This is a genomic window from Xanthobacter autotrophicus ATCC 700552 (genome assembly GCF_043194565.1).
GTDB classification, from domain to species: domain Bacteria; phylum Pseudomonadota; class Alphaproteobacteria; order Rhizobiales; family Xanthobacteraceae; genus Xanthobacter; species Xanthobacter autotrophicus_F.
In genome coordinates, this window is sequence record NZ_JBAFVS010000032.1 from 1 (window position 1) to 41,409 (window position 41,409).

At 65.7% G+C, this 41,409-nt stretch carries 41 protein-coding genes and 3 pseudogenes; 14 read left to right on the forward strand and 30 right to left on the reverse strand.

Features of this window, described 5'->3' with window-relative positions; all coding sequences use genetic code 11:
- Positions 1–78: 78 nt before the first annotated feature.
- From V5F48_RS22330 to V5F48_RS22340, 3 genes and pseudogenes are all read right to left on the reverse strand, one after another.
- The gene (locus V5F48_RS22330) at positions 79–498 is read right to left on the reverse strand and encodes a hypothetical protein (protein WP_394260377.1); all 420 of its coding nucleotides are present in this window, start codon (positions 496–498) and stop codon (positions 79–81) included.
- Complete coding sequence (locus V5F48_RS22335; RefSeq protein ID WP_348842698.1) at positions 488–748, reverse strand: type II toxin-antitoxin system Phd/YefM family antitoxin; 261 nt, start codon at positions 746–748, stop codon at positions 488–490. Before V5F48_RS22335 ends, V5F48_RS22330 begins: the two co-directional genes overlap by 11 nt.
- A gap of 72 nt (positions 749–820) precedes the next feature.
- A pseudogene (locus V5F48_RS22340) lies at positions 821–1,269 on the reverse strand (DUF2493 domain-containing protein); the annotation flags it as partial.
- 246 nt (positions 1,270–1,515) lie between these two features.
- On the opposite strand from V5F48_RS22340, the gene V5F48_RS22345 reads away from it, so the two are divergent.
- Positions 1,516–2,643 carry an MlaE family ABC transporter permease gene (locus tag V5F48_RS22345; RefSeq protein ID WP_394030636.1) on the forward strand — a complete coding sequence of 376 codons (1,128 nt, stop codon included), beginning with the start codon at positions 1,516–1,518 and terminating at the stop codon, positions 2,641–2,643.
- 169 nt (positions 2,644–2,812) lie between these two features.
- Positions 2,813–3,040: pseudogene (locus V5F48_RS22350) on the forward strand (IS21 family transposase); the annotation flags it as partial.
- A gap of 61 nt (positions 3,041–3,101) precedes the next feature.
- On the opposite strand, the gene traA reads toward V5F48_RS22350, so the two are convergent.
- Entirely contained in the window at positions 3,102–7,703 is a 4,602-nt protein-coding gene (traA, locus tag V5F48_RS22355) for a Ti-type conjugative transfer relaxase TraA (RefSeq protein ID WP_394260378.1), read from the reverse strand.
- Between the two features lie 223 nt (positions 7,704–7,926).
- On the opposite strand from traA, the gene V5F48_RS22360 reads away from it, so the two are divergent.
- The 6 genes from V5F48_RS22360 (at position 7,927) to V5F48_RS22385 (ending at position 11,557) form a co-directional block, all read left to right on the forward strand.
- Positions 7,927–8,160, forward strand: coding sequence for a TraC family protein (locus tag V5F48_RS22360; RefSeq protein WP_348842008.1), 234 nt, complete (start codon positions 7,927–7,929; stop codon positions 8,158–8,160).
- 250 nt (positions 8,161–8,410) lie between these two features.
- The gene (locus tag V5F48_RS22365; protein WP_348842008.1) at positions 8,411–8,644 is read left to right on the forward strand and encodes a TraC family protein; all 234 of its coding nucleotides are present in this window, start codon (positions 8,411–8,413) and stop codon (positions 8,642–8,644) included.
- Between the two features lie 49 nt (positions 8,645–8,693).
- A complete protein-coding gene (locus tag V5F48_RS22370) occupies positions 8,694–8,933 on the forward strand; it encodes a conjugal transfer protein TraD (protein WP_394103177.1) in 240 nt (79 codons plus the stop codon).
- Complete coding sequence (gene traG / locus V5F48_RS22375; RefSeq protein ID WP_394260379.1) at positions 8,930–10,837, forward strand: Ti-type conjugative transfer system protein TraG; 1,908 nt, start codon at positions 8,930–8,932, stop codon at positions 10,835–10,837. Before V5F48_RS22370 ends, traG begins: the two co-directional genes overlap by 4 nt.
- A gap of 143 nt (positions 10,838–10,980) precedes the next feature.
- Positions 10,981–11,280: a type II toxin-antitoxin system RelB/DinJ family antitoxin gene (locus tag V5F48_RS22380; protein WP_348842010.1), complete on the forward strand. Its 300-nt coding sequence runs from the start codon at positions 10,981–10,983 to the stop codon at positions 11,278–11,280.
- The gene (locus V5F48_RS22385) at positions 11,267–11,557 is read left to right on the forward strand and encodes a type II toxin-antitoxin system RelE/ParE family toxin (protein ID WP_011993101.1); all 291 of its coding nucleotides are present in this window, start codon (positions 11,267–11,269) and stop codon (positions 11,555–11,557) included. Before V5F48_RS22380 ends, V5F48_RS22385 begins: the two co-directional genes overlap by 14 nt.
- Positions 11,558–11,734: 177 nt before the next feature.
- On the opposite strand, the gene V5F48_RS22390 is transcribed toward V5F48_RS22385, so the two are convergent.
- Entirely contained in the window at positions 11,735–12,172 is a 438-nt protein-coding gene (locus V5F48_RS22390) for a hypothetical protein (protein WP_011993100.1), read from the reverse strand.
- A gap of 372 nt (positions 12,173–12,544) precedes the next feature.
- Positions 12,545–12,733 (reverse strand): hypothetical protein, encoded by a 189-nt coding sequence (locus V5F48_RS22395; RefSeq protein ID WP_394260380.1) that lies wholly within the window; start codon positions 12,731–12,733, stop codon positions 12,545–12,547.
- Positions 12,734–13,234: 501 nt separating this feature from the next.
- Here V5F48_RS22395 and V5F48_RS22400 point away from each other — a divergent pair.
- Both V5F48_RS22400 and V5F48_RS22405 read left to right on the forward strand, forming a co-directional pair.
- Positions 13,235–14,431 carry a DUF1173 domain-containing protein gene (locus V5F48_RS22400; protein ID WP_348841967.1) on the forward strand — a complete coding sequence of 399 codons (1,197 nt, stop codon included), beginning with the start codon at positions 13,235–13,237 and terminating at the stop codon, positions 14,429–14,431.
- Between the two features lie 16 nt (positions 14,432–14,447).
- Positions 14,448–14,783: a WGR domain-containing protein gene (locus V5F48_RS22405; RefSeq protein ID WP_394260381.1), complete on the forward strand. Its 336-nt coding sequence runs from the start codon at positions 14,448–14,450 to the stop codon at positions 14,781–14,783.
- Here the strand turns inward: V5F48_RS22405 and V5F48_RS22410 are convergent.
- The 6 genes and pseudogenes from V5F48_RS22410 to V5F48_RS22435 form a co-directional block, all read right to left on the reverse strand.
- A complete protein-coding gene (locus V5F48_RS22410) occupies positions 14,767–15,180 on the reverse strand; it encodes a hypothetical protein (protein WP_394260382.1) in 414 nt (137 codons plus the stop codon). The two genes, V5F48_RS22405 and V5F48_RS22410, sit on opposite strands and share 17 nt — an antisense overlap.
- Positions 15,177–15,446 (reverse strand): type II toxin-antitoxin system prevent-host-death family antitoxin, encoded by a 270-nt coding sequence (locus V5F48_RS22415; protein ID WP_011993094.1) that lies wholly within the window; start codon positions 15,444–15,446, stop codon positions 15,177–15,179. Before V5F48_RS22415 ends, V5F48_RS22410 begins: the two co-directional genes overlap by 4 nt.
- A 131-nt stretch (positions 15,447–15,577) precedes the next feature.
- Entirely contained in the window at positions 15,578–15,742 is a 165-nt protein-coding gene (locus V5F48_RS22420) for a hypothetical protein (protein ID WP_203193776.1), read from the reverse strand.
- 59 nt (positions 15,743–15,801) lie between these two features.
- Positions 15,802–16,206, reverse strand: a complete 405-nt coding sequence (locus V5F48_RS22425) for a hypothetical protein (RefSeq protein WP_394260383.1) — start codon at positions 16,204–16,206, stop codon at positions 15,802–15,804.
- An 82-nt stretch (positions 16,207–16,288) separates the two neighbouring features.
- Positions 16,289–16,570, reverse strand: a pseudogene (locus tag V5F48_RS22430) (DUF736 domain-containing protein); the annotation flags it as partial.
- Positions 16,571–16,708: 138 nt separating this feature from the next.
- Positions 16,709–17,005: a DUF736 domain-containing protein gene (locus tag V5F48_RS22435; protein ID WP_298314458.1), complete on the reverse strand. Its 297-nt coding sequence runs from the start codon at positions 17,003–17,005 to the stop codon at positions 16,709–16,711.
- Positions 17,006–17,017: 12 nt separating this feature from the next.
- Between V5F48_RS22435 and V5F48_RS22440 the strand changes: the two genes are divergently transcribed.
- Positions 17,018–17,245, forward strand: a complete 228-nt coding sequence (locus tag V5F48_RS22440) for a hypothetical protein (RefSeq protein WP_298314460.1) — start codon at positions 17,018–17,020, stop codon at positions 17,243–17,245.
- Between the two features lie 241 nt (positions 17,246–17,486).
- Here V5F48_RS22440 and V5F48_RS22445 read toward each other — a convergent pair whose 3' ends face one another.
- The 13 genes from V5F48_RS22445 to V5F48_RS22505 form a co-directional block, all read right to left on the reverse strand.
- Positions 17,487–17,963 (reverse strand): hypothetical protein, encoded by a 477-nt coding sequence (locus V5F48_RS22445; RefSeq protein WP_244451123.1) that lies wholly within the window; start codon positions 17,961–17,963, stop codon positions 17,487–17,489.
- Positions 17,932–19,818 (reverse strand): site-specific integrase, encoded by a 1,887-nt coding sequence (locus V5F48_RS22450; RefSeq protein WP_298314467.1) that lies wholly within the window; start codon positions 19,816–19,818, stop codon positions 17,932–17,934. The genes V5F48_RS22445 and V5F48_RS22450 overlap by 32 nt, the downstream gene beginning before the upstream one ends.
- A 2-nt stretch (positions 19,819–19,820) precedes the next feature.
- Positions 19,821–21,608: a site-specific integrase gene (locus tag V5F48_RS22455; RefSeq protein WP_298314463.1), complete on the reverse strand. Its 1,788-nt coding sequence runs from the start codon at positions 21,606–21,608 to the stop codon at positions 19,821–19,823.
- Between the two features lie 37 nt (positions 21,609–21,645).
- Positions 21,646–22,806, reverse strand: a complete 1,161-nt coding sequence (locus V5F48_RS22460) for a tyrosine-type recombinase/integrase (protein ID WP_324506094.1) — start codon at positions 22,804–22,806, stop codon at positions 21,646–21,648.
- A gap of 1,344 nt (positions 22,807–24,150) precedes the next feature.
- Positions 24,151–25,074, reverse strand: a complete 924-nt coding sequence (locus V5F48_RS22465; protein ID WP_348848463.1) for an ArdC family protein — start codon at positions 25,072–25,074, stop codon at positions 24,151–24,153.
- A gap of 348 nt (positions 25,075–25,422) precedes the next feature.
- Positions 25,423–26,010: a hypothetical protein gene (locus V5F48_RS22470; protein WP_394103098.1), complete on the reverse strand. Its 588-nt coding sequence runs from the start codon at positions 26,008–26,010 to the stop codon at positions 25,423–25,425.
- Positions 26,011–26,579: 569 nt separating this feature from the next.
- Complete coding sequence (locus tag V5F48_RS22475) at positions 26,580–26,882, reverse strand: DUF7673 family protein (protein WP_394260384.1); 303 nt, start codon at positions 26,880–26,882, stop codon at positions 26,580–26,582.
- A 90-nt stretch (positions 26,883–26,972) separates the two neighbouring features.
- Complete coding sequence (locus tag V5F48_RS22480) at positions 26,973–27,218, reverse strand: hypothetical protein (protein ID WP_394260385.1); 246 nt, start codon at positions 27,216–27,218, stop codon at positions 26,973–26,975.
- Positions 27,215–27,490, reverse strand: coding sequence for a hypothetical protein (locus V5F48_RS22485; protein WP_394260386.1), 276 nt, complete (start codon positions 27,488–27,490; stop codon positions 27,215–27,217). Before V5F48_RS22485 ends, V5F48_RS22480 begins: the two co-directional genes overlap by 4 nt.
- On the reverse strand, positions 27,487–27,678 hold the full coding sequence (locus V5F48_RS22490) for a hypothetical protein (protein ID WP_394260387.1): 192 nt from the start codon (positions 27,676–27,678) through the stop codon (positions 27,487–27,489). Before V5F48_RS22490 ends, V5F48_RS22485 begins: the two co-directional genes overlap by 4 nt.
- A 9-nt stretch (positions 27,679–27,687) precedes the next feature.
- The gene (locus V5F48_RS22495) at positions 27,688–28,566 is read right to left on the reverse strand and encodes a DUF7007 domain-containing protein (protein ID WP_394260388.1); all 879 of its coding nucleotides are present in this window, start codon (positions 28,564–28,566) and stop codon (positions 27,688–27,690) included.
- Entirely contained in the window at positions 28,563–29,039 is a 477-nt protein-coding gene (locus V5F48_RS22500; protein ID WP_394260389.1) for a hypothetical protein, read from the reverse strand. The genes V5F48_RS22495 and V5F48_RS22500 overlap by 4 nt, the downstream gene beginning before the upstream one ends.
- A gap of 93 nt (positions 29,040–29,132) precedes the next feature.
- Entirely contained in the window at positions 29,133–30,812 is a 1,680-nt protein-coding gene (locus tag V5F48_RS22505) for a ParB N-terminal domain-containing protein (RefSeq protein WP_394260390.1), read from the reverse strand.
- Between the two features lie 343 nt (positions 30,813–31,155).
- Here V5F48_RS22505 and V5F48_RS22510 point away from each other — a divergent pair, with 343 nt between their 5' ends.
- Both V5F48_RS22510 and V5F48_RS22515 read left to right on the forward strand, forming a co-directional pair.
- The gene (locus tag V5F48_RS22510) at positions 31,156–31,506 is read left to right on the forward strand and encodes an antitoxin Xre/MbcA/ParS toxin-binding domain-containing protein (RefSeq protein WP_282639842.1); all 351 of its coding nucleotides are present in this window, start codon (positions 31,156–31,158) and stop codon (positions 31,504–31,506) included.
- Positions 31,507–31,510: 4 nt separating this feature from the next.
- Positions 31,511–32,017, forward strand: coding sequence for an RES family NAD+ phosphorylase (locus tag V5F48_RS22515; protein WP_011993078.1), 507 nt, complete (start codon positions 31,511–31,513; stop codon positions 32,015–32,017).
- A 98-nt stretch (positions 32,018–32,115) separates the two neighbouring features.
- Here V5F48_RS22515 and V5F48_RS22520 read toward each other — a convergent pair whose 3' ends face one another.
- From V5F48_RS22520 to V5F48_RS22540, 5 genes are all read right to left on the reverse strand, one after another.
- On the reverse strand, positions 32,116–37,209 hold the full coding sequence (locus tag V5F48_RS22520; RefSeq protein ID WP_394260391.1) for a helicase-related protein: 5,094 nt from the start codon (positions 37,207–37,209) through the stop codon (positions 32,116–32,118).
- A gap of 108 nt (positions 37,210–37,317) precedes the next feature.
- Positions 37,318–37,716 (reverse strand): DUF3085 domain-containing protein, encoded by a 399-nt coding sequence (locus tag V5F48_RS22525; RefSeq protein WP_394103093.1) that lies wholly within the window; start codon positions 37,714–37,716, stop codon positions 37,318–37,320.
- A 10-nt stretch (positions 37,717–37,726) separates the two neighbouring features.
- On the reverse strand, positions 37,727–38,332 hold the full coding sequence (locus tag V5F48_RS22530; protein WP_394260392.1) for a DUF1419 domain-containing protein: 606 nt from the start codon (positions 38,330–38,332) through the stop codon (positions 37,727–37,729).
- A 111-nt stretch (positions 38,333–38,443) separates the two neighbouring features.
- Entirely contained in the window at positions 38,444–39,421 is a 978-nt protein-coding gene (locus V5F48_RS22535; RefSeq protein ID WP_394260393.1) for a DUF3991 and toprim domain-containing protein, read from the reverse strand.
- A 228-nt stretch (positions 39,422–39,649) separates the two neighbouring features.
- Positions 39,650–39,832: a hypothetical protein gene (locus V5F48_RS22540; RefSeq protein ID WP_394025755.1), complete on the reverse strand. Its 183-nt coding sequence runs from the start codon at positions 39,830–39,832 to the stop codon at positions 39,650–39,652.
- A 1,280-nt stretch (positions 39,833–41,112) separates the two neighbouring features.
- On the opposite strand from V5F48_RS22540, the gene V5F48_RS22545 reads away from it, so the two are divergent.
- A partial coding sequence (locus V5F48_RS22545; RefSeq protein WP_394260394.1) for a VIT1/CCC1 transporter family protein occupies positions 41,113–41,409 on the forward strand: 297 nt, incomplete at its 3' end.

Sequence of the window (41,409 nt, forward strand, 5' to 3'; positions counted from 1 at the left end):
TCAGCAGACGCAGTGACGGAAGAGTCCGACGCGCCTTTCGGTCGGCACCGAAGCCTTTCGGCAAGTCCGGAAAGCCGGCTAGTCAGTGCGATCGACGCGCGCCTGTCCAGACCGGAAGAGGGGAGATACCGCGCTCGCAAGCTTCATCATGAAGGAGCGGCTGAAGCGTCCCAGCAGGGGCTCGCCCGCATCGAGATAGAAGGACCGCTCGACGATATCGTAGTTGTACTCGCTGACGGTGATCCAGGCCCGCTTGAGATCGCTGAGCCCGCCGCGCCGGCATTCGATTTCGGGAACCTCGATCGCAACCTGCTCGGAGCCGGGCTGGCGGCTTGAAATCGCCAGGAGCGCAAGGTGGGTCAGACCGTCCGATCCGCGCACTGCGAGGATAACGCAGACGGGTCGATCCTTGCGACCTTCGGTCTCGCCGTGTTCCTGCTGCCACTTCCAGAGATACGGATACTGGATGATCGTGCCGGGACGCAGGTCACCGGTCATCGTCGTAGCCTTCGCCCGTCGCCAGACGGTCGAGCTCGGCCGAGAACAGCGAGGCGACGTCGTCCGGCGTCTCGCCGGCGGCGTATGCGCGGCGGGGATCGCCTTCGCCCCTGATCTTCTGGTAGTGCTCGTAACTCATCATGACGAAGCGGGGCTTGCGATACCGCGTGATGACGATCGGCGACTTCGTCGCCGCATCGGTGACTTCTCCGACCTGCTTGTTGAGGTCATTGGTGGTGAAGGCGCGCATGTGAAACCTCCGCGCTAATATCCATGCTTTCCATGATATCCATGTTTCCCATGATTTCAAGGGAAGCGACGCTCACGCGCCGCCCCCGAACCGCCAGACCGGGATGCCCATCGCCTTCGCCTTGTCGGCGAGGTTGTCGGTGATCCCGGAGCTCGGGAAGACCACGACGCCGATCGGCAGCGCCTTGAGCAATTCGTCATTGCGCTTGAACGGCGCCGCCTTGGCGTGCCGCGTCCAGCCCGGCTTGAAGGACACTTGCGGCACCTTGCGCGCATCGGCCACCTCGAGGCGATGAACTCCGCGCCCTTCGTCGATCCGCCATGGAGCAGCACCATGTCGGTATGCTTGGCATGCACCTTGTCGAGCACGTCCCAGATGGCCTGGTAGTCGTTGCAGTCGAGCCCGCCGGCGAAGGCGACCTTCACGCCGGCCGGCATCAGGGGCTCGATCTCGACCCGGCGCTTGGCGGCCAGGAAGTCCCGGCTGTCTATGACCGCAGCGGTCAGGTTGCGATGATTGACCTTCGTCTTTCGCGCCACTTTCGCGACGGTGGAGCGACAGACTTTATAAGTTCATTCGAATGAACTATTTCATGGATGAGAAACCAAAAGAGTGGCATGATGACATCTACGGAAAAACGGCCGGCGCAGTTTTGCATCAGTTGAGGCATCGCTTTGCGGGGCGGATGCAATTCGAAGGGGCGAACATCTGTTTGATGCGCTCTTCGGTTTCGGTGCCGATGCGAGAAAAATGCTGGAGACGTCGCGTTGCCGCAGACCCAGTTGATTTCCGTCGAGACCCAAGGCGATCGACTGATCCTGACCGGGCACGGGTTATGGATCTCCGCACAGGCCGAGGTGCTTGAGCGGGAGGTGGATGCCGTCTGCGCCGCCCATGCCGATGCCAAAGTGGTGTCTGTAAACCTTTCGGGTATCACTCGCATGGACACGTTCGGAGCGATTCTCCTCGAGCGGCTGTGCGGGGCGTGGGAGCAAGAAGGCAGCGTGCCGCAGGTGAGCAGTCTTGACCCGCGTTATCAGCGCCTCATGCAGGAACTCGAGCGGAGTGATAGCCGGCCGCATCCGCAGACTCGGAGGAGCGAAGGCATCCTGGAGCGATTGGGCCATGAGGTGGTCAACACCGCCAAGGATGGGCTCGACCTGCTTAATTTCATCGGCGCGGTGGTTTCGGCCATGGGGCGGGTGGCGGTACGGCCGCGGTCATTCCGCTTCACCTCCACGGTCGCCCAACTCGACCGGGTGGGCTTTCGTGCCGTTCCGATTATCCTGCTCATCACCTTCCTCGTCGGCTCCATCATCGCCCAGCAGAGCATCTTCCACTTCCGCCGTTTTGGCGCCGACATCTTTGTGGTGGACATGGTGGGCGTGTTGGTGCTTCGCGAGCTCGGCGTGCTCATCGTGTCGATCATGATCGCCGGCCGTTCAGGTAGTGCCTACACCGCAGAGCTCGGCTCCATGCGCATGCGCGAGGAGGTGGATGCGCTCAAGGTGATGGGCCTCGATCCCATCGAAGTGCTGGTGGTGCCGCGCATTCTCGCGCTTATCATCGGCTTACCGTTGCTCACCTTCCTGGGCTCGATGGCGGCGCTCATCGGTGGTGGCCTGGTGGCCTGGTTCTATGGCGGCATCACCCCGAATGTCTTCATCGACCGCCTGAAGCAGGCCATCGACCTCACTCAGTTCGAGGTGGGCATGTACAAGGCGCCCTTCATGGCCGCGGCAATCGGCCTCGTGGCCTGCCTTGAAGGCCTGAAGGTGGGCGGCAGCGCCGAATCCCTCGGCCAGCACACGACGGCCTCCGTGGTGAAGGCGATCTTCCTCGTCATCGTCATGGACGGTCTCTTCGCGGTCTTCTTCGCGTCCATCAAAATGTGAGGCGAGACCGGCGCGCGCCGCTCGTCAGCTTCCCGATCAATCGACAACTCTCCGGATGGAACCCTCCTCTCTCGATGATGCGCGCCTTCGAAGCGCACTCTTGCCGGAATCGTAACCGCTTGTTGGCGCGATGCAACTTGGCGAACTCCGTCTGCAATGCCTCGCGGGCCTGCAAGCGGCACCCGACCTTCGATCCGTCGCCATCTTCGACGAGATGATCCGGCGTCATCCCGAACTTGGGGCGGGCATTCGCCGGACACTCGAGCGGCGCATCCGCTCATGGCGCGCCATCCGTGGCGAGGAGCGGGAGGTCATTTTTCGGCAGGTCCACGAACCTGGACGCATGGGATTGTCGGATTTCACCGATAGCCGGCATCGTGGGTTGAGGATCTCGATCGAGATCTCGGTGCGGCCGATCGCCTCGTGAAAGGTCTCTACATCCATGGCCTTCTCCTTCTCTACCTGGTGAGCCCTCTGGCCTGGTTGATCGTCCGTATCCGCCGCTCGGAGAGGATCTTCTCGTCGGCGTCGATCCGGACCGACTGCTGCAGCACGCGCAGCGAGGCGCGCATTGTCTCGAAGGCCTCCCGATGCGCCGGCGGCACGCGGTTGGCCGCATCCTTCTCGCCGCGCGCGATCGCATTGCGCCCGAAGCGCGTATCAAGCGCCTGGCTCACGGCCGCGAACTCCTCGCGGATCTTCGGATCGAGCGCGCCGACCATGGCGTTCAGGCCGCGGGTATTCTGCTTCGCCTCGGCGGTCAGCCGCCCCAAGGCCTCCTGCGCCGGCCTCGAGAGGCCAGGGATGGCGACCGCCATCAGCCGTCGCTCCTCGGCGATCGTCTTCACCTCGGCCTCGAGCGCTCCGCCATAGGCTGAGCCGAGCGCCCGCAGCTCCGCCGCCGCGGCGGGGAGCGCGGCAAGGGCCTCCTTGCGCTCACGGCCGGTGGCGAGCAGCCGATCCATCATCCGGCCCGAGCCTCGCACAGCGCCATAGGCATCGGGCGCATTGGACATGGCGGCCGCGATGCGCTCCGCCGCGAAGCCTTTGACGATGAGGTCCTCGATCTTCCCGACCGCGGCCGCCGGGTCACGCCAGATGCGCGATGCGATCGCCCCAAGCGCGGCCCGCTGCTGCCGATAGTGGGAAGTGTCCAGCGCCCGCTGCCGCGCCTCGTCCTCCACCGGCTGCCGGAATTCCGTCACCGCCGGAAGCATGGGCGGAAGGGTGTTCCCTGCATCGGACTGATAGGGCGCCGGCGCGACGATGCGCGAGCGATCCTGCCGCTCTACCAGGTGCTGGGCGCCGGCGAACCTGCGCACCGACTCAAGCAGGGTCTTCAGCTCCGCCCGCTTCTGCGGGTCCATGTCCTCCGGCAGGCGATCAGCCATATTGCGCTCCGCGACGGTGTCGGTTTTCTCGGTGAAGGCGCTCCAACCAAAGCGCGCGGTCAATGCTTCGCTGGCGGCCTTGATCTCCTGCACGACCGCACGATCCTCCGAGGCGAGGGCAAAGGCCGTCTTGTAGGCATCCGCCCCTCCGTGCGCGCGCACGGCCTCGATCTCGCCGAGCCGCGCCATCGCCCTTTCCGAGAGGGCGGGCACCGACAGCGTCATTGAGGCGCGCCGCCGCTCCTCCCGGATCTCGAACGAAGCCGCGCTCCTCTTGAACGCCACGGCATGGGCGCGGGCGAGCGGCACCAGCTCCTCCGTGACAGCCTTCTGCGCCGTGGCGCGTTCGCGGCGCGCGGCCCCCCCGTCGACAAGGGCAGCGCTGCCGCGCAGGAGGCCGAGCTGCTCCGGGCTCCGCGCCAGGACGTCGCCGAGCGCCCGCGAACCGGTCTTCGACGCGGAGGCCAGATCGTGGAGCTTCGTCATCGCCGCTTCGGGATCGCGATAGATCCGCTCCAGCACCCGCCGCAGCGCCGCTTCCCGCTCCTTCACCGCCGGCGAGGCGATCTGCGCCAGACGCGCGTCTTCTTCCACCGGTCGCGCAAAACGCGTCACCGGCTCCAGCAGGTAGCGGCCCGCATCGGCGGGCTCCCAGGCCGGCCTGTCGACAGGCTGGTCGCTGTAGACGACGCTGCGCTCGCGGGCGATCGCAAAGCCGAGCGCGACGCTTGCCCGCTCCCACAGCTTGCCCAGATCGCTCCGCTTCTCGGCCAGCCACGCCAGCCACTGCGCCGTCCCCTCCTCCATCCCGGCCGCGGCCTCGGCGAACTGGTCGATACCGCGCAGCCGCGCGAAGTCACGGGCGTGCGCCTGGTATGAGGGCTCGCTTTCATAGTCGAGCGTGGTGGTCTTTGCCCCCGATCGCGACAGGCGCTCGACCAGCTGCTTGAAGAGGCCCGGGCGATGGCTTTCCTGTTCGAGGCGCTCTGTGCGGTCATCTGCGGTTTCGACCTGCTTCGCGGTCCAGACGTTGCGCGCGACCTGGCGCTCCTCAAGACGCCTCTCACCCGTCTCCTCGTCCGTCACCGGGATCCTCACGCTGATGGTCTCGACGCCGTCCTTGCGTAAGGTGATGGTGTCTCCCACGCTCACGCCACCCTTCTCGAGCGCGGCGGGCAGGCTGACGCCCCACTGCCGCTGTGTCGCTCCATCCTCGGTCCGGACATCGGCATAGGGGCTCGGAGCGACACCGTCGTCCTCACGGAATTTCGCCCGACCGGTCTCGACGAGCTCGCCCGTGACGCCGGCGGTGTGATCGACCCGCGCCACCCGGCCCCATTCGGAACGGGGCTCGAAGTCTTCCTGGGCCGCATAGAGGTCAGCCCGATCGCGGTGACGGCTCATCGCTACATAGGTCAGATGCTGGTCCATCATGCCCGTGGCGAGCACGAAGGTGCGGTCCACCGTCGCGCCCTGGGCCTTGTGGATGGTCGCGGCATAGCCGTGGTCGACGTTGCGATAGGTGTCCTCGCCGAAGACCACCTCGCGCCCGTTGTCGAGGCGGACCGCAAGGAGTGTCCGGCCGCTTTTGTCGGTGCTCGACGTCACCGTGCCGAGCATGCCGTTCTTGACGTGCTGCGGCCCGAGGTGCTTGGCCCGCGGCTCCACGAACCGCGCATTCTCGAGGAAGATGATGCGATCGCCAACGGCGAACTCGCGCGTCCCGCGTTCGGTCGCGAACGAGCGGCTCGCCGATAGCGCGCCGTCGTCGGTCAGCACCTTGCGCAGCGCATCGTTGAGGCGCCTCACGTCCTCATTGGTATGGGCGAGGACGAGCAGTTCGTCCCCACGCAGGGGTTGGGGATCGCCCTCGGCCGATGTCTTGCCGGCGAGCGTGCACCGGGCCTCGGTCCAGTCGGTGACGATCCGGCCGATGGCGGCCTCGTGTGTCGCGGCCTCGATGATATGGCCATGCTGCGCATAGGCGTCGAGGGCGGTCTCGACCTCGGCGCGCGCAAACAGCCGGGACGCATTGCGCGCCCATTCCTCCCGCTGGCGACGGACGCCGGCAAGCTCGGCAAAGCCGATCCGCTGCACGATGGCCCGGAATGCGGCCCCGGCCTGGATCGGCTGGAGCTGCATGGCGTCGCCCACCAGAACGACCTTCGCCCGCGCCTCCTCGGCAATCTTCAGCACCCGCGCCATCTGCTGCGAGGACACCATCCCGGCCTCGTCGATGACGAGTACGTCGCCCCGCTCGAGGCGTTCATGCTCGCCAGCCCAGGCCAGTTCCCATGACGCGAGCGTGCGCGATGTGATGCCGGAACTGTCCTCCAGGCCCTCTGCCGCCTTGCCGGCGAGCGCCGCGCCAAGAACCCGGCGCCCGTCGCTTTCCCAGGCGATGCGTGCGGCGGCGAGCAGCGTCGATTTGCCGGTGCCGGCGAGACCGACGACGGCCGCGATCCCCGTGTCCGACGTGACGTGACGGACGGCATCGACCTGTTCCGCGTCAAGCTTGAACGACCTGTCGGGCGCCCCGCTCCCGACGCTCTTCATCGCCGCGGCGACACCGAAGCCCTCGCGCCGAGTCAGGTTGAGCGCGGAGCGCGCCATGCCGTGCTCGACACGTAGCATCTCGCGCGTCGTGAAGATCGCTGGCTCCGCCGCCTTCCCCGTCTCGGGATCGAGCTTCTGCGGGCGCAACGTGACGAGCTCGGGCGAGGCCAACAGCCGGGCCCGGATCGTGGCGAAATCCTCAGGATCATCGACGTAGCGATGGAGCGCGCGGGCCATATCGCGCTCATCAAAGGTGGACCGTTCGTTGCTGAGCTGCTGGAGGAGCAGGCCCGGATCGGCGGCAAGACGATCGGCCATCTCCTGCCGCCGGGCGAGGTCGGCCGGCGCGAAGTACATCTCGACGCCCTTGCGGGCGAGCGCTGCCTTTTCCGGCCCCAGATGCTTCTGGGCAATCCCGTCGCGGCCCTGCTCGGCATAGGAGCGTCCGTCGAGGCGGATCTCATGGCCGGCGTGCGCCAGATGCCGGTTGGCGGTTTCCGCCCAGGCGATCTTCCACGCTTTCATGGTTTCCTTGTCGCCGGCCCACAGCTTGTAGACAATCTTACCATTGGGCCGATCGGGCGTGACCACCCGGAGCGGCTGTCCGTCTTCCCCGAGCACCGGGACCTTCTTCGCACCGAAGCCGTCCGCCGCGAGCGGCCGCAGCATCGTCATCAGATGGACGTGCGGGTTGCCGTCCTTGTCGTGATAGACCCAGTCGGCGACCATGCCCTTCGATGTGAAGTTGTCCTGCACGAATTCGCGCATCAGCGCGATGTTCTCGGCCCGGCTGAGTTCCTCCGGCAACGCGATGATCAGCTCACGGGCGAGCTGCGCGTCCGCCCGCTTCTCGAACACGTCGACCGCATTCCACAGCACCTCGCTGGCCCCGGCCACCGATTTTCCGGCAATCGCTACATCGAGCCAGGCCGGGATGTCGTCCGGCAGCGCCAGCTCTTCGTGCACCAGTTCGGACGCTCCGCCCCGATAGCTGAAGGACGTGCCGACCTGTTCGTCCATCATCCGGGCGCGATGGCGATAGGCAGCGGCCGAGACGATGCTGCGTCCCGCCCCCCGGCTGATCACCTGCGCCCTGACGAACATGATGGCCATTGCCGCCGCCACTCCCCCCAAGCACGTCGCGCCCGCGACGTATATTGCGCCCTCAAACAGTTCGGACCGCAGGGCCGATGCCACTTCGAACGGACGGCCCCAAAGGGCGCCGGCCGTCAGAGAGCCTTTCGGCTCACTGACAAATTAGCCTATTTAACTCACTTGTACGAGACGATATAATCGACCGTCTTCGAGCTTTTCCAGCGTGGGACGAGGCCATTTTATGCGCGTAAAGTCGTCACTTTCCGAGATCGACGCCCAGATCGAGAAGCTGCGTGAACGTCGCAAATTTATGGTCGTTAAAGCGGGTGAGCGCTTCGCGCGGGCCGCCGCCAAGGCCGGCCTGGTGGAGCTGGAGATCCCGGACGAGGAACTCGACGCCATCTGCGAGGAGATCGCCGCGCGATTTCGCAAAGGGGCCAAGGCCAAAGGGACCGCCGGTTCATCGGCTCCTTAGGCGGATCGATCAGGAGATCGTCCGTTTCGAGCGACGGCGGAGAGCCATGATGACCGACGCACGCAGACGCGACGCGCCCTCAAACAGTTCGGACCGCAGGGCCGATGCCACTTCGAACGGACGGCCCCAAAGGGCGCCGGCCGTCAGAGAGCCTTTCGGCTCACTGACAAATTAGCCTATTTAACTCACTTGTACGAGACGATATAATCGACCGTCTTCGAGCTTTTCCAGCGTGGGACGAGGCCATTTTATGCGCGTAAAGTCGTCACTTTCCGAGATCGACGCCCAGATCGAGAAGCTGCGTGAACGTCGCAAATTTATGGTCGTTAAAGCGGGTGAGCGCTTCGCGCGGGCCGCCGCCAAGGCCGGCCTGGTGGAGCTGGAGATCCCGGACGAGGAACTCGACGCCATCTGCGAGGAGATCGCCGCGCGATTTCGCAAAGGGGCCAAGGCCAAAGGGACCGCCGGTTCATCGGCTCCTTAGGCGGATCGATCAGGAGATCGTCCGTTTCGAGCGACGGCGGAGAGCCATGATGACCGACGCACGCAGACGCGACGCGCGCCAGACATTCCTGCTGGGCGGACTGGTCGTGCGCGCCGGACTGGGGGAGGCCGATCGGGCCTTTCTGCTCGGCGCGCTGATCGAGGCGCGCCGCATCGCGCCCGGCTCCGACGAGCACGAGCGGCTGAAGGCGATTGGACAAGACGCCTTCAGGCAACGCCCTGCCGACGACATGCCAGAGCCCGATCCGGAACATGGAGAAGAACCATGAAGGAGCGTCTGAACCCGACGCTGCTCCTTGTTCTCGTGCCGATCGCCGTCACGGCCATGACGGTCTTCGTCAGCGGCTGGCGATGGCAGGATCTCGCCGTGGGCATGTCCAGCAAGATCGCCTATTGGTTCCTGCGCGGGGCGCCGCTGCCTTCCCTTCTGCTGGGTCCCCTCGCCGGGCTCCTGACCGCCTGGGCGCTGCCGCTGCACCAGCGCCGGCCGATCGCCATGGTGACGCTCCTGTGCTTTCTCGGCGTGGCCGGCTTCTACGCCTTGCGCGAATATGGCCGCCTCGGACCGTTCGTCGAGAGCGGAACCATCCCATGGGACCGGGCGCTGTCGTACCTCGATGCTTTCGCCGTCGTCGGTGCCATCGTTGGATTTCTGATCGTGGCCGTGGCGGCCCGCATCTCCGTTGTGGTTCCCGATCCGGTCAAGCGCGCGAAGCGGGCGGCTTTCGGCGATGCGGACTGGTTGTCCCTGTCGGCGGCCGGGAGGCTGTTCCCGGCGGACGGGGAGATCGTGATCGGCGAGCGCTATCGCGTCGATCGGGAGATCGTTCACGAGCTGCCGTTCGATCCCATGGACCGGTCCACCTGGGGCCAGGGCGGACATGCTCCGCTTCTGACCTACAAGCTGGATTTCGATTCCACCCATATGCTGTTTTTCGCCGGCTCCGGCGGCTTCAAGACGACGAGCAATGTTGTCCCCACGGCCCTGCGCTATTCCGGTCCGCTGATCTGCCTCGATCCCTCGACCGAGGTCGCGCCGATGGTGCGCGAGCATCGCATGCGCGCGCTCGGCCGGGAGGTCATGGTGCTCGATCCCACCAATCCGGTCGCCGGCTTCAACGTGCTCGACGGCATCGAGGGATCGCGGCAGAAGGAAGAGGACATCGTCGGCATCGCGCACATGCTGCTCTCCGAGAGCCTGCGCTTCGAATCCTCGACCGGCGCCTATTTCCAGAACCAGGCGCACAACTTTCTGACCGGGCTTCTGGCGCACGTGATGCTCTCGCCCGAATATGCCGGCCGGCGCAATCTGCGCAGCCTGCGCCAGATCGTGTCCGAGCCGGAGCCATCCGTGCTCGCCATGCTCCGCGATATTCACGAGCACTCCGAGTCCACGTTCATCCGCGAGACGCTCGGCGTGTTCACGAACATGACCGAGCAGACGTTCAGCGGCGTCTTTTCCACCGCCTCGAAGGACACGCAGTGGCTCTCGCTCGACAATTACGCCGCCCTCGTCTGCGGCAATGCCTTCAGGTCGCGCGACATCGTCTCCGGCAAGAAGGACGTCTTCCTCAATATCCCGGCGTCGATCCTGAGGTCCTATCCCGGCATCGGCCGGGTGATCATCGGCTCGCTGCTCAACGCCATGGTGCAGGCCGATGGCGCCTTCGCGCGCCGGGCCCTCTTCATGCTCGATGAGGTGGACCTGCTCGGCTACATGCGGGTCCTGGAGGAGGCCCGCGATCGCGGGCGCAAGTACGGCATCACGCTGATGATGATGTACCAATCGGTCGGCCAGCTGGAGCAGCATTTCGGCAAAGCTGGCGCGACGTCGTGGATCGATGGCTGCGCCTTCGCCTCCTACGCCGCGATCAAGGCGCTGGAGACGGCGCGCAACGTCTCGGCGCAGTGCGGCGAGATGACGGTCGAGGTTCAGGGCCAGTCGCGCAATGTGGGCTGGAGCAGCTCGAGCAATGGCAACCGTCGCTCGGAAAGTGTCAGCTTCCAGCGCCGGCCGCTCATCATGCCGCATGAGATCACCCAGTCGATGCGCAGGGACGAGCAGATCATCATCGTGCAGGGGCATAGTCCGATCCGCTGCGGGCGGGCGATCTATTTCCGGCGCAAGGACATGAATGCGGAGGCCAAGGCCAACCGCTTCGTCAAGGTGTGAGCATCCCCCACGGGACTGTGCTTCCCAGGGGCAACGCTCTTCGCCCCGGCGACGCGGGGCAATAGCGGGCCCGCCCTGGTCACCCCCGCCTTGAGTGTCTCTCAAAAGAGATACATAATGTCGTCGATATAGGAGGATCGAGAATGGCCGCTCAAACCTCTATGCTGCACATCCGCATAGACGACAAGCTGAAGGCTGACGCGACCGAGAAGCTGGCCAGCGTTGGCCTGACGGTTTCCGACGCCGTCCGGATTCTGCTCACGCGCGTCGTAAAAGAGGGCGCGTTGCCGGCGGGCCTGACTGCGGACCCGGAAGCCCATGACGCATGGTTTCGAGCCAAGGTGCGTGAGGCCCTGGCCGACAGCCGGCCGGCGGTGCCGCACCAGCAGGTGATGGATGAGGCACAGGCGCTGATCGACAGGAAGCGCCGTGCGAAGGCTTGAATGGCGCGAGGACGCACGCGCCGATCTGCTGGCGATTGTCGATTTCATTTCCGACGACAACCCCGATGCCGCCCAACGGCTGAAGGACGACATAGAAGAAAAGGCGTCAAAGTTGCCTGAGCATCCGAAGCTCTATCGTCTCGGCCGTGTCGATGGCACGCGGGAAATGGTCGTGCGTTCGAACTACATCGTCGTGTACGCTGAAGATATCCACGTCGTTTCCATCTTGCGCGTCCTGCATGCGGCCCAGCAGTGGCCGCCAGTGCGGGAGGACTAGGAAATCACGTGCCGGAGCGCGGGTTCGACCCGAACGACAAGCGCCCTGCGCTGGCCCCGAACTCTACGTGCCGCAGCGCTACTGAGCACACGAGGTGAGGCTTCCTGGCGCGCCCGCCAAGACGCGGGCGCTCACCGCGGTCTGCCGGTAGCCGCATGCACAGGTGTCCGAGGGCGGCTACCTGCCTTTCCGATATCGCTCGAACGGGTCCGCGGTGCCGGGCGGCGTGAACCAGTCGAGGAAGATCGTATAGGCGAGCGCGCATGCAACAAGGCCGATCGACATCAGGCCGAAGCTCCAGAACGGCATTCCACGGGCGGCATCGGGATGGGCATAGACCACGATCGAAACCGGGACCATGACGATCGAGGCCAGCATCATGAGCCCTGTGAACGGCCGAAACATGCACAGGACATAGAAGGCGAGATACCACACGCAATAGAAGGTGCCGCGCCCGATGTGCTCAAGGATGCTGAAGGGCAGCGCGAGCGGAAGCGGCAGCGACCGGCAGGTTGCCGATCCGCTGCCCAGACCCCTGCCCGCCTTGTTCGGAGATAGAAGCTGATTGGTCGTCATCGCCGTCGCGTCGCCGGTCACCGGATCGGAGCCCGCCATCCCTTCGGCACCGGCTCAGCCCTGTGGAACATTTCGTGTACAGGTCCAGGATGGCCAACCGGGCGTGCCTTGTCGAGGGGTCGATCGCGCCGTGAAAGAACACCCTGTTGCGCATCGTCATCAACCAGCTGTCATCGCGCGACAAACGCTTGTTTCGTGGCGCCATTTCACAAGGTTGCCCACCACCACGAAATCCGCCCTTCGTTCGGCGCAGGACGATCGATTGCCGTCGACGACGGCATCGGCGGCGATTCAATCTGGCACGTTGCCGTCATTCCATGACGGCAACGTGCCCATGGCCGCGCCGCGGCCAGCTGGAGCAGACGGTCGATCCGGCTGCTCCGGCTTTTGCCATGAAGGGAAAGAGCTGCCTCACGGCAGCTCCTCCTCGGCGATCCGGCGGGCGAGTTGGGCGCGGGCCGCCTCAAGCTCGGCTTCGATCTGGTGGCGCTCGCAGGCATCGGCGGCGTTCCGCAGCTCGGCGCGCAATTCCTCGATGTGGTGTTCCAGCGTCATCGTCATCTCCTCGATGTTCTTGTGAAAGATGACGACGGCGGTCATGGCGGGTGGGCACGGGTCAAAACCCGCGTCAGCGGCCAGCTTGCTGGCGCGCGGAGGAACCGATTTTCCTGCGCAGCGGGAAAATCGGAGGGGCCGCGCGGTTTTGAGGCGTGTCCGCCCGCCATGGCACACTGGGCATTCTGAGCAGACACGGGTCTTTCGGGACGCTGGGCATTGGCGCGCGCAGCTCCTGCCGGCAGGCAGGCTGCACCAATGGAGTCAACCGGTTCAGCCCTCCGACGCCCTTGTGACGCGCCGGAGGGACCAGGCCCGCGCAAGGGATCGTTACGCCGCAAGGCGCGAAGACCGCCTGGCGGGCTTCGTGGAGCCAGGGTACCCGGCGGAATAGAGCCCGGTCCGGCTTGCCGGATGCGCCCAGCGCAAAGCGTCGTCAAGTCCTCATGGTCTCGACGATGGAGGTTGGCCGTTCAGGGTTTATCGGAACATGGACAGCCCCTATACTGCTTCATATCAGGCCGTTAAATGAGGCAGGCGACCGTCATGCGGCAGTTCAGGATTGCCGAGGGGACCTTCAACGAGGACACGCCGGAGCTTCAATCCGCCCTCGCCCAAGCCTACGAGCGCAAACAGCGGCCCCTCTGCCTGTGCAGCGAAAAGCCCATCGCGATGTACATCGCACGGGTCGATGGGGACCTGCTGGTCAAGCGTATGCCCCTGTCGGGACGCGACCATGCGCCGTCCTGCCCCTCCTACGAACCACCCTACGAGCTTTCCGGCCTCGGGCCCCTCATCGGCAATGCAATCCAGATCGACGCAGCGACCGGCGCCGCGGTCCTCAAGCTGGATTTCTCGCTGACGAAGCGTGGCAGCCGCACGGCATCGGCAGCCGCGTCCGAGCCGTCCGACACGGTGCGCAATGAGACCAAGAAACTCTCGCTGCGCGCGGTGCTGCACTATCTGTGGGAGGCCGGTGAGCTGACGGAGTGGACGTCGCTCTGGGCCCGCAAGCGCGGTTGGGGCAAGGTCCGGGCGAGCCTCATGAACGCCGCGAAACAGATGGAGACCCGGGCAGGCCCGCTCGGTGACATCCTCTTCGTGCCGGAGGTGTTCCATGCCGAGGACAAGGCCGCGATCGCGGCGCGGCGCGCCACCGCGCTTTCGGGTCTCCAGACCGCCGTGGGCGGCGGACCACGAAAGCTCATGCTTCTGGTGGGAGAGGTCAAGGAATTCCCCGAGGCCCGCACCGGCCGGAAGGTTGTCATCAGGCACCTGCCGGATTTTTCGCTGACGCTGGAGGACGCCGCCTGGCGTCGCCTGGGCAAGCGCTACGAGACCGAGCTGGAGCTTTGGGAAGCAAACGCGAACGCCCACCTCATCGCCATCGCGACGTTCGGCATTTCCAGCGCGGGCGTCTCGTTTATCGACGAGATCGCCCTGATAGTGGTGACCGAAAACTGGATTCCCTTCGAGAGCGTCGATGAATTGCGCCTGCTCTCCCGCTTGGCGGGGATGCGGCGCAAGAGCGTGAAGGGATTGCGGTTCAATCTCAGCCGGGAGCAGCCGCTCGTGTGCGTCACGCTACCGGAGCAGCGGCCATCGCCCGTGGCGATGTACATCGTGCCGGCGAGCGCTGGCGAAGAGTACGACCGCGGGCTCGCGGAAATGATCGACGCGCGGCCCGAGATGGCGTCCTGGATCTGGCGGACGGCGGACGGCGAGATGCCGCCCTTGCCTTGAGGTGGTCATCACGGGAATGAATCTGTCCCGCGGGATCGATTCATGGAAGTCGTTGGACGTCCTTTCCCTGGGACGCGAGACTCGCTCCATGGAAAGAACGGCACCAGGCCCATTGCATCTCCGCCGCATCGATCCCGCACGGAACATGCGCCGGTTTTATACGCTCTCCCTCCAGCCGACGCTGTTCGGCGGGGCGACGGTCATCCGCAATTGGGGCCGGATCGGCACGAACGGCCAGTCGATGATGGAGATCTTCGATCAGCCGGAACAGGCTGAAGGCGCGTTCTCGCGCCTCGCCCGGACGAAACGACGTCGCGGCTATGGCGACGCCGGCGTCAACGGAAACGGCTGACCTCGGTGAAGGCTTGCCGGCGGGCGATGAACCGGCGCAGCAGCGGCAGGAAGAACGCCTTGCTGAAGCGGCCGATGGGCGGCTCGGGTTCGAGATAGAAGGACCTACCGACAAGATCGGTGTTGAATTCGTCGAGGATGAGCCAGAGGCGCAGATCGGCATCCAGCCCGGCACGGCGCCTTTCGATGGCCGGGATCTCGACAAAGAACCGCGATGCTTCCGGCTCCTTGGTGGTGATCGGAAAGAAGAGCACGAGATCGCCGTCCGGCCGGACGATGCGCACGCCGACGGCGACGGGCCGATCCTTGCGGCCCTCAGTCTCGCCGGCACGAGCCTGCCGCGCCCAGAGATAGGGATAGCGGATGACAGTCGCGGTCTGGATGTCGTCGAAGCTCATGGCTTTCCGGCCTCATCCTCCCGCGCATAGGCGTCGACGGCATTCTCGAACTCTGCGAGAAGGCCGTCGGGCATCGTCTCGATGGTCCCCGCTGAACGAGCGTCCGACTGGCGCATCAGCCGCTCATAGTCTTCAATGTTGAGGAGCACGAGGCGCGGCTTGTTGCGCTGGGTGATCATCACCGGCCGGCGCAGCGCCTCGGCGATGATATCGCCGGACTTCCGGGACAATTCGCTCGTGGAATAGGACCCACCTGAACGCGGCATGGCGATCTCCTGTATTTGCTGCCCTTGCTGTCATATACAGCATTGACCGCATTTGTGCAACGACGAGCCCTCCGAAGCGCCGTCGCCGACCAGGCGTGGCGCCCTGGACGGCGCGACATGGCGAAAGCTCCCTAGAAGGGAGGCTCGCCGCTGAGCAGGCCCTCCAGTTCGGCCCAGATGAGTTCGCGCTCCGCGAGAGCCATCTCCAGCTCGGCCTCGATCTCGCGGCGCTCCACGGCGTCGACGGCGTTCCGCAGCTCGGCGCGCAGTTCCTCGATGTGCTGATCGATCGACATTGGTCGTCTCCTTGATGTTGGTGAAAGACGACACCGGCGGTCATGGCGGGCCGGAGGGATCAAGGAGCGCGAAGCGACCGCCGGAGCCGGCGAGTGGGGGAGCCGAAATGCGCCAGCATTTTGGGGGAACCGCTCGTCCTTGAGGCCTTCGGGCCGCCATGGCATCCTGGGACGATCTGAGCAGCCATCCCCGCTCCCGGTTGTGCACCCGACAAGCCGGAAGCAGGTTCGATGCCTGCTTCCGGCTGCGACACCGTGGGAGCCGGCTGGAGCACCTCGTCGGCGATGCCGAGGGCATCCAGGCGAGCGTGATCCTTGATCGGAACCACTTCGTAGTCATCCGACATGGAGGTGTATTCGCCGCTCCAAACATCGCCGATCTCGGCCCATGTTCCGTCAGGCCAGACCGCGATGTCGTCACTACGGTGGACCTTTGCGCCTGTGAGATTTGTGGTGATGGTCATGTGTGTGTCCTCCTGGCTGCGGCCGTTCGCTACCAAAAAGGCTGAAGGCCCCGCCGCAAGGCGGGGCCCTCTGGTCGGAGGCTCAGTCCCGGTTCGGCCGGGACCAGATCAGCTGGAGGCCTTCCTCGCCTTCCACCTCGATCAGGGTGGCGTAGATCGGGGCCGGGAACGAAGGGTCGTCGAGCTTGACGGAGAGGTAGTCGCGGTCCGTGTCCCGGGCAGTCTTCTGCCAGGCCGCGCCGAGCTCGACATTCGCGCCGGCGAAGATGCGGAAGTGGGGGCCCTTGTCGGACGGATTCTCGACGCGGACCAGCTTGGCCTTGACATTGAGGGAGAGCGTCCGGATGGAGCCAACGAAGCCGTTTTAGGTCAGCCGTCAACTGTCATTTTGAGCAGAAGCCGTTGATCTGGCTTCATCATTCGCTGGATGACACTTTCAAGGTGTCCTTTTGCCGGCTCGCGGCGCCCCGAGGTGGAGCGCCGCGCCCGAGGGTCGGCCGCCTCAGCGCGACCAGAAGAGGGCGAACCCATCCTCGCTCTCGACCAGGGTGGCGTAGATCGGAGCGGGGAAGCTCGGGTCGTCGAGCTTGACGGAGTGATATTCCCGGCCGGTTTCCTTGGCGGTCTTCTTCCAGCCGGCGCCGATCTCGATGGTGCCCGCGAGGGCGCGAAGGTCGGGCGACTTGTCGCTTTCCTTCTCGGCCACAACCAGGCGGGCCTTGATGTTGAGGTTGAGCGTCTTGATAACTCCGGCAAACGAACCGTCTTCGTTGCGGGTGAACGTGCCGATCTGAGCCATGGAACTTCTCCTTTGCTGTATCAGGTCGCGACCACCGCGGCCTTGATGGCGATCGGAGAACACCGGGCGACCGACCCGCACCCGAAGGGCTGGAACGCAGTGGAAGGCGGCGCAGAGCCGGGCTTCTTGCCTCGCGAGGAAGCCGCGCGCAGGCGTCAGCCGAGCACGGCGGGGAAGAAGATCGGCATCGCGCTGTTGCGGGATCGAGGTCGGGCTGCGCAGCAGCCGGACGCGGTGTGAGATACGCCAGCAAGAAAGGCCGCAGTGGACGCACCCCATTCAGCTTCGAAGGAGAGGTCCTGGCTCATGACGCCGATATCCGGACGATGACGACATGCCGAGATCAGGCGCAACCGTGCATCACGCCCAGGCCGTTCACTGCGACAAGAAGGAAGACGAGTCTCGCTACTTTGCACCTGCGGCATCAGCTTACCGGCGCATGGCGATGGGCCGCATGGCATGGGCGGGGAGTGTCACGGCATCAGCGTCGCGCCGTGTCGCCATCTGACGATCGCAGCACTGTCGGGCGGCGGACGGCGTCGACCTCCTTCGTCAACTGAGCGCTGCGGCGCTCGGCCCTGTCGGCGCGACGTTCCGCCTCGATGGCTCGCCGCATGAGCCCGGCATTCTCGGTCGCGAGCTGTCGGATCCGCTGCTGCATGTCGTCGATCGCACCGCGCTGCTCGGTAATCTTGTCTTCCATGGTGGCGATCCGGTCGGGCACGCGCTGCCGCTGGCGGGCTCGGGTGAGATCGTCGAGGATATCGCGGTGATTGGCGTAAATGGCATTGCGACTGAGGCCGGCCTCGCGTGCCAGTGCGGCGACGGTCAGGCGCGCGATCGATGCACTGGAGCGCTGCCCGGCCCCTCCGACCAGGCGCTCGAGAGCGAGGCGGAGCTTCTCGGCCGTCGCCTCCATGCGCCGATCATGCGGGTTTGCGGCTGGCGGCTTGGCCATGGGGACCCTCTATTGCGGAAAGATCGGACAGAATGCGATCGCACTCGGCGATGCGTGTGTTGGCGAGTGCACGGCTCGCTCCGTCGATCCGTTGGTCGGCGATCAGCGCGAGATTGCGCTCGAGGCGGGCTTGCCAGACGGGCCGGTGGCGCTCGGTGACGGCGAAGTTCGCGCAGCTCACGCAGGCGCTCTCGGTGCGCCAGAGCGGGTTCGGGCCGCGTTCGTCACCCATGCAGGCGGCGGTCTCGGCGCGATAGACGCAATAGCCCCAATCGCAGACGCCCAGCCGCATGCCGCTGTCCTCGATCAGGAAATCGACATAGGCGGCAAGTTCGCCGTCGCGGGTACGACCCCGGAAGCGCGATCGCGACGACAGCAGTCGTCCAGCCTTGCCGCCGAGACGCGAGGCGGTGAGCAGTTCCTCGAGAGCGGAGCGGGTCTCTTCGAGGGTTTGAGCGTCCACGAGCTCGCCGAGATCGAAATCCGTGCCGACATAGGCGCTGTCGGTCATGATGCGGGTCACGTGCCCGAAATGATGCTGGAGAGCATGAAGGCCGGTGCGGTCTCGCTTGCCGACGAAGCGGGCGAAGGTCTTGCGGCCCTGATGTGTGGTGAGATGCCAGGGTGAGCCATCGTCATTGTGAGGCAGATCGATGAAGGGAGCGAACCGTTTGTTCAGACGGACGATGAGCGAATTGGCTGTCATGACCTCGGGAGCTCGGCGATCGACGATGCCGCTGCCGGAAAGAGAGAGCCAAAGCTCGGGTCGGCCCGCGTCGGCGCGAAAGGGCTCCGATAGGCGATGCAGAATCTCGATGGCGCGCAGGACAGGCGGCGGGGCCGGCCACAGATGCGGTGTTCCGGCCTCGCTGATGGCGGTCTTGAATATCCGACCGCGGAGGTAGGCGAAGGCTTCGCTGCCATCCGCGGATGGATGTTCCTCGATGCAGTTCGCCTCCAGCGTCAGGATCTCTGAGACCCGTGCGCCGACCAGATAGGCGATGGTGATGAAGCAAGCCTCCTGGATCCGGTTGATCAGCAGGCGAAGATCCTTGGTCCGGGTCAGCGGTGCATGCCAGGGGGCGTGCTCACCCTCGATGGTAGAAAAGCGAAACGACGACACGAGCGCGCGGACGGCCTGCCGGTGAGTGAAGAAGGAACGGCCCTGATCGTCCATGCGAAACGGCACGGCCTGGTCGCGCAGCGCAATGACGTCGTCGGCTGGCTGCCCGATCAACCGGATCGCAGCCGAGACGAGTGGAACGGCGATGGCATCCGGCGTGAAGGGCAAGCGCTGGACCGTATGACGACTGAAACCGGAGAACCGGCTGGCGCGCTCATCACCGAAGGGATGCTCGGGAGGCGCAAAAGCGAGCCTGGACCGTTGCTGATAGAGGGCAAGAAGAAGGTTGGCGTAGTCGTGCCTGGTGCCCGGCCTGATCGGAGCTCCTGCGAGAGTTCGTCGTCCTGCCACGTGCTGCATGAACCGTTCGGCTGTATCGCGGTCCAGTTGGGCGAAGCTGCGCATCGCCTGCTCGGCCATCCATCGGATCAGGGCGCGAAGCCTGAGCGCGGTCGTGACGAGCGACCTTGCCCGCGCCTGTCGACGCCCTGGCGGCGGATCGATGCGAAGCGACCATATGAAGGTGCGTGCGTCCTCCAGCCACCGGCCCCACGGTGGATCGGTGAAACGGCTGCCGTCAGGCAGTTCGAAAGCCCAATCGATCAAGAGTTGATGGGTTCGCAGGTCGGGCCGCGTGCTGTCGAAATGCCATTGAGGGTCTGCCCAAAGCGACCGTGACGATACGCGTTGCGGGCGGTCAAAACGGGAGAGGTTCTGCGCTTGCGCTGGCATGATCACTCCAGCTCCGGCAGGGCCGGCATGCTGGCAGCGAGTGTGCGTGCGGCCTCATGCATATCCATATCCGAGGGGAAATCCGGGAGGATGTCCTGGGTGAGAATACGCCATGATGGTGCGTAGAGGAGGTTCCAGCGCCGTGGATCGAGCCGGTTGCGGGCCTGCTCGAACCGATCGATGGCAGCAAGAATGCGCGCGAGATGCTCCCGATCGACCGGGATGACCAAGCCGGGGCACGCGAGGCATCCGCCGAAGCGCGGGCACAGGCGCTCAGTGCCATCCCGACCAGGAACGACAGGGGCAAGGCAATCGTGGCCGAAGAGAACGGTGGCGCGGGCCTCGCCGGAGACCGGCGCCGGCTCGCTCCCGTCAGGCCCGCGCACCCAGGCGATCATCAGCTCTTGCAGGCGGGCTATCGTCTGGCGCTGGAGGCGCGTGGTCTCCTCGCTCTTGAGATAGGTCTCGGTCGTGGCGGCGCTGGCATGGTTCAGGATCGATTGCGCTGCGAGAACATCGCCGCCGGACGCGCGGTAATGCTCGGTCGCCACGGTTCCGCGAAACAGCGCCGGAGCAAAGCCGGCGATCGGCTCACGCGGCTTGTCAGGATGGGCGGCGTTCCACTCTTCGATGCGGCGGTTGGCGCGCTCTATGAATCTGAGGATGGCTCGCCGGAGAACCGAGTGTTCGATGACTTCGGTGCGGCTGCGGAGCGAGCGACGGACGGGTTCCTTATGAATGCTGCGCGTCAGGAAGAGCCGATCCTGCTCGCTGGGTGGCGCCGTCGCAACGATCGGTTCGGTCAAGGCCAGCATCATCTCGATCAGGTTCGGAGCGGCGTATCGCCGACGCCGATCGAAGGACCGGCGCTGCGCCTTCTGGAGCCGGGCTCCGGTCTTGGCCTTGTTCCAGTCGACGATGACGCGATGTTCGTCGAGCGGGTGGGGAACGAGGCAGTCGCGGCGGATATGGCGCAGCGGCTCCGGATTGGCGGCGGTCTGGATGGCGATCGCCAGAAAGAACGGCACCAGCGTGTCGGTGGTGATGTGGAAATATTGGGACATGGTGCGCGAACCGCCCCAGAACCTGACCAACGTGCTGGACTTGATGCCGTGCTCCTCCAGGACGGCAGTGTCTGGCATGAGGCCGCCTTCGATCCGGCTGATCCGCCATATCCATCGGTCGAGCCCTTGGCCGCGCAGCGTCTTCGGCGGAAGCTCGGGACGCTGCATGACCTTCTGCCCATGTTGAAACCGCCCCCAAGCCTCGTCGATCTCCTCGTAGCAGGCGCGTAGGATCGCCTTGATCTGATCGGCGGGAAGCCGCCGGCGCGGCTGCTGGTGTGTCCTCCGGCCGGGAAACGGGTTCCAGGGAATCTCCAGGTCGCGCGCGAGACCGCCCGGCCGATTGCGCTGGCACCATATGAGCAAGGGCCGAAGGACATCGAAGGCGACGGCATGCGCGCCGCGTGGTGCTCGTGATGCGCCTTCCTTCTTGAGCCAGAGCACGTAGCGGCCGAGGGCCGCGGTATCGAGATCGCTGGCTGTCTCGATCATGCCGTCGTCGGCGACGAAGCGGGCAAAGCGACGGGCAGCTCCCCAGGTCGTTCGACGCGTGGCCGGCTGCTGGCCGGCGCCGTACTCACGGAAGGCGTCAACCAGAAGCCGGCGCAGATCGGCAGGCAGGCCGGATAACTGACCGGGATCGAACCGCTGGTCGGGCTTGCCCCACGCATCGACGAAAACGATCGTGTCGGTGCTCAACGCGGATACCGAGGTCTCCAGCCCCATCGCGGCAACCGGAAGCCGGCGGTCAATCGAGCTCCGTCTACGGCCGGTCATGGGGCACCAACTCGCCGTAAAGATAGGCGAGGCTCTCGGCGAGTGTGTCAGCGTGGAGCTCCACGCAGCGCAGGTAGATGGCCGTCGACTGGATCGACGCGTGGCCGAGCAGGACCTGCACGATCTTCAGCGGGTTGAGGTCGGGCGCTGTCGTCGCCTGCTTCTGCAGGCGCACGAGCATCGTCATCGCGAAGGTGTGGCGCAGCCAATGCCCCGACCCGATAAGCCCTGCCGCGCCGAACGCTGTGCCGAACGCCGCAGAGAGTCTCGCTCGGGAAACAGGCTTGCCCTTGCTGTTGAGGAAAAGTGCCGCCGGCACCCGATAACCGGGTTGAGCCCTGCGCAGGCGCTTCACGAGGGCAGCGCGTTCCTCTCCGACATACCAGTGGGTGCGATCGATCAATCGCAAGGGCGGATAGACCGATCGCGGCCGGTCGCCCTTGGTGATGGTCAGCGGAATGCTGACGAGCGGAGCCTGATCGACATCGAGATGGGCGACCTCCGGCACCTGATAAAGCTGCAAGCCGCAAAGCTCCTTGCGGCGCATGCCGGTCGCCAATGCCCACTCAGCGATCAGGCCATAGGGCGGATCGAGATGCTGGAACAGGCATTGGAGTTGATCGACGCGAAGCGGACGCGGCAGCCGTTCGGCTTCCGAGATCGTCAGGACGTTCGCCATCACAACAGGCGGACGATGATCCAGATGCGCCAGCATGCCCTGTCGGCGCGCCGATCGCAGCGACACGTCGATATAGTCGAACGGCAGCGCGTCGATCAGCCTGCGCCGATGCGCCCATGAATAGAAGCGGCAGACCGTCCGGACGCGATCGTTGACCGTCGAACGGGCATAGGGACGGCGCGTATGCGGGCTTGGCGCCGACAGCATCCTGTTGCGGTAAGCTGCGATCGTCCCCTCATTGGCGAGACGCCAATCCAGTTCGCTCTGTTCCAGCGTGTCGAACCAGTCATGAAGATGCTCGCTGTAGGTCCGCAGCGTCTCCGTCGCATGAGAGCGGCCGGGGATTGTGGAAAGCTCGAGCAGATAGCTGAAGGCCGGCTCGACGATCGACATCCGTGCGTCGAGCAAAATGGGAAATCCGTTCGGAATCCCGTCAACACCGGCGACCGCCCGCACGATCGAAACCATCCTGCTCTCCGGAGGCAAGGCACCCGGAGGCGCAAAAGGACATCGACATCGTCCAAGTGCTTACACCGTCGATGAAACTGACAAATGACAGCACCTGAAGAAAAGATAAGCGGAGCGCCTACGGCGCGAGTCTTCTCATAGATGCGAGGGGTTCCCCTCGCGCTCTCCCGTTCGCCACGTGGCAGGGGTGCAGGACTTGTCCTGCACCCCATGGAAAAGCTTGTGGCGTCGCCGCCGCGTCAAGTGTTGTCCTCGCTACGCTGCGGGAACACTTGACCCGGACGTCTGCGTGCCAAAATCACAAGCGCCCCGCTAAAGGACACTTCCGTGCACGCAACCTAAGCCGTTGTCGGTGCTGGTGAAGGTGCCGATGGTCGCCATTGTCTCATTCCCTTGGTTTTCTCGGGCCGCGCCCACCGCGACCTCGATGGCGGTCGACAGACCGGAGGCGATCGACCCGCACCCCCGGGGTCCCCGTTGCGCTCGCGCAATGGGGTGGCTCGTTGGGCTGGAACGCAGTGGAGGGCGGCAGGGAGCGGCTTTCTTGTCGCGCGAGGAATGGCGGCGATCCGGGGTCCCCGTTGCGCTTGCGCAATGGGGTGGTCCCGGCAGGGGAAGAAAGCCGCTCCCGGCCGTTGCGGGGATAAGAGCGAGACGAGCGAAGCGAGATCGGCCTTCGGTCAGACCAGCTACATCGAGGACGCAGGTGGGTGTGCCCGTCGCGAAGACAACCGGAATGAAGGCACGCGTTTGCCTTGGCCGTTCAGCTCCGGCGACGGCCCGCGCCCGCTCACGCCCTCGCCGACGACAAGGCCCCTCGCGCCAGCGCGATAAACCTCCCCACGAGGCCAACCCGACATCCGTGCTTCCTCTCGCAACCGATATGGCAGGATAGGGTCCGGGAAGTTCGCGCCAGGAGGTCGCGCGGCGTCCCTATCAAGCACAACGTCCGACTCCTCGAGCGACCGTCGTCACAGCTCGAAGGTGGGGGGCAGCAGGACCAGCGATCCGGCGCCGCCGGGCGGCGAGCCCCATCGAGGGCGACCACAAGGCGGGCCTTCAACCTTTCACCCCGGACGGCCGCGCCAGCGTCAGACACCACACATGCCCTCACATTCGTTGGGCCAAAGATCGAGCTGGCCGTGATCGGCTTCGATCGACAGATCGGCCTCGTCGAGCGGAACGGCGGAGCGATGGAGATAGACCTCCCCGCGAATCCCGCGCAGGCCGGTGCGGACATCAGCGCCAGGGTCGTGGATTGGACACCGGCCCCGAGGCTGAGCACGCGGAGCCGGATGGGGGATGGCGCATAGCCATCCCCTTCGACGGTTGGTGCGCGGAACATCACGCCGCCTTCACCGTCTCGGCCTGTGGCTGCAGGCCGTGCAGATAGGCGACGGCACGCTGCGCATGGGCGGCGGCCGCGAAGATCGCCCGCTTGTCGTTGGAAAGGACGCTAAGCCAGCTTCCCAGATAGGCAGCGTGGTCGGGTCTGGGCTCCAGCTCCGGGACGATGCCGAGATCGGCGCAGAGGAGCGCCGAGCCGATTTCCGCCACCAGCTCTTCGCGCGCCCTCTCGCTGCGATCCTTCGCGTAGCGGCTGAGATCGCGGCCGACGCGGCGGGGATCCGCCGTCCAGTGCACCGATTCATGGCTCAGAACGGCCACGTAGGAAGCCGCATCGCGAAACGTCTCGAACGGCGGCATCTGGATGTGGTCGGTCGACGGCGAATAGAATGCCGCCGTGCCGCCGTGCCGGATCACGGCGCCGGTATTGGCGAAGAATCGATCGGCATGCTCGATCCGCTCGATCGGATCGAGGACGGGCCCCGGAGGGCGATGGAAGTGGTCCGGCAGGCCCTCGATCTGCTCGACATTGAAGACGCTGTAGGTCTTCAGGAACGGAATGTCTCGCTCCACCTCTCCGCCGTGCGCGTCCGTTTCGGTCTTCGTGAACCGGCTGGCGTAGATGACGATCGAGCCCGATTCACCCTTGCGAACATGGCCGCCCAGCTCCACCGCCTGCTTGAAGGTCATCCAGGTCGACGAGACGAAACCCCGCGCCATGCCCTCCGACCACAGCAGCAGCACATTCATGCCGGTGTACGGCTCGCCGTTGTGGCGCAGCGGCCTGGTGATACGGCTGGTCGCATGGGCCGCACTCCATGGCCGGACCCACGGCCGCACGCCCTTCTCAAGATCAGCGACGATCCGCTCGGTGATCCGCGCATAGATGTCGCCACGCTCCTTTTCTTCTTTCCTGCTCATTTTGCTGAACCTCCGTCGTGGAGGCCGCGCCGATCGCGGCCCGTCACGGGGTCCGAAAGCCGGGGAACAGGCGGCACCGCGCACCCGGAGGTGCTCGCCCGCAGGGTGAAGCGCGACGGGCCGCAACGACGTGGAGGACGGCAAAGCCGTTGCGCTGTCCGCCGGCCCCGGCAGGACCTCCATCCGGGACGGGGCACGCTCGGCGGGACCGCCTCCCGGTCCCACTTTCCTCCTTTGGCGATCGAGGAAGGTTTCGAGGGAACATGCGAACAGGCCAGCCCCGCGAGGGACCGGCCTGTTTCCGGGCGAAAATTGAGAAGGGCGGAGCCTCAGCTCCGCCCGGGCGGCTCAGCCGAGAGCCGCCATCTGGAGCTCGGCCGCCTTGCGGTCGACGCTCTGGCCGGCATTCTCGACCGGCCGCTCGAAGGGCTTCCAGCGCTCGCCGACGACCTGCTCGTAGGCCGCGACGGCACCCTCCGCCGCCATGCGGAGCGCATGGGCCTGAAGCCCCATGTCGGCCGCGAATTCGCGCTTGCGCTGGGCAGAGCTCGAGAACCCGACCGGGCCGTCGATATCCTCGTCACGGATGTCGTTGGCGAGCTTGGCGGTGGCGTCGCGGGCTTCGGTGACCGCGCGGGAATAGAACTGGCCGGCTCCGTGGGCCGATCCGACATAGGCGCCGACGATGCGCTGGAGATGGATCTGCATCGCCCGTTCGCTGAGACCCTCGCCCAGGCTCTCGGCCGTCTCGACGATCAGCCGCTGGTGGAGCTCCCGGATGCCGTCGCTGTCGAGAACCGGAAGTCCGAAGCTTTCGGAAATGAGGATGGTCTGGTGGGCGTCCGGACACGCCAGCCGGACCATTTCGAGAGTGGTGCCCTTGCGGAGCGGGACGACGCGGGCGGACTGGCGGGGAGCGCGAGCGGTCTTGGTCATGTGAAATTCCTTTCCTTCGGTTTCACCGTCGGGATCGGACCGGCCCTTGCCGGTCTTCCCTTCGGGTGCGGTCGCGAGAAACCGGCGAAAGGCGGGCGCTTCAGGGTCCGGAGACGGCGAGGCGAGCGAAGCGGGCCTGCGGACAAGCAGGGCTTTCAGCCCTCGCGCGGGACGCGGGTCCGCTTTGCCGAGCCTGACGGGTCCGGCCGCCACGCGGCGCGGAACGCGGCCTTGAAGCGGCCGGCCGCCGGTTTACGACCGCTGCAAAACCCGAGGGGATGACCGGCAAGGGACCTGTTCGCAGACATCGAAACCGGCACCGGAAGGCCGCCATGACCCGCCGCCACGGTCCGCCTCTCCCGTTCGGCCACGACAAAGTGCAGGTAAAGAGATCGACCGGCGTGCCTGCGCGCAGCGCTCCACATCCCCGAAAGCCGCGGCGGTTCACGGCAGCAATCTTGGGGAGTGCTACACGGTGATCGTCGAGACGGTCGACAAAGGGCGAATGCGAGACAGGCGAGAATCCGCTGCAAGCCGACGGACCGTTGGAGACAGCCCGGAGTCGGGCGTCACACCGCTTCGGTTGCCTTCGCCCACACGTCCGGTCGCCACTGCTGGATGACGTCCTCGATCTCGGTCCGATAGGCCTCGGGGTACTCCGCCACAGGTCGGCTGGCGACATAGGCAAAGACCGTCGCCATGTCACGGGCGATGGCCTCGTCGACGGCGAAGAGGGCCGCGATGTCGAAGCCGCCGAGATCCATGGCGTTCCACCAGGCGAGGATGAAGTCGGCGACACGGCGCGACTGCCCGGTGTCGCTGCGGGCGATGCTAAGGAGCCGCTCGAACGCGGCGCGCGTCGTCTCATCCATGATGGAGTTCCTGAGGCTGCTGAAGGTTAGCTCAAGCTCGATCCGCTTGCACGCTCAATGCTGCAACCGGACGGCCCTGCCGGCGGGTTTTCACGAGAGCGCCTTGATCTCGCCGCGGCGCTCGAAGGTGAGGTGGTCGACATGCTCGCGGAAGAGCCGCTCATCCGCCGGCGTCCACCCGGCCCGATGCCGCCTCGATGCTCGGGCTTTCGCCTTTGCGGTGATGGTCCTCCGTTCGGCACGGTGCTCGATCTGTCGCTCGATCCGGGCAAGATGTCTGCGGGCGGCGGCGGCTCGTATCCTCGCGGCCCGCGCCGGTCCGCCCGGGGGTGTCATGACGAACTCCCTCGGCCACGCCGCCGCGAACATGCCGCCGGCCATGTCGGAAACGGGCTGGTGTCCGGTGCATAGGAGGCGGACAACGTGACCGGAATGATCGAGGAAGCGAGATCCTCGCCGGCGACCGCCCAGTCGACCAGCGGGGAGTGCCCGCCGGCATTCTGCCGCATGGCATCCCTGAGGATGTCATGGAGAGCCGCGTCGATGGCGGCGCGTGGTTCCGGCCCCGCCTCGACCAGCAGATGAACGGCGACCAGGTACGTCGTCATGGCCGGCCCTCCCGGCGGAGTACTGGGTGCGCCGATGGTGACCGGATCGATAGCAGGACGGCCTGCTTCCAGGCGTCGGCGCCGGAATAGTGCCGGCGCAGCTTGGGGTGCCAGACGACGAGGAGATCCTCATCGTCGTCGTGGGCGGCCTTCCATCCGAAGGCGGAGGCGATGATCTTCCAGGGCATCGCCGCCTCCTATCCGTTCCAGCCAACGAAGTTGGACGGGCCGGAATAGATCGGGTGGCGATCCTCATCGATGACGAAGCCGAAGCGACCGACGCGGTATTCATCCGCCGGAACGAGGAATCGGCGCTCCTCGGTGCCAGGACCACGTCGGGGCCCCATCGTGGCGACGACTTCGACCACACCTTTCTCGTGGTTCGAGGTGATCGCCGAGATCACGATCCAGTCGCCGGCGTGCTGTTGCTCGAAGGCCCGGCGATCCTTCTCGCGGGATTCTCCAAGGGCAAGTACGGTCCCGAAGATCTTCTCCCATGCCTCCGGCCAGCTGTCCTTGATCGTCCGTTTGGCGCAGCGCCGCTCGAAGCCCGTGAAAAGGTGGGGGAAAGTGATGGCGACGATCGCCCAGGCTTCATCTTCCTCGTACCAGCCGCCCTCGGCGCGAAGCATGGGATGGACCATGCGGTTGCGCGTCGCCGAGAGGTGAATGCCTCCATGGCCGGCCGTGGAATGGAAGACGACATCCTCGGCATAGAGGGTCCCTCCCTGCGAGGGTCCCCAGGGCGTGCTGGCGGTCGAGCGGATCTCACGCCGGCCGAGGGCGCGCTTCTCACGCTGATGCTCGGCGTTTTCCATGACCTGCGCGCGAAAGGCCGCCTCATTGGTGAGCTCGCCGGAATGGCCGTAGAAATCCGCCCGCGTCCATTGCGCCATGGGACGGCCAATGCACCAGCCACTCGCGAGATAGTAACGCCCGTCGCGGGCGGGCAGCATGGCAAAGGCGTTGGCGGCGACGCGGGCGACGGCAAAACCCTCAGTGCTGCGGCCGAACGCCACCTCCGGGAATCCGGTGGTGGCATCCACAGCTTCGTTCAGAGATACGAGCATCGTCATGCCACCGCCCTCCCCTCGACGATATCGGCGCCGACCTCATCGGCCGTCACCTCCTCGAGCACGGCGCGCGGATAGCCATGGCGGGAGAGCCACTCTTCAGCAGCCTGCCGATGCGCAGCAAGATGGACGAGCTCGGCGGCGGGGCCGGCCCGGTCGAAGATTCGCACCGCGCCCATGGCCGGGCGCTCGAGGATCGTGAAATGCAGCTTCGAGTCGAGCGAGAACGTCCGGTGGACGCGGATGGCGATGACGCCTCCGGCGCCGAAGTCCGCCTCGTGCAGGGTGAAGCTGGCGGACAGGCCGACGCTGCCGATCCCGCGCTCCCCTTGCTTCTGGATCAGGCGGCCCTTGCTGTTGTGGGTCTGCCAGGCGGACAGCTTCCTGGTAAAGCGCTCGGGCGGGCGCGGCGTTCCGTCGGACCAGGCGACGATGGAGCCGATCGGCGCGTTGTCGTAGATCGTGTGCGCGGACATGGTGTCCTCCGTGATTGCGCATGCGTGGAAACGAAAGCGCCGCCGGCAGAGCCGGCGGCGGGATGGAATTCGCGTTGCGATGATGTGCGCCGGCTATTCGGCCGCGACGCTGTAGGCCTCGTCGTCGGGCACCTCGGCCGGCTCAATGGCGTCCGGCTCGGCCGACCCCTCGTCGAGATCGTCGTCCTCGCTCGCCTCGTGCTTCACCAGCCAGCTCGCGAGCTTCATCGCGTCGGGCGCGAACTGCGCCGACGGATGAACGAACCGCTCGTCCTTGAAGTGCTCGACGAGAGCGGCGCGGGTGTCCTTCACCTTCTGGCGCGGCAGGACCGGGGTGTCCCTGCACGAGCCTTCGAGCGCGGCGCGGGACAGGCACGAGAGGAATTCCTCCGTGCCCATGTTCGGAAGGAAGCCGTCGGCGCCGATGGCATCGCCGGCGACGCGCGCGACGATGCCGGAGTCGGTACGGTTCTCCCGGCACGACAGCACATCGATGAGGACGCCGCGGGCCGCCTGCTGCAGCGTCTCGCGGTCGAAGTCGAGCTTGCCCTCATTTCCGACCAGTCGTGCGGCATGGCGGTCCATCCGGGCGTAGCCATAGACGTCGCCCGAGGCGCCGGAGGCGATAGAGATATTGCGGCCGGCGAAGGCGAGGACGAGCAGCGCCAGCAGCGTGTCATCCTCGATCGGCGCGCGGGCGAGCGCCTCGTGCAGCGCATCGGTCCGGAAGTCGCCAACCATTTCGATGCCCCTACGGGTCACGTCCGGGCGCGGCTTCGAGGCCACGATGCCGTCGTCGCCAGCGGCGCCGTTGGTCGGCTCGTCCTTGCCCTTTGCCTTCTTCGGCTCGGGCATACGGTAGTGGACCGTCTGTACCTTGCCCTCGCGATCGAGATACATGGCCGCGTGGTCCGACTTGCCGGGCCGGCCGTAGACCTGCTCGGCTTTGGGGGGCAACTTCGCGCGGCCCCAGGTGTCGGCCTCGACGATGACGCCGCGCTTGGGCAGGTGGTTCGCCATCCATTCCTGCTGCGCCCCGAGGAAGGCCTCGACATCCGTGGTGTAGCGGCTGTCCTCGTCGGCCGAGGCGAACAGGTCCTCGACCCAGGCGATGCCGTAGGCCTTGGCGAGCTCGTCGTCGAAACTGGCGTCCTTCGCGTACATCCGGGTCCTTTCCAGCCCGTTCGCGACGTTGTACCAGGCGACCTGCGGATCGGCCTTGGACGGCTTGTGCTTCTTCCAGACCTCCTTCTGCTCCTCCAACGAGGCGGCGGCGATCGTGCGCAGCTGCTTCTCGTTCGGCATGTCGCCCTTCGCCATGTGGTCGAGCATGGCGGGAAGCACGTTGGCGAGGAGCCGCAGCTTCTTGATCTGGCGGATCGGCAAGGCAAGCGCGACGCCGATCGCCTCCTCGGTCCAGCCGAGCGCGACGAGGCGCTCGATGGCGCGCCACTGGTCGACCGGGTTCAGCGGCTCACGGGCGATGTTTTCGACCATCGAGCGCATCGCGCCATTGTCGTTGGCGGCTTCGTCGACGAGGACCTCGATCTCATCGAGCCCGGCCGCGATGGCCTGGCGCACGCGACGGTGGCCACGATCAATGATGAAGCCATTGCCGCCGTCAGTTTGCGGCGCGACGACCGGCGGCTGGACAATGCCAACGGCCTTGATCGTCGCCAGCAGCAGGGCATCGGCCTGCGCCGTGGACTTGGTCAGCCGGGTCTTGTCAGGATTCTCCCGCAGCGCGCGCGGATCGACCTTGATGAGATGCATCGGGATGCTCCTTGTGGGGATTTCGGACGCCGCCTTTCGCGGGTCCTTCCTTTGTCTTCATCTCGAAGACCTCCCTCGGCCCGCGGAGCGGGCGGGCCGGTGCAACTGCGGCCGAGCATCCCTGCCCGGCCGGCCAAGCGGGGCTATAAGCCCTGCGCAGGACGCCGTGGCCGGGATCGCGCGGGCCGCGGTTGAGCTTCAGCGTCGCCGGTTCGGCCGATCGGCGAACCGGTTTTCTTTCCTGAATGCCCCTCCTTTCCTCCCCATATCGCGCCTTGAATGCCGGCCATGATGACGCTATATTCCGTCAGAATTGGCGTCATTTGGACAATAGGAGGCTCGCATGGGGTTGGCGCAATATGCAGATAACGGCTTCCTCGCCCCCCGGAAGATCGCGGTTGCGTTCCGAACCACCAGCGAGGAAGTCGCCCGCACGGCGGGGCTGGGCAAGGATGCCGTCCAGCGCAAGGATCGCGTCCGGTCGGACAAGACCCAACGCCGGCTGCGCGAGATGGTCGAGGTGATCAACAAGGTCGAGCCGCGCTTCGGTTCGACCTTGATGGCCTATGCCTGGTACCGGTCGGAGCCCCTGCCCGGCTTCTCCGGCCAGACAGCCATGCAGCTCGTGCGCAACGGCCGAGTGGATGACGTGCTCGACTATGTCGACGCGGTCGACGCCGGCGTGCACGCCTGACGACGTGCAGTATCGGGGAAAGCTCTATCGAGCGCTGAATCCAGTCTACGCGCGCGAGCCATTGTCCGGGCGAGGAGCCGAACTCTATGGTGGACGGTTCAACCCGAAGGGCCTGGCCGCGCTCTATGCGTCATTATCGGTGATGACGGCGCTGCGCGAAGCCAATCAGGTCGGCAACCTCCAGCCGACCACGCTCGTCTCCTACGACGCGGAGATCGATGGCATATTCGATTGCCGGGATGATGAGGCGCTCGAGGCAAAGGGCATGGACGCTGCGGCACTCGCCGACAGCACATGGCGCGACCAGATGAAGGCGAGCGGGGAAGCGCGAACGCAGACCTTTGCCCGGCGGCTCATTGCCGCCGGCCATAACGGCCTGCTCGTCAGGAGCTTTGCGGCCGGCGCGACTGCTGAGGATTTGAACCTCGTGCTCTGGAGATGGGGCGACAGTGCCCCATCTCGTCTCGTTCTGATCGACGATGAGAACCGCTTGTCGCGAGAGCGGTCCTAGAGCATTTCCCCGTTTCACTGAATCGGGGAAATGCTCTCGATTATTGAGTTTACGCGTTTTCTTTACGCGAACCGGTATCGACTTCGCTCGAAAACGCTCTAAGCAGCAATCCGATCACGGGAACTCTCCGTATCGTTCGCAAGATCAGCCTCGATCTCGGCGAGCTGCGTGCGCTTCGTCTCCAGCTCGTCGGCGAAGGCGAATGCGCCGCCCTCGCGCACCTGATAGGAAGCGAGGCGGCGGCGGGCATTGGTCAGTCGCTGCCCATATCCTTCCTGTTCCTCCTCGAAACCCGACAGCGCGTGCTCGAGCCGGGCGACGGCGCCGAGCGGCGTGACTGCGACGGGCAGATCGATCTCGTAGTCTGCGCCGGTCCGCAGCAGCATTATGGCGTAGTGGAAGCCGTCGCGTCCGACCCGCTCGCCATGGAATGCGAGATCGAAACCGCGGAGCGAGGCGATGACGACTTCTCCCTCCTGCTGGAGTTGGATGAGGGTGAGGATCTCCTTCATCAGAGCGCGGCCGGCCCCCTTGCGCTCGGCATGGCGGTTCCCGGTCACGGTTATGGCGAAGGCATCGCCCAAGGTCGGCGCGAGCCGTTCGATGTCCTGCCCGATCTCGGCGATGCGCCGGGCCGAAATCTCGATCTCGCGCTCGGCATCGCGGATCTGGCGGCGAATGGCGTGCTGGTCGTCGACATGGGCGGCGCGCAGGCGGTCTAGCCGCGCAATCTCGGCTTCCAGCCCCGCCTTCTGCATCAGGCGCTGGTCGCCGCTGGCGATGGCCTTCGCCATGGCGAACTGCGATGCCTGCCCCTCGCCCATGTCCTCAAGCCTGCGGATCGAGGTGTCGCCGGAGAGCGCCGCGGCAATGAACCGGGCCTTTCGCTCGTTGTTCTGCCACATCCTGGCGTCGAGCGAACCGAGCGTCGCGTAGGCAAAGATGTCGATGACGTCATGCTGATTGCCTTGCCTCGCGATCCTGCCTTCACGTTGCTCGATCTGGGACGGCAGCCATGGCACATCGAGGTGATGCAGCGCCTTCAGCCGCAGCTGCGCGTTGACGCCGGTTCCCATCGTGTCCGAGCTGCCGAGAAGGAAGCGGACCTTCCCAGCCCGGACATCGCCGAACAATCGCTGCTTCGCGTCGGACTTCTTGTAGTCCTGGATGAAGGCGATTTCGGCGGCGGGCACGCCCAACCGGACCAGTTCGTCACGAATCCAACGGTAGGCCGAGAAGCCGCGGGTCTTCTCGACACCGAGCGTGCCGAGATCCGAGAAGATCATCTGCGCGGCGCCGGGCAGCTCGTAGGACTTCCCGTTGCCGCGGACATAGGTGTTTTCCGCCGTTTCCTGCCAGATGCGGAAGGCGTTCGCGACGAGCTGGTTGAGCTTGTTTCCGGGCTCATTGTCATTGTCGGGATCGACCAGCCGCAGATCGATCGCGGCATGGCGCCCGTCGGTGATAACGGACAGCAAGATGTCATCACCGGGCTCTGGGGGACGGTCCCGCTGCTCGATGGCGGTGATGCGGGCGTCGAGCAGGCGCTGATAGGCCTTGAACGCCGCACTCGGCGGCACGGTGATGATCTGGCGCTTGCCGCCGGAGATCTCCGGAACCTTCACATAGTCGCGAAGGTCCGTCGGCATCACCACGTCGGCAAACGAGCGGAACATGGCGATCAGCTCGGGGACATTCACGAACCGCGCGAAGCGCGTCACCGGCTTGTATTTGCCCGAAGGCTGCAGCTCGAGCTCGGTGGAAGCATCGCCGAAGGTCGAGGCCCAGGCGTCGAACTCGTGCAGGCCGCGTTCGCGCAGTGCCGCATGCCCGAGCAGCCGCTGCACGGTGAACATTTCTCCGAGGGTGTTGGTGATCGGCGTGCCGGAAGCCAGCACAAGCGCCCTGCCCGGGTTCTTCGTCTCGATGAAGCGGGATTTGACGAACAGGTCCCAGGCGCGCTGCGAGCCGTTCGGATCGACGCCCTTCAGGGTCGACATGTTGGTGGCGAAGCTGAGCTTACGGAACTCCTGCGCTTCATCGACGATGATCTGATCGACGCCGATCTCCGAGATGGTCAGCAGGTTGTCCTTGCGCGTCGCGAGTGCCTCGAGCCGCTCCTTCAACCCCTCCTTCAGTCGCTCCAGCCGCTTGCGCGAGACGCGGTCGTCGCTCTCGACCTTGGTCAGCAGCTCCTCGTAGAGTTCCAGCTCGTCCTGGATCATCTTCTGCTCGAAAGCCGACGGCACGCCGATGAAGCGAAAGGCGCTGTGGGTGATGATGATGGCGTCCCAGGTCGCCGTCGCCGCGCGCGACAGGAAGCGGTGACGCTTGTCCTTGGTGAAATTGGTCTCGTCGGCGACGAGGATGCGGGCGTTTGGATAGAGCGCCAGGAACTCGCGTGCGGCCTGGGCCAGACAGTGTCCGGGGACCACGAGCATGGCCTTGGCGATCAGCCCGAGCCGGCGCTGCTCCATGATGGCGGCGGCGATCGACATGGTCTTGCCGGCGCCGACAGCGTGGGCGACGTAGGTGCTGCCGGAAGAGATGATGCGCCAAATGACCCGCTTCTGGTGCCCATAAAGCGAAAAGGCGCCAGAGGCGCCCGGAAGCTGGAGATGATCGCCGTTGAAGGCGCGAGGCGCGACATTGTTGAAGCGGTCATTGTAGACCCGCGCCAGCCGGTCGGTCCGGTCGGGGTCGCTCCAGATCCATGTCTGGAACGCGGTCTTGATCTTGGTGAGCTTTTCCTTGGCCGCTTCCGTGTCGACGACATTGAGCACGCGGCGTTCGCTGTCGCCATCCTTCACGATGTCGAAGATCTGCGGCACGGAAGAGTTGAGGGCGTCCGAGAGGAGCTGACCGGCATGACGCCGGTCGGTGCCCCACTCCGACGTGCCGGCCGCCATATATCCGAGCTGCCGCGCCTCGACGGTCCAGGATGCCAGTTCCGGCATGTGATGGATCTTGATCTCCGCGCCCATGGTTTCCCGCACGAAGGCGACGATATCGGCGGCCGGGATCCACGGCGCGCCGAGACGCGCGGTGATGTCGGAAGGCCGCAGATCGGCCGGCTGGACATCCTGCAGCGCGGTGACATTGCGCCGATAGGCTGGATCGAGCGCGGCCGCGGCCTGCGCGGTGACGAGCTTCGAGCGGACGGCACCCGAGAGATAGGCGTCGGTGGTCTGCCAGGAGCCGTCGGCGGGATCGCGGAAGATGGCGTTGCCGAGTTCGGCGATGACGTCGTCGACATCACGGTGCAGCAGCTCGGCGATGTGGTCGGGATCGACATGACCGCGCTCGTTGAGAACGACCGCGAGCGCATCGGCCGACGACGTGATGATCGGCGCCGGTGGCGGCGCGATGACCCGCTCGGTGAAGATGGGGCCGGGCTTGGCCGTATTGCTCTCGAGGTCGTAGTCCTCGATCGAAGCGACCAGCCAGCAATCGGGATCGTCCAGGAAGGGCTGGATGTTCGGGCGGCGGTGCGTCTCGCGCACTTCGCCGGTCTCCTCATCCTCGCTGGTCGAGACGACGGTGGTGTTGATGGGACCGAAGTCGCGTACGAAATTCGACCAGGCGATGCGCAGCTTCACCTGCGCCGGCCTCCACGGCCTGTCGAACTCCTGGGCCTTCAGCACCTCGCGGACCGCGTCGCGGATGGGGATCAGCTTGCGGATGATCCGCACGTGCTTTTCCGGAATGCCCTCGCCGCTGCGGCCCTTGCGCACGCGGATCGCGACCGGGGTTCCGTCGACGAGCTGCATGAGGCCATGACGGCTGTCGACGAAATAGCTGCCCTCCCGCGCCCGAGACGCGTCGGGCAGGTCGGCGGTGGGGCTCGGGTCATCGGAGAGCTCGGCCTCGATTGGCTCGGGCTCGCCGTCATAGATGCCTTCCGGAAGGAAGGTAAGCGCCGCGGCAAGGCCCGCGTCGAGATCCTCGCCCTCGCGCGGCCTGCACGTATAGGTCTCGCCGAAGGGGCCGGAGGTCAGCCCATGTGTTCCGAGCACCATGTCCGGACGGCGGGCGAACCAGCGGTTGACGCGAATTGGGGCCTCGTCCTCGGTCGCAGGGCGCACCTCATCAAGGTCGAGCCAGGACAGATCGCCCTCCGGCTGACCGTCCCGGCGCCGGCGGAAGAACAGAATGTCGACTTGCGCCTCGGTTCCGGCATCGGCGCGGAAGCTGCCTTCAGGCAGGCGGACCGCGCCGATGAGATCGGCCATGGTGGCAATGTGCTCGCGGGCCGAGCTGCCCGCCTTGTCCATCGTGCCGTGCGACGTGACAAAGGCCGCGAGCGCTCCCGGCTTCAGCCGGTTGATCGACCTGGCGATGAAGTAGTCGTGCAGCCGCAACCTGAGCGACCGGAAAGCGCGATCCGAGCGCACGGCGCGGTCGGAGAAGGGCGGATTGCCGATCGCTAGATCGAAATGCGCCGGCAGGTCGACGCGGGCAAAGTCGCCTGTGACGATCCGAGCGCGCGGCTGAAGGAGCCGGGCGATCCGCGCCGTGACAGGATCGATCTCGATGCCGGTGACGTGAGAGACGGATCGCAAGTTGTCCGGCATCAGCGCGGGGAAGAGTCCTGTGCCGATGCCGGGCTCCAGCACCCGCCCACCGCGCCAGCCGAGACGTAGCAGGCCGGCCCAGATGGCACGGACGATATATTCGGGCGTGAAGTGGGCGTACTGCGTGCAGCGTGCGAGCGAGGCGTAGTCCGCGCCGTCGACGGCGCCCTCCAGTCCGGCGCCGAGCGCCTCCCAGCCCTTCCGGAACCGGTCCTCACCCGGCCGGCGAAACACGCCATTGGCGAGATCGGACGCGCCGAAGCCGATAAACCGGATCAGTGCGGCCTGCTCGTCGGCGATGGCGGGTCGCTGTGCCGCTTCGATCTCGGCTGCCAGGCGAATGGCGGCGAGATTGTCACGGGCCCGGTCCTTCCACGAGCGGGCAAGCTGGCGCGTCCCGGTGAGATGAAAGTTCTCACCCGTCTCGGCAGGGCACGCGACGGATCGCCTTTCAACCGAAGCCATCGGCGCGGCCGGCGCCGGCGTCGTGGGTGGTGGATCGTCGTCGTCCGGTCCCTCGGTGAAGCTCGCCGAGAATGCGGTGACGCCGAGGCCGAGGTCGGACGAGAGCGCGGTGTTGCCGAAGAGATCAAGGGTGAAGGGGTCATCTTGCGCCATGGGGAATGTCTCCTGTGATGAAGGCGCGCGCCATCGGCCCCGCCGGAGGCCGGCGAGGGTGTGACACGTTCGACGGTCGGGAAGGGTGGGCGAGGTCCGCCCGCCGGGTCAGCGGCGGATCAGGGCGAGCGACAGGCTGGTGTCGGTGGTCACGATCGTCAGGTGCGTGGCGCCGGGGACGGCGGCCATCAGCCTCTCGAGCTCGACGGCGTCGAGGAATTCGATCCCGTCATCGCCGCCGAAGTGCTGGCGCTTGTAGTGCCAGTAGTCGGGATTGGTCTTCGGATCGCACTCCTCGGCGTAGCAGACGAGGGCGCGTTGCCCCTCGGCGAGCTTGCCGTTTGAGAGGAGGTACACCCCTTCATCGCCGACGAGCCATAGGCCGAGCCGTTCGTCTTTGCCCGGGGCGAGACCGTAATGGGGATTGCGGTAGCCGCCATTGGTCGCGGCGTCGGATTTTCCGCGGGCGATGACGGCGCGGACTTCCTGCACGGGGAAGGTGAACATGATCGCCACCTCACGCCGCGATCGCATCGGGCAGGTAGCGCAGATGCACCGGCAGCTTGGCGGAGACCTGCGCGTCGGTCAGCCCGTCGAGCAGGACCAGGCTGGTGCCTTGCCGTCCGCCGTAAAACAGCACGGTGCGCTTGCCGCGATCGGCCTCCGGCCAGCGGTCCCCGGCATAGCCGCGATAGTCGTCATGCGTCGCGCTCCAGACGTGCTCGAGGCGCTCGGTTCGCGTCATCGCCTTCACCGGGCGCGATTCCCGGTTGATGATCGCGGCACGCATCCGCTCTGGCGAAGCCGTGTCGGCGAGATCGCAATAGCCGTGGAAATGACGGACCCGACCATCGATCATCAGCGCGAAGAAGACGCCGGTGACGCTGCCGGTCAGGAATTCGCGCATGGCGAACATGTCGCCGCGCATCCAGAGCGGCGGCAGGATCTCGAACATATAGTCGTGGTCGACGGGGCTGGTTTCGAACCATTCGCCGGTGTAGAGCGCGCTCGCATCGCCGTCCCAGCGGAAGGGTCGCTGCGCGTGACGGTCGAACATCCGGAACATCTGGCGCCGGTCGGGAACGCCTTGAAACACCTTGCGGGTAGGGGTGGAGAGAGTCATGTCGGGGCTCCTTCAGCCTCGTCGGGCTGGAGCGCGGCGCATCCTCTTGGATCACCATCATCTTCAGCCCTTCAGGACCTCTCCCCGCGGCCGCATCGAAGTCCGGGCGGGTCAAGGGCCGCGCAGCGGGCGAAGCTTCACCCTTGACGCGGCCGGTGGGCATGCGGCAGCCGGTTTCCTTCCCTCTTCTTCCCTCCTCTTTCTGGCGCGCAGATCTTCGTTCCAATCCTCATACTCGGGCTTTTGCCGTCTGTAGTCGGCGGTCGTCGCCACGGCGATCGTCGCGATTCGTTCGGCATAGACCTCGCCCTGCGCATTGTTGTCGGTAGCCGCCACAAGCAGGGCGCCATGGCGTGATGCGAGCAGCCGGATGGCGGCTTCGGTCGCCGGCGCCCATCCGCCGCCAGTGCTGAGATAGAGGCTGTCGGAGCGCTGGCTTTCAATCGCGGCGAGGCTCATCGCGTCGATCGCAGCCTCGGTAACACAGAGCCGGCGGGCACCGACCGGCCCGAGGCGGAAGAGGACCTTGCCGCCGCCGCGGGCGAAACCGCGCCATTCGGGGCCGCGCTCCTCCCAGCCCGTAACCGCGCCGGTCTCGTCGACATGGGCTGCCCACATGCTGCCGCGAGGTCCCTCGCGAAGCCGGCCCTCCTGGATTGCGGCGCGGATGACGGACTCCGGAAGGCCGCGCTCGTCGCGCAGATAGCGCCAGGTCATGGAATCGGGCCATGGCTTGCGCCGCGCGCGCCATCGATCGGGAATGCCGACATCCGGATCGTGCTCGCGGGCCTCCCTCGTCCAGACGGGCTCGTTTGGCACGAAGCCAACCAAGTCCGAAACCCGCTGCAGCACCTCCACAAAGCCGACACCATCGAGATGCTCGACAAGCGAGAACACGTCACCCTTGGCTTCGGACCGTGCATCGAACCAGCCCTTGCCGTAATGGATGACGATAATGATGTCGTCACCGCGCCGGTACTTGACGGCCTTGCGCGTGCTCTCCTTCAGATCGATCGCGAACCCCGCTTTTTGGAGGACGACTGCACAGGGCACACGGCTCCTCAGCTCCTCGATATCCGTCTTTTCCATCTTCCTCTTCCGACACGCCTCCGGGTCGGACCTTTCCCGCTTGAGATTTCCCGTCCCCCACCTCGCGGGACCATCCCCCGGCGCCGCGAAGAGCGAAGGGGGCAAGGGCGCGGCTGGCAACTGGTGAATCCTGCAGGGTGCGCAGCACCCTGGCCTTAGCCAGCCGCGGCGCAGCCTCCCTTGCGGCCGCCCGCTCGCGAGCGGCACACGCCCTCCGGTGAACCCGGCTCAATGAGCCGGGCCGAACCGGTGGGGATCGTATTCGTGGACGACGACCACGTCGGCGTCGTCGAGTTCGTCGCTCGGCATGACGCCGAATTCTCCATCGACCTCGAACAGCGTGACCGGGACCATCAGGGTGCGAGCGAGCTGGAACGCGTGGGACTGGGCGAGGAAAAGATCGTGCGACATCTGAGGGCTCCATCTTGGAGCGAGGCCGATCCCCGCTCGATGGCGTCCGTCAGTGTCCTCAACCGGCCGCGATCACCGCGCAGGCAAAGCCGCAGCGGCGGCATGCTCTGCATAGCCGACCCCTTTTGTGGGTTGATCGTGGAAGGCCGGGCGGAGGACCAGGAAAGCCATCCAAGGAGAGCGGGGTCGGACTCGGCGCGAAGGTGTCCGTGCCCTCTCGCACACTCCTTTTTCCGAACGCCGAACCACATGGCCGTACCGGTACACGCCCGGCCCCGCGCCGCACCTCAGGTCAGAAGGCTTCAGTGCTTTGCCGAAGCGGCGGCGGCGCAGCTGTCCGATCAATCGTCCCGACTGCGAGAAACTCCCCCACATCGCGTCTCATCGTCCACGATCGCCTGGACCACGGCGAGGTCCATCGGCGCGTGCGGCGAGATTCTCGCCACCTCGGCCGCCACCTTACCCCAATGGATGAACTCGCCGGCTTGACCGCACGCACGGGCCCGAGCAGCCAGTCGCTGCGCCTCGTAGTACGCGCCAAATTCGTCATGCTGCATCAGACGACGCGCGTCTGCCTGCCATCTCCGGCGGATTTGCCTTCGCCCCTCCATCCACCGTCACAGCGCACTCAGCATGAACCCCCGCCTTCCCTTCCTCGGGCGGCATTCGCCCGGACCGCGTCAGGGATGGCCGCCCGCCAGGGAGAGGACCTGACCTCGGGGCTTCGGCGCAGCCAACAGCCCGGCCCGAAGGGCGACGCCGTCATTCACTTCAGGTTTTGAAGCACTCCGACCATATTGCTGAGGTCCGAGCCTTGAAATAGGCCGCGGCCAAAGGCCGAGGGTACGGCTGGGGGGTAGCGTGACGTGAATTTACTGCTGAATGGAATAAATGGCGGCTACCTCCGCAACATCATTCTGAACGCCACAGAACATACGGAACGTGTGGATGCCACCGTTGCCTATGTTTCCGAGAGCGATCTGCTGTTCGATTGGTGCTGTGAGGACAAATCCCGCTTCACTTCTGGGGACGGTTCGATGAGCAGGTCCCTGTCGGCATTCCGATTCTCGACAAATTCGCACCTCCGACGCGCGAGCCGGCGACCCAGGATCCCACAGTCAGGCGCATCGGGGCGCCCGCAAAGTTGTCATCTGGCGGCCAAGCGCCTCATCGCATCGTCATCCAGACTGATTAGATTTGTTCTAAAAATTGGTGCAGACCGGTTCCCCCCTGGCACCATGTTGCGCGCCAATCCGTAGGTCCTCCCAGCAGGTATCACCATGAAACCTCCTCACCGCGAAAACCATCTGATCGAGCGCATCGGCTGGCTGCGCGCCGCCGTCCTTGGCGCCAACGACGGCATCATTTCGACGGCAAGCCTCATGGTGGGCGTCGCGGCGGCATCGACCAATGCGTCGGAGATCCTGGTCGCGGGTGTCGCGAGCCTTGTGGCCGGCGCCATGTCGATGGCGGCGGGCGAATACGTTTCGGTGAGCTCGCAGGCCGATACCGAGAACGCCGATCTGCGCAAGGAGCAGCGCGAGCTCGCCGAGCAGCCGGAGAGCGAGCTCACCGAG

Coding starts and splice junctions, on each gene's coding strand:
- V5F48_RS22330 (WP_394260377.1), bottom strand. CDS start 498: ATGACCGGTGACCTGCGTCCCGGCACGATCATCCAGTATCCGTATCTC.
- V5F48_RS22335 (WP_348842698.1), bottom strand. CDS start 748: ATGCGCGCCTTCACCACCAATGACCTCAACAAGCAGGTCGGAGAAGTC.
- traA (WP_394260378.1), bottom strand. CDS start 7,703: ATGGCCATCATGTTCGTCAGGGCGCAGGTGATCAGCCGGGGGGCGGGA.
- V5F48_RS22360 (WP_348842008.1), top strand. CDS start 7,927: ATGCGCGTAAAGTCGTCACTTTCCGAGATCGACGCCCAGATCGAGAAG.
- V5F48_RS22365 (WP_348842008.1), top strand. CDS start 8,411: ATGCGCGTAAAGTCGTCACTTTCCGAGATCGACGCCCAGATCGAGAAG.
- V5F48_RS22370 (WP_394103177.1), top strand. CDS start 8,694: ATGACCGACGCACGCAGACGCGACGCGCGCCAGACATTCCTGCTGGGC.
- traG (WP_394260379.1), top strand. CDS start 8,930: ATGAAGGAGCGTCTGAACCCGACGCTGCTCCTTGTTCTCGTGCCGATC.
- V5F48_RS22380 (WP_348842010.1), top strand. CDS start 10,981: ATGGCCGCTCAAACCTCTATGCTGCACATCCGCATAGACGACAAGCTG.
- V5F48_RS22390 (WP_011993100.1), bottom strand. CDS start 12,172: ATGGCGGGCTCCGATCCGGTGACCGGCGACGCGACGGCGATGACGACC.
- V5F48_RS22395 (WP_394260380.1), bottom strand. CDS start 12,733: ATGACCGCCGTCGTCATCTTTCACAAGAACATCGAGGAGATGACGATG.
- V5F48_RS22400 (WP_348841967.1), top strand. CDS start 13,235: ATGCGGCAGTTCAGGATTGCCGAGGGGACCTTCAACGAGGACACGCCG.
- V5F48_RS22405 (WP_394260381.1), top strand. CDS start 14,448: ATGAATCTGTCCCGCGGGATCGATTCATGGAAGTCGTTGGACGTCCTT.
- V5F48_RS22410 (WP_394260382.1), bottom strand. CDS start 15,180: ATGAGCTTCGACGACATCCAGACCGCGACTGTCATCCGCTATCCCTAT.
- V5F48_RS22415 (WP_011993094.1), bottom strand. CDS start 15,446: ATGCCGCGTTCAGGTGGGTCCTATTCCACGAGCGAATTGTCCCGGAAG.
- V5F48_RS22420 (WP_203193776.1), bottom strand. CDS start 15,742: ATGTCGATCGATCAGCACATCGAGGAACTGCGCGCCGAGCTGCGGAAC.
- V5F48_RS22425 (WP_394260383.1), bottom strand. CDS start 16,206: ATGACCATCACCACAAATCTCACAGGCGCAAAGGTCCACCGTAGTGAC.
- V5F48_RS22435 (WP_298314458.1), bottom strand. CDS start 17,005: ATGGCTCAGATCGGCACGTTCACCCGCAACGAAGACGGTTCGTTTGCC.
- V5F48_RS22445 (WP_244451123.1), bottom strand. CDS start 17,963: ATGGCCAAGCCGCCAGCCGCAAACCCGCATGATCGGCGCATGGAGGCG.
- V5F48_RS22450 (WP_298314467.1), bottom strand. CDS start 19,818: ATGCCAGCGCAAGCGCAGAACCTCTCCCGTTTTGACCGCCCGCAACGC.
- V5F48_RS22455 (WP_298314463.1), bottom strand. CDS start 21,608: ATGGGGCTGGAGACCTCGGTATCCGCGTTGAGCACCGACACGATCGTT.
- V5F48_RS22460 (WP_324506094.1), bottom strand. CDS start 22,806: ATGGTTTCGATCGTGCGGGCGGTCGCCGGTGTTGACGGGATTCCGAAC.
- V5F48_RS22465 (WP_348848463.1), bottom strand. CDS start 25,074: ATGAGCAGGAAAGAAGAAAAGGAGCGTGGCGACATCTATGCGCGGATC.
- V5F48_RS22470 (WP_394103098.1), bottom strand. CDS start 26,010: ATGACCAAGACCGCTCGCGCTCCCCGCCAGTCCGCCCGCGTCGTCCCG.
- V5F48_RS22475 (WP_394260384.1), bottom strand. CDS start 26,882: ATGGATGAGACGACGCGCGCCGCGTTCGAGCGGCTCCTTAGCATCGCC.
- V5F48_RS22480 (WP_394260385.1), bottom strand. CDS start 27,218: ATGACACCCCCGGGCGGACCGGCGCGGGCCGCGAGGATACGAGCCGCC.
- V5F48_RS22485 (WP_394260386.1), bottom strand. CDS start 27,490: ATGACGACGTACCTGGTCGCCGTTCATCTGCTGGTCGAGGCGGGGCCG.
- V5F48_RS22490 (WP_394260387.1), bottom strand. CDS start 27,678: ATGCCCTGGAAGATCATCGCCTCCGCCTTCGGATGGAAGGCCGCCCAC.
- V5F48_RS22495 (WP_394260388.1), bottom strand. CDS start 28,566: ATGACGATGCTCGTATCTCTGAACGAAGCTGTGGATGCCACCACCGGA.
- V5F48_RS22500 (WP_394260389.1), bottom strand. CDS start 29,039: ATGTCCGCGCACACGATCTACGACAACGCGCCGATCGGCTCCATCGTC.
- V5F48_RS22505 (WP_394260390.1), bottom strand. CDS start 30,812: ATGCATCTCATCAAGGTCGATCCGCGCGCGCTGCGGGAGAATCCTGAC.
- V5F48_RS22510 (WP_282639842.1), top strand. CDS start 31,156: ATGGGGTTGGCGCAATATGCAGATAACGGCTTCCTCGCCCCCCGGAAG.
- V5F48_RS22520 (WP_394260391.1), bottom strand. CDS start 37,209: ATGGCGCAAGATGACCCCTTCACCCTTGATCTCTTCGGCAACACCGCG.
- V5F48_RS22525 (WP_394103093.1), bottom strand. CDS start 37,716: ATGTTCACCTTCCCCGTGCAGGAAGTCCGCGCCGTCATCGCCCGCGGA.
- V5F48_RS22530 (WP_394260392.1), bottom strand. CDS start 38,332: ATGACTCTCTCCACCCCTACCCGCAAGGTGTTTCAAGGCGTTCCCGAC.
- V5F48_RS22535 (WP_394260393.1), bottom strand. CDS start 39,421: ATGGAAAAGACGGATATCGAGGAGCTGAGGAGCCGTGTGCCCTGTGCA.
- V5F48_RS22540 (WP_394025755.1), bottom strand. CDS start 39,832: ATGTCGCACGATCTTTTCCTCGCCCAGTCCCACGCGTTCCAGCTCGCT.